Annotated in this window: 57 protein-coding genes, 1 tRNA gene and 2 pseudogenes (1 of these 60 running past the window's edge); 24 read left to right on the plus strand and 36 right to left on the minus strand. The window is 62.0% G+C overall.

Going from position 1 to position 55160, the window contains the following annotated elements; all coding sequences use genetic code 11:
• Positions 1–142 precede the first annotated feature (142 nt).
• Positions 143–218: transfer RNA gene (locus LOL23_RS06835), tRNA-Thr, on the minus strand.
• A 309-nt stretch (positions 219–527) separates the two neighbouring features.
• On the opposite strand from LOL23_RS06835, the gene LOL23_RS06840 reads away from it, so the two are divergent.
• Complete coding sequence (locus LOL23_RS06840) at positions 528–1274, plus strand: SDR family oxidoreductase (RefSeq protein WP_160977165.1); 747 nt, start codon at positions 528–530, stop codon at positions 1272–1274.
• A gap of 24 nt (positions 1275–1298) precedes the next feature.
• On the plus strand, positions 1299–2156 hold the full coding sequence (locus LOL23_RS06845) for a fumarylacetoacetate hydrolase family protein (RefSeq protein WP_237173336.1): 858 nt from the start codon (positions 1299–1301) through the stop codon (positions 2154–2156).
• A 99-nt stretch (positions 2157–2255) separates the two neighbouring features.
• On the opposite strand, the gene LOL23_RS06850 is transcribed toward LOL23_RS06845, so the two are convergent.
• Both LOL23_RS06850 and LOL23_RS06855 read right to left on the minus strand, forming a co-directional pair.
• Entirely contained in the window at positions 2256–3791 is a 1536-nt protein-coding gene (locus LOL23_RS06850; protein ID WP_237173337.1) for a UxaA family hydrolase, read from the minus strand.
• Between the two features lie 67 nt (positions 3792–3858).
• The gene (locus LOL23_RS06855; RefSeq protein ID WP_160977159.1) at positions 3859–4572 is read right to left on the minus strand and encodes a FadR/GntR family transcriptional regulator; all 714 of its coding nucleotides are present in this window, start codon (positions 4570–4572) and stop codon (positions 3859–3861) included.
• A gap of 258 nt (positions 4573–4830) precedes the next feature.
• Between LOL23_RS06855 and LOL23_RS06860 the strand changes: the two genes are divergently transcribed.
• The 4 genes from LOL23_RS06860 (at position 4831) to LOL23_RS06875 (ending at position 8040) form a co-directional block, all read left to right on the plus strand.
• The gene (locus LOL23_RS06860; RefSeq protein ID WP_160977157.1) at positions 4831–5514 is read left to right on the plus strand and encodes an amino acid ABC transporter permease; all 684 of its coding nucleotides are present in this window, start codon (positions 4831–4833) and stop codon (positions 5512–5514) included.
• Between the two features lie 13 nt (positions 5515–5527).
• Entirely contained in the window at positions 5528–6175 is a 648-nt protein-coding gene (locus LOL23_RS06865; protein WP_160977155.1) for an amino acid ABC transporter permease, read from the plus strand.
• A 50-nt stretch (positions 6176–6225) separates the two neighbouring features.
• Positions 6226–6966 (plus strand): amino acid ABC transporter ATP-binding protein, encoded by a 741-nt coding sequence (locus LOL23_RS06870; RefSeq protein WP_237173338.1) that lies wholly within the window; start codon positions 6226–6228, stop codon positions 6964–6966.
• Between the two features lie 258 nt (positions 6967–7224).
• Positions 7225–8040, plus strand: a complete 816-nt coding sequence (locus LOL23_RS06875; RefSeq protein ID WP_237173339.1) for a transporter substrate-binding domain-containing protein — start codon at positions 7225–7227, stop codon at positions 8038–8040.
• Between the two features lie 85 nt (positions 8041–8125).
• Here LOL23_RS06875 and LOL23_RS06880 read toward each other — a convergent pair whose 3' ends face one another.
• The 6 genes from LOL23_RS06880 to petA all read right to left on the minus strand — a co-directional run bounded on the left by LOL23_RS06880 (position 8126) and on the right by petA (position 13449).
• The gene (locus LOL23_RS06880; RefSeq protein WP_237173340.1) at positions 8126–9112 is read right to left on the minus strand and encodes a Bug family tripartite tricarboxylate transporter substrate binding protein; all 987 of its coding nucleotides are present in this window, start codon (positions 9110–9112) and stop codon (positions 8126–8128) included.
• 119 nt (positions 9113–9231) lie between these two features.
• Positions 9232–9681, minus strand: coding sequence for a ClpXP protease specificity-enhancing factor (locus LOL23_RS06885; protein WP_160977149.1), 450 nt, complete (start codon positions 9679–9681; stop codon positions 9232–9234).
• 9 nt (positions 9682–9690) lie between these two features.
• Complete coding sequence (locus tag LOL23_RS06890) at positions 9691–10299, minus strand: glutathione S-transferase N-terminal domain-containing protein (protein ID WP_160977147.1); 609 nt, start codon at positions 10297–10299, stop codon at positions 9691–9693.
• A 174-nt stretch (positions 10300–10473) separates the two neighbouring features.
• Positions 10474–11325 (minus strand): cytochrome c1, encoded by an 852-nt coding sequence (locus LOL23_RS06895; RefSeq protein WP_202411615.1) that lies wholly within the window; start codon positions 11323–11325, stop codon positions 10474–10476.
• A 21-nt stretch (positions 11326–11346) separates the two neighbouring features.
• Positions 11347–12735 (minus strand): cytochrome b, encoded by a 1389-nt coding sequence (locus tag LOL23_RS06900; RefSeq protein WP_160977143.1) that lies wholly within the window; start codon positions 12733–12735, stop codon positions 11347–11349.
• Positions 12736–12810: 75 nt separating this feature from the next.
• Complete coding sequence (petA, locus tag LOL23_RS06905) at positions 12811–13449, minus strand: ubiquinol-cytochrome c reductase iron-sulfur subunit (protein ID WP_160977141.1); 639 nt, start codon at positions 13447–13449, stop codon at positions 12811–12813.
• 157 nt (positions 13450–13606) lie between these two features.
• On the opposite strand from petA, the gene mscL reads away from it, so the two are divergent.
• Positions 13607–14062, plus strand: coding sequence for a large conductance mechanosensitive channel protein MscL (mscL, locus tag LOL23_RS06910; protein WP_160977139.1), 456 nt, complete (start codon positions 13607–13609; stop codon positions 14060–14062).
• A gap of 127 nt (positions 14063–14189) precedes the next feature.
• Here mscL and LOL23_RS06915 read toward each other — a convergent pair whose 3' ends face one another.
• On the minus strand, positions 14190–14966 hold the full coding sequence (locus LOL23_RS06915; RefSeq protein WP_237173341.1) for a Nif3-like dinuclear metal center hexameric protein: 777 nt from the start codon (positions 14964–14966) through the stop codon (positions 14190–14192).
• A gap of 196 nt (positions 14967–15162) precedes the next feature.
• Here LOL23_RS06915 and LOL23_RS06920 point away from each other — a divergent pair, with 196 nt between their 5' ends.
• Positions 15163–16329 carry a S1C family serine protease gene (locus tag LOL23_RS06920; protein ID WP_160977135.1) on the plus strand — a complete coding sequence of 389 codons (1167 nt, stop codon included), beginning with the start codon at positions 15163–15165 and terminating at the stop codon, positions 16327–16329.
• A gap of 431 nt (positions 16330–16760) precedes the next feature.
• Here the strand turns inward: LOL23_RS06920 and tatC are convergent, their stop codons facing one another.
• From tatC to LOL23_RS07030, 22 genes are all read right to left on the minus strand, one after another.
• A complete protein-coding gene (gene tatC / locus LOL23_RS06925) occupies positions 16761–17537 on the minus strand; it encodes a twin-arginine translocase subunit TatC (protein WP_237173342.1) in 777 nt (258 codons plus the stop codon).
• Positions 17534–18151 (minus strand): Sec-independent protein translocase protein TatB, encoded by a 618-nt coding sequence (gene tatB, locus LOL23_RS06930; RefSeq protein ID WP_237173343.1) that lies wholly within the window; start codon positions 18149–18151, stop codon positions 17534–17536. Before tatB ends, tatC begins: the two co-directional genes overlap by 4 nt.
• A gap of 92 nt (positions 18152–18243) precedes the next feature.
• Positions 18244–18486 carry a Sec-independent protein translocase subunit TatA gene (gene tatA / locus LOL23_RS06935; protein ID WP_160977131.1) on the minus strand — a complete coding sequence of 81 codons (243 nt, stop codon included), beginning with the start codon at positions 18484–18486 and terminating at the stop codon, positions 18244–18246.
• A 15-nt stretch (positions 18487–18501) separates the two neighbouring features.
• Entirely contained in the window at positions 18502–18870 is a 369-nt protein-coding gene (locus LOL23_RS06940) for a histidine triad nucleotide-binding protein (protein ID WP_160977129.1), read from the minus strand.
• A gap of 18 nt (positions 18871–18888) precedes the next feature.
• Complete coding sequence (locus LOL23_RS06945) at positions 18889–19233, minus strand: phosphoribosyl-ATP diphosphatase (protein WP_160977127.1); 345 nt, start codon at positions 19231–19233, stop codon at positions 18889–18891.
• Complete coding sequence (gene hisI / locus LOL23_RS06950) at positions 19230–19655, minus strand: phosphoribosyl-AMP cyclohydrolase (protein ID WP_160977125.1); 426 nt, start codon at positions 19653–19655, stop codon at positions 19230–19232. The genes LOL23_RS06945 and hisI overlap by 4 nt, the downstream gene beginning before the upstream one ends.
• The gene (hisF, locus tag LOL23_RS06955) at positions 19652–20458 is read right to left on the minus strand and encodes an imidazole glycerol phosphate synthase subunit HisF (RefSeq protein WP_237173344.1); all 807 of its coding nucleotides are present in this window, start codon (positions 20456–20458) and stop codon (positions 19652–19654) included. Before hisF ends, hisI begins: the two co-directional genes overlap by 4 nt.
• A complete protein-coding gene (hisA, locus tag LOL23_RS06960) occupies positions 20455–21198 on the minus strand; it encodes a 1-(5-phosphoribosyl)-5-[(5-phosphoribosylamino)methylideneamino]imidazole-4-carboxamide isomerase (protein ID WP_160977121.1) in 744 nt (247 codons plus the stop codon). Before hisA ends, hisF begins: the two co-directional genes overlap by 4 nt.
• Before the next feature lie 4 nt (positions 21199–21202).
• Entirely contained in the window at positions 21203–21865 is a 663-nt protein-coding gene (gene hisH / locus LOL23_RS06965) for an imidazole glycerol phosphate synthase subunit HisH (RefSeq protein WP_160977119.1), read from the minus strand.
• Positions 21866–21894: 29 nt separating this feature from the next.
• Positions 21895–22482 (minus strand): imidazoleglycerol-phosphate dehydratase HisB, encoded by a 588-nt coding sequence (gene hisB, locus LOL23_RS06970; protein ID WP_160977117.1) that lies wholly within the window; start codon positions 22480–22482, stop codon positions 21895–21897.
• 2 nt (positions 22483–22484) lie between these two features.
• Positions 22485–23798, minus strand: a complete 1314-nt coding sequence (hisD, locus tag LOL23_RS06975; protein WP_237173345.1) for a histidinol dehydrogenase — start codon at positions 23796–23798, stop codon at positions 22485–22487.
• A gap of 174 nt (positions 23799–23972) precedes the next feature.
• The gene (gene hisG, locus LOL23_RS06980) at positions 23973–24653 is read right to left on the minus strand and encodes an ATP phosphoribosyltransferase (protein ID WP_160977113.1); all 681 of its coding nucleotides are present in this window, start codon (positions 24651–24653) and stop codon (positions 23973–23975) included.
• Positions 24650–25915, minus strand: coding sequence for a UDP-N-acetylglucosamine 1-carboxyvinyltransferase (murA, locus tag LOL23_RS06985; RefSeq protein WP_160977111.1), 1266 nt, complete (start codon positions 25913–25915; stop codon positions 24650–24652). Before murA ends, hisG begins: the two co-directional genes overlap by 4 nt.
• Positions 25908–26156, minus strand: coding sequence for a BolA family protein (locus LOL23_RS06990; RefSeq protein WP_160977109.1), 249 nt, complete (start codon positions 26154–26156; stop codon positions 25908–25910). Before LOL23_RS06990 ends, murA begins: the two co-directional genes overlap by 8 nt.
• Before the next feature lie 5 nt (positions 26157–26161).
• Complete coding sequence (locus tag LOL23_RS06995; RefSeq protein WP_237173346.1) at positions 26162–26935, minus strand: ABC transporter permease; 774 nt, start codon at positions 26933–26935, stop codon at positions 26162–26164.
• Entirely contained in the window at positions 26932–27762 is an 831-nt protein-coding gene (locus LOL23_RS07000; RefSeq protein WP_160977107.1) for an ABC transporter ATP-binding protein, read from the minus strand. The genes LOL23_RS06995 and LOL23_RS07000 overlap by 4 nt, the downstream gene beginning before the upstream one ends.
• A gap of 83 nt (positions 27763–27845) precedes the next feature.
• A complete protein-coding gene (locus tag LOL23_RS07005) occupies positions 27846–28517 on the minus strand; it encodes an MlaC/ttg2D family ABC transporter substrate-binding protein (RefSeq protein WP_237173347.1) in 672 nt (223 codons plus the stop codon).
• A 27-nt stretch (positions 28518–28544) separates the two neighbouring features.
• Entirely contained in the window at positions 28545–29435 is an 891-nt protein-coding gene (locus LOL23_RS07010; protein ID WP_237173348.1) for an MlaA family lipoprotein, read from the minus strand.
• Positions 29436–29549: 114 nt separating this feature from the next.
• The gene (gene mlaD, locus LOL23_RS07015) at positions 29550–30029 is read right to left on the minus strand and encodes an outer membrane lipid asymmetry maintenance protein MlaD (protein WP_160977101.1); all 480 of its coding nucleotides are present in this window, start codon (positions 30027–30029) and stop codon (positions 29550–29552) included.
• A gap of 30 nt (positions 30030–30059) precedes the next feature.
• Positions 30060–30845, minus strand: coding sequence for a lipid asymmetry maintenance ABC transporter permease subunit MlaE (mlaE, locus tag LOL23_RS07020; RefSeq protein WP_160977099.1), 786 nt, complete (start codon positions 30843–30845; stop codon positions 30060–30062).
• On the minus strand, positions 30845–31690 hold the full coding sequence (locus LOL23_RS07025) for an ABC transporter ATP-binding protein (protein WP_237173349.1): 846 nt from the start codon (positions 31688–31690) through the stop codon (positions 30845–30847). Before LOL23_RS07025 ends, mlaE begins: the two co-directional genes overlap by 1 nt.
• Before the next feature lie 19 nt (positions 31691–31709).
• The gene (locus LOL23_RS07030; RefSeq protein WP_237173350.1) at positions 31710–32522 is read right to left on the minus strand and encodes an IclR family transcriptional regulator; all 813 of its coding nucleotides are present in this window, start codon (positions 32520–32522) and stop codon (positions 31710–31712) included.
• Between the two features lie 211 nt (positions 32523–32733).
• On the opposite strand from LOL23_RS07030, the gene LOL23_RS07035 reads away from it, so the two are divergent.
• The 8 genes from LOL23_RS07035 (at position 32734) to LOL23_RS07070 (ending at position 43555) form a co-directional block, all read left to right on the plus strand.
• A complete protein-coding gene (locus tag LOL23_RS07035) occupies positions 32734–33537 on the plus strand; it encodes an enoyl-CoA hydratase (RefSeq protein WP_160977093.1) in 804 nt (267 codons plus the stop codon).
• Positions 33534–35807 (plus strand): acetate--CoA ligase family protein, encoded by a 2274-nt coding sequence (locus LOL23_RS07040; protein WP_237173351.1) that lies wholly within the window; start codon positions 33534–33536, stop codon positions 35805–35807. The genes LOL23_RS07035 and LOL23_RS07040 overlap by 4 nt, the downstream gene beginning before the upstream one ends.
• A 22-nt stretch (positions 35808–35829) precedes the next feature.
• Positions 35830–36798 carry a Bug family tripartite tricarboxylate transporter substrate binding protein gene (locus LOL23_RS07045; RefSeq protein WP_237173352.1) on the plus strand — a complete coding sequence of 323 codons (969 nt, stop codon included), beginning with the start codon at positions 35830–35832 and terminating at the stop codon, positions 36796–36798.
• Between the two features lie 139 nt (positions 36799–36937).
• Positions 36938–38116, plus strand: coding sequence for an acyl-CoA dehydrogenase family protein (locus tag LOL23_RS07050; RefSeq protein ID WP_237173353.1), 1179 nt, complete (start codon positions 36938–36940; stop codon positions 38114–38116).
• 2 nt (positions 38117–38118) lie between these two features.
• Positions 38119–39171 carry an acyl-CoA dehydrogenase family protein gene (locus tag LOL23_RS07055; RefSeq protein ID WP_237173354.1) on the plus strand — a complete coding sequence of 351 codons (1053 nt, stop codon included), beginning with the start codon at positions 38119–38121 and terminating at the stop codon, positions 39169–39171.
• 97 nt (positions 39172–39268) lie between these two features.
• Entirely contained in the window at positions 39269–39619 is a 351-nt protein-coding gene (locus LOL23_RS07060) for a DUF2946 family protein (protein ID WP_237173355.1), read from the plus strand.
• Positions 39620–39890: 271 nt separating this feature from the next.
• Complete coding sequence (locus LOL23_RS07065; RefSeq protein ID WP_439652079.1) at positions 39891–42038, plus strand: TonB-dependent receptor; 2148 nt, start codon at positions 39891–39893, stop codon at positions 42036–42038.
• A 50-nt stretch (positions 42039–42088) separates the two neighbouring features.
• Positions 42089–43555: a PepSY domain-containing protein gene (locus tag LOL23_RS07070; RefSeq protein ID WP_369414100.1), complete on the plus strand. Its 1467-nt coding sequence runs from the start codon at positions 42089–42091 to the stop codon at positions 43553–43555.
• Between the two features lie 26 nt (positions 43556–43581).
• On the opposite strand, the gene LOL23_RS07075 is transcribed toward LOL23_RS07070, so the two are convergent.
• Positions 43582–44790, minus strand: a complete 1209-nt coding sequence (locus tag LOL23_RS07075) for a Fic family protein (protein WP_237173357.1) — start codon at positions 44788–44790, stop codon at positions 43582–43584.
• A gap of 397 nt (positions 44791–45187) precedes the next feature.
• Between LOL23_RS07075 and LOL23_RS07080 the strand changes: the two genes are divergently transcribed.
• From LOL23_RS07080 to LOL23_RS07110, 8 genes and pseudogenes are all read left to right on the plus strand, one after another.
• The gene (locus LOL23_RS07080; protein WP_160977079.1) at positions 45188–45991 is read left to right on the plus strand and encodes an ABC transporter ATP-binding protein; all 804 of its coding nucleotides are present in this window, start codon (positions 45188–45190) and stop codon (positions 45989–45991) included.
• Between the two features lie 16 nt (positions 45992–46007).
• On the plus strand, positions 46008–46994 hold the full coding sequence (locus LOL23_RS07085; protein WP_160977077.1) for an ABC transporter permease: 987 nt from the start codon (positions 46008–46010) through the stop codon (positions 46992–46994).
• Positions 46995–47036: 42 nt separating this feature from the next.
• Complete coding sequence (locus LOL23_RS07090; RefSeq protein WP_237173358.1) at positions 47037–48089, plus strand: ABC transporter substrate-binding protein; 1053 nt, start codon at positions 47037–47039, stop codon at positions 48087–48089.
• Positions 48090–48139: 50 nt separating this feature from the next.
• Positions 48140–48871, plus strand: a complete 732-nt coding sequence (locus tag LOL23_RS07095; RefSeq protein ID WP_160977073.1) for an SDR family NAD(P)-dependent oxidoreductase — start codon at positions 48140–48142, stop codon at positions 48869–48871.
• Between the two features lie 27 nt (positions 48872–48898).
• Positions 48899–49540, plus strand: coding sequence for a VOC family protein (locus LOL23_RS07100; protein ID WP_160977071.1), 642 nt, complete (start codon positions 48899–48901; stop codon positions 49538–49540).
• Between the two features lie 59 nt (positions 49541–49599).
• Positions 49600–49995: pseudogene (locus LOL23_RS07105) on the plus strand (MFS transporter); the annotation flags it as partial.
• Between the two features lie 56 nt (positions 49996–50051).
• Positions 50052–50225 (plus strand): annotated as a pseudogene (locus LOL23_RS19065) (hypothetical protein); the annotation flags it as partial.
• Between the two features lie 222 nt (positions 50226–50447).
• The gene (locus LOL23_RS07110; RefSeq protein ID WP_237173359.1) at positions 50448–51068 is read left to right on the plus strand and encodes a 2-oxo acid dehydrogenase subunit E2; all 621 of its coding nucleotides are present in this window, start codon (positions 50448–50450) and stop codon (positions 51066–51068) included.
• Positions 51069–51070: 2 nt separating this feature from the next.
• On the opposite strand, the gene LOL23_RS07115 is transcribed toward LOL23_RS07110, so the two are convergent.
• From LOL23_RS07115 to LOL23_RS07125, 3 genes are all read right to left on the minus strand, one after another.
• Positions 51071–52192 (minus strand): LacI family DNA-binding transcriptional regulator, encoded by a 1122-nt coding sequence (locus LOL23_RS07115; protein WP_160977067.1) that lies wholly within the window; start codon positions 52190–52192, stop codon positions 51071–51073.
• Positions 52193–52466: 274 nt separating this feature from the next.
• Positions 52467–53930: a glutamate synthase subunit beta gene (locus LOL23_RS07120; protein WP_160977065.1), complete on the minus strand. Its 1464-nt coding sequence runs from the start codon at positions 53928–53930 to the stop codon at positions 52467–52469.
• Positions 53931–53941: 11 nt separating this feature from the next.
• On the minus strand, positions 53942–55160 hold the 3' end of the coding sequence (locus tag LOL23_RS07125) for a glutamate synthase-related protein (RefSeq protein WP_160977063.1). Its footprint extends 3545 nt past the window's final position; the window shows 1219 of its 4764 coding nt (coding positions 3546–4764); its start codon lies beyond the right edge, outside the window; it ends in the stop codon at positions 53942–53944.

Below are 55160 nucleotides of genomic sequence, written 5' to 3' on the forward strand. Positions count from 1 at the left end.
GCCCTGTGCGGCTGGAACGGTGTGATTAGCCGTGTCTGATGAATGCCCTATCCCCCGTTTGTGGGGAAGAGCCCAAGGTGCTTACATGAACCCGGAAAACAAAACGCCAACCCCGGAGGATTGGCGTAAGTGCTTGAATCACTGGTGCCGGTTAGAGGAGTCGAACCCCTGACCTTCGCATTACAAGTGCGCTGCTCTACCAACTGAGCTAAACCGGCGAAAGGCGTCATTCTACTCGAAAAGCGGAGGCGGCGTGGAGAGGGGTGCCTGCGTAGTGATATGGGTTTGATTTTATAGATAAAAACATATTACAGAGAAATAGGCCGGAGATAGGCGTATATGACCGACATGTTCAGCGGTCAATTATCGCGCTATGTTGGGGAAAATGCTGAGATGGTAGGCACTTGTAGCCATTGACGTGCCTCTTCGCCGCGACTACGATCTATTCCTATATAAAAATGTATTTTTCTATATGAATATCTGCCTCATGGCAGGCCGTTTTCCGTAATCAATGACAAGGAACTTCAATGGCAGGACGTCTGGAGGGTAAGCTGGCGCTGGTTACGGCCGCCGGTCAGGGTATTGGGCGCGCCACGGCGCAGCGTTTCGCGCGCGAGGGCGCGACTGTCATTGCGACAGATCTGAACGAAGGGCTGTTGACTGGTCTGGAGGGGTGCCGAGTGGAGCGGCTTGATGCCACCGACGAGGCCGCCGTCAGGGCGCTTGCCGGCCGCACAGGCCCCATCGATATACTGTTCAATTGTGCGGGTTTTGTGCACGATGGCACTGTGCTCACCACAGATACCGATGCCTGGGAGTTCTCCATGCGCTTGAACGTCAGCTCTATGTATTACACCATCCGTGCCTTCCTGCCGGGCATGCTGGAAAAGGGCGCGGGCTCTATCATCAATATGTCGTCTGCGGCATCGAGCATCAAGGGGGTGCCCAATCGCTTTGTGTATGGCACGACGAAAGCGGCGGTGATTGGGCTCACCAAGTCGGTGGCGGCCGACTACGTCGGGCGGGGTATCCGCTGCAACGCCATCTGTCCTGGCACCATCGAATCCCCGTCGCTCGAAGGCCGCATCGCCCTGCAAGCCGAGAAGTACGGCAAGTCGCAAGAGGCCATTCGGGCTGATTTCATCGCCCGCCAGCCCGTCGGGCGCGTTGGCAAGGCGGACGAAATTGCCGCGCTGGCGGCGTACCTGGCTTCCGAGGAAGCCGCGTTTACAACCGGGACCACGCACGTCATCGACGGCGGCTGGTCTATCTGAACTTATGGTTGAGGAGAAATTGTAATGAAACTGCTGCGTTACGGCCCGGTGGGCCAGGAAAAGCCGGGCTGCCTGGACGCCGACGGCAAGGTACGCGATTTGTCGGGCAAGGTTGCCGATATCACTGCCGCCTCGCTGAGCAGGGCTGGGCTGGATGCCCTGAAGGCAATCGACACGGCCACGCTGCCGGTGGTGGCCAACCCTGGCCGCATCGGCACGCCGTACGCTGGCGTGGGCAAGTTTATCTGCGTGGGCCTCAATTACAGCGATCACGCCGCCGAAACCGGCGCCGAGCCGCCGTCCGAGCCCATTCTGTTCAACAAGTGGTCCGAGGCCACCGGCCCGAACGATCACATCGTGCTGCCCAAAGGCTCAAAGAAAACCGATTGGGAAGTCGAGCTGGGGGTGGTCATCGGCACCAAGGCGCGTTATGTGCCGCTCGACAATGCACTGCAGCATGTCGCTGGGTACTGCGTGGTTAACGACGTGTCAGAGCGCGAATACCAGATCGAGCGCGGCGGCACGTGGGACAAGGGCAAGGGCTGCGACACGTTCGGCCCCATCGGGCCTTGGTTGGTGACGGCCGACGAGGTGACCGATCCGCAGAATCTGGCCATGTGGCTGGACGTGAACGGCAAGCGCTTCCAGAATGGCAATACCCGCACCATGATCTTCGACGTGGCCTACCTGGTGCACTACATCAGCCAGTTCGTCACGCTGAATCCGGGCGACCTGATCTCAACCGGCACGCCGCCGGGCGTCGGCCTGGGCCAGAAGCCGCCGGTGTACCTGAAGGATGGCGACGTGGTGCGTCTGGGCATTGAGGGCCTGGGCGAGCAGCAGCAGAAGGTGCATGCCTGGAACGCGGAATTGCTGCGCTGACGGGCAGGCTTGCTGCTGTCCGTACCAGGCTGGCGCCATAAAAACGCCCGGGTTCCACGCAGAAGCGGCACCCGGGCGTTTGCGCAACAGCGCCTTTATTTACACCGTCACGCCCACTTGCCAGGGCGCGAACTCGTTCTGCCCGTAGCCGTGCAGCTCGCTTTTGGTGGGGGCGCCCGACGCCGCCGCCAGCATGCCGCGGTAGATCTTCTCGCCCAGGCTATCGATGGTTTCTTCACCGCTGATGATGGTACCGCAGTTGATGTCGATATCCTCTTCCTGTCGTTCGAAACAGGCATTATTGGTGCTCAACTTCAGTGAGGGTGAAGGCACGCAGCCGTAAGCCGAGCCCCGGCCCGTGGTGAAACAGATCAAATTGGCGCCGGAGGCCACCTGCCCCGTGGCCGAGACTGGGTCGAACCCCGGCGAATCCATGAACACCATGCCCTTGCTGCTCACAGGCTCGGCGTACTCATAGACATCGTTAAGGTTGGTGGTGCCCGCCTTGGCCACCGCGCCCAAGGACTTTTCCAGGATGGTGGTCAGCCCGCCCGCTTTGTTGCCGGCTGACGGGTTGTTGTTCATCTCGGCGTGGTTGCGCGCGCAGTAGTCTTCCCACCACTTGATGCGCCGCACGAGTTTTTCGCCGACCTCCCGGCTCACGGCACGCTGTGTCAACAGGTGCTCGGCGCCGTAGATCTCGGGGGTTTCGGACAAGATTGCTGTCCCGCCAGCCTTGACCAGACGATCAACCGCGGCACCCAGGGCAGGGTTGGCCGTAATGCCCGAGTAGCCGTCCGAGCCGCCGCACTGCAGGCCCACCATAAGGTGTGACGCTGATACAGGTTCGCGCCGCACTTGATTGGCTTCGGCCAGCATCTCCTTGACCCGTGCAATGCCTTGTGCCACCGCTTTTGTCGTGCCGCCCGCGTCCTGGATTGAATACGTGTAAAGCCGCCGCCCTTCCTGCAGCTTGCCGGCCGCCATTACCCCGGCGATCTGATTGGTTTCGCAGCCCAGGCCCACCATGAGGACAGAATAAAAATTGGCGTGGCGTGCATAGCCCGTGAGCGTGCGGCGCAAAATATCCATGGCCTCGCCCGCCGAGGCCATGCCGCAGCCAGTGGAGTGGGGCAATGCCACCACGCCGTCCACGTTGGGGTAGTCCGCCAGCGCGGCCGGGTTGATGTCGCGGCGGAAGTGGTCTGCAATTGCCTTGGCCACTGTCGCCGAGCAGTTCACGGACGTCAGGATGCCGATATAGTTGCGCGTTGCCACCCGGCCGTCCTCGCGCACGATCCCCATGAAGGTATCCGCGTTTTCATTGACTGCAATATCACGGCGGTGCGCACAGAAGTTGTAGTCGCGCTCGAACGTCATCATTGCCATGTTGTGGGTGTGCACATGCTGGCCGGCGCGGATGTCGCGCGTGGCAACACCGATGATCTGGTTGTAGCGGCGCACCGGCGTGCCGGCCGGGATGTCACAGGCGGCGATCTTGTGTCCCGACGGGATCAAGCCCAGCAGCGCAATGCCGTCCGCCGACTGGCCCTGCATGAGCTGCGTGGTCGCAATGATGACGTTGTCGTGTTTGTTGAGCCGGATGGTGGTCTTCTGCGGGTTGCTCTTCTGCATGGTGGATCCTGGAAGCGAAGAAAGAAAAAAGGGCGCCCGGCCCTGATGCGCGGGCCCGGCGCTGTTGTCAGCCGATCATGGTCATTAGTCTGCCGTGCGCGCGCATTAAGTGGCGCTGCATGGCGGCCATCGCCTGCAAAGGGTCGCGCGCCGCGACGGCCTCGTAGATATCCTGGTGCTCTTGCACGGCAACGCGCCAGGCGTCGAAATCGTCGAAATGCTTGTGCATGGTTTGCGCAACAGGGCTATAGCGCTGATCGAAGAGATCGCCCAGCGTTTGCAGCAGCAAGGCGTTGCCGGTGGTTTCGGCCAGGGTGATGTGGAACTGTCTGTCGGCGTCAGTGATGGATTGCGTGCGCTGCTTGCCGGGCTGGCGCAGCGCACGCTGCATGGCTTGCAGGCTCTTCCGGAGCTGGCGCAGTTGGCCGGGGGTGATGTGCAAGGCTGCATAGGCCGCCACACCGCCCTCTAGAAAGCCCCGCATCTGATTAACGTCGTGCGGGCTGTCGCCCAGCGGCGTTGCGGCGGCCTGCGCAGGGGCGGCCTCGATGTTGCGCAGATAGATGCCCGAGCCCACGCGTATCTCGATCTCGCCTCGCAGTTCGAGCGCGATCAGCCCTTCGCGCAGGCTGGGGCGCGAGATTTTCAGCAGTGCCGCGAGTTCTCGCTCAGAAGGCAGGCGGCCATTGTCGTCCACCTTAAGCGTGGGGATGGCGCGCCTGAGCGTGTCGGCAACGTGCAGATAGCTGCGGAAATTGCGCGCGGGGGCGGCGGAAGTCATCGTAATGCGATCCGGCAATGTGCCCTGTGCCACGCGGTGCGTGGCCAATGGCGGTGAAAAAGGGGGCGTTGAAAACGCTACGCTGGAAAACGATGCATTCGCCAACGCTGGAGCTATGGTAGGAAACGCACGCCCAACTGGTCAAACCAATATTCCAAAAAAATGCGCGTTTTAGGGTTATCGATAACTGGTTTTACCAATTTGTGCGGTTAGCATAACGCCAGGCTCGCTGTTTCACCCATAAAACAGGGTTTTGGGATGACATATCAGTTTGATTTCGCCGCCGTGCTCGAATACTGGCCCATGTTCCTCCAGGGGGTGCGCACCACGCTCCTCATGTCGTTCTGGTCGACATTGGCTGGTTTCTGCATGGGCGTGCTCTGTGCTATCGCCCGCAGTTCGGGCGTGCCCTGGCTGCGCAAGGTGGTGGGTGCCTATGTAGAGGTGATCCGCAATACGCCGCTCATCATCCAGAGCTATTTCCTGATCTTCGGCCTGTCCAGCATCGGCATCACGCTGCCCATCCTCACGGGCGCCGTGCTGGCGCTGGTGGTCAACATCACCGCCTATACCTGTGAGATCGTGCGCGCCGGCATCGAATCCGTGCCGCGCAGCCAGCGCGAAGCGGGCGAGTGCCTTGGCCTGTCGCCGCTGCAGGTTTACTGGCACGTCATCCTGGCGCCCGCCCTCGAACGCGTATACCCGGCCCTTACCAGCCAGTTTGTGCTGCTGATGCTGGTCACCAGCGTGCTGTCTGCCGTGGGCACGGAAGACCTGTTCGGCATCTCGGGCAATGTGCAAGCGCTCACCTTCCGAAACTTCGAAGTATTCATTGTGCTGTGGGTGGTGTACCTGGCCATGTCTTTTGTTGTGCGCGGCGCCTTCGGGTTGGCCGGAAAAGTCATGTTCGTGCGTCGACGCCGCCTGGGCACGCCGCTATGATCAGGGGCCGCGCATGAATCACGAACAAGCGCTTTATCTGTTGCACGGAGCCTGGGGCACCCTGGTGTTGTCGGTGCTGACGTTTTTATTTGCCAGCATCGCCGGATTGACGGTGGCGCTGATGCGGGTATCCGACAGCCCGGGCATACGCGGAGCGGCCTTCGGCTACATCAACCTCATCCAGGGCACGCCATTGCTGGTACTGATGGGCGTCTGTTTCTATGGTCCCACCATTGTGGGTTATAGCTCGGTGCCGCCCATGGTGGCCGCTGTGCTGGCGCTGACCATACAATCGGCGGCTTTCCTGGGCGAGATCTGGCGTGGCTGCATACAGGCCGTGCCCAAAAGCCAGTGGGAAGCCGCCGAATGCCTGGGGCTGGGCCGCACCCAGCGTATGTTCCAGGTCATCCTGCCGCAGGCGCTGCGCATCGCTACGCCGCCCACCGTGGGTTTCATGGTGCAGATTGTCAAGAACACGTCGTTTGCCTCGCTGGTCATCGGCTTTGCCGAGCTGTCATACAACGCCAAGATTCTCAACAACGCCACCTTCCAGCCCTTCCTGTATTTCGGTGCGGCGGCGGTGCTGTACTTCATTATCTGTTATCCGCTGTCTTGGATGAGTCTGCGCCTGGAGCGCCGGCTCACGATTGCGCGCGGGTAGGTCTCATCCATCACAAGCCCGGCCTGAGCCGGGCGCTACTGGAGCTGTGCATGCACGCATCTGAAGTTGTCCGCCTGAGCAATGTGCACAAATGGTTTGGCGACAACCACGTTCTCAAGGGCGTCGACCTTGCGGTGAACAAAGGTGAGATCGTGGCCATCATCGGCCAGAGCGGGTCAGGCAAGAGCACCGCGCTGCGCTGCATGGACCATCTGGAGCAGATCAACGAAGGAGAGATCCGCGTCTGCGGCCACACGTTTGGCGCCGGCATACAGCGCAAGAACCTCAAGCAGTTGCGCCAGGATGTGGGTATCGTGTTCCAGAGCTACAACCTGTTCCCGCACCTGACGGTGGGCCAGAACATCATGCTGGCGCCGCGCTCCGTGCGCCGCATGTCGCGTGCGCAGGCGCGCGAGGTTGCCGAATCGGTGCTGTCACAGGTCGGCCTGCTGGAAAAAATCGATTTCTATCCTGAACAGTTATCGGGCGGCCAGCAGCAGCGTGTGGCAATCGCGCGCTCACTGGCCATGGGGCCCAAGCTCATGCTGTTCGACGAGGTGACCTCGGCGCTCGACCCGCAGCTCACCGGAGAGGTGCTTCGCGTAATCGAAAAACTCGCCAGTGGGGGCATGACCATGGTGCTGGTGACGCACGAAATGGGTTTCGCCATGAAGGTGGCCCATCGCATTATTTTCATGCACCAGGGCCGCATCCACGAAGAGGGTGGCCCCGACATCCTGCGCCAGCCCGTCACACCCGAACTCAGGCAGTTTGTCAGCAATGGCCTGTGAGGCAAGTGCCACGGCTGCGGCAGCGCAGGCCGGCAGCAACGCAGCAGGTTATGCAGAAGCAGGTTATGCAGCAGCAAATCACGCAGCAGCAAATCACGCAGCAGCAAATCTAACAGTACCAAATCTAACAGTACCAAATCCAACAGTACCAAATCCAACAGTACCAAATCCAACAGTACCAAATCCAGCAGTAGAAGCCCGCGCAGCGGCTGCCGCTGCCCAACGACAGGCAATCATGCCATCCCTCAGGAGACAACAATGAAACCCTTCACCCGCCGCGCTACGCTTGCCACGCTGGCATGTGCCACCGCTATGCTGACCTTGGGCGTTACGCCCGTCCAGGCCAATACGCTGGAAGAAATCATGGCGCAAAAAGTACTGCGCGTGGCCATCGACCTGAATGCGCCGCCCTATGGCATGAAAGATCAGGCTATGAAGGAAACCGGCTCGGACGTGGACACCGCGCGCCTGATCGCCAAGGCGCTCGGGGTGCAACTGGAAATCGTGCCCACCACACAAGCCAACCGTATCCCTTTCCTGCTGACCAACAAGGCGGACATCGTCATCTCCAGCCTGTCCATCACAGATGAGCGCAAAAAGGTCATCGACTTTACCGAGCCCTATGCGGCCATCCAGTCGGTGATCGCCGCGCCCAAGGCGGCCGCCATCAGCAAGATGGAGGATCTGGCTGGCAAAACCGTTGTGACTGCGCGCGGCACCACTAACGACGCAAATGTTACCCGCCTGGCGCCAGCAGGCACCAACATCGTGCGCTTCGAGAACGACGCCACAGCCATCACCGCCATTACCAGCGGCCAAGCCAGCATCTTTTCTACCGCGCCCGCCATCGTTGCGGCGCTGAACAAGAAAGACCCGGCCAAGGCGCTGGACATCAAGGTCGTCATGGCCACCGCCAAAATGGGTATCGGCGTCACCAAGCAGAACACCGCGCTCAAGGAAAAACTCGACGCGCTGATCCGCGAGAACCTGAAGAATGGCGAGATCAACGCCATTTTCAAGAAATACCACGGCACCGACCTGCCCAAGGAAATAACCGGGGGCGAGTCGGCCTGAACGGTGGGGCGTGGCATCACGCCCCACACAGACTATGTTTCAGCACCGGGGTAATACCGCCCCGCGTGGGCGCCCGGCGCGGGTTTCAATCCACCGTAACGTTGGCGGTCTTGATTACCTCAGCCCATTTCTTCGTTTCGCTCTGGATGAAGTCGCGGAAGTGTTCCGGCGTGCCGCCGCCGATCTGGCCACCGGTGGCGTCGAAGGCCTTTTTGACCTCGGGCTTCTGGAGGATGTGGTTGAATGCCGCGTTCAGCTTCTGGATGATAGGCTGGGGTGTGCCGGCAGGGGCGATAATGCCTTGCCAGTTGTAGGACTCGAAGCCGGGCAGGCCGGATTCGGCCACGGTGGGCACGTCGGGCAGCAGGGCGAGGCGCTTGGCGCTGGTGACCGCAATGGGGTGCACCTTGTTGGCCTGGATGGCCGGCAGCGCGGCGTAACCCATTTCGAACATCATGTCGATATGGCCGGCCATGAGGTCGGTTGCAGCGGGTGCGCCGCCCTTGTAGGGCACGTGCGTCATCTTGACGCCTGCCGTGGATGCAAACAGCTCGCCCGACAGGTGGTGCGCACCACCTACGCCCGAGGAGCCGAACGTGAGGGCGCCAGGGTCTTTCTTGGCCAGCGCAATCACTTCAGCGAGGTTCTTGACCGGCACTTGCTTGTTAACGTTGAGGATGAGCGGGCTTTCTTCGATCAAAATGATCGGCGCAATGTCTTTCTTGACGTCGTAGGGGACGTTCTTGGGCATCAGCGTGGGGTTCACCGCCAATGGGGCCAGATTGCCGCTACCGATCGTATAGCCATCGGGCTTGGCGCGGGAGATGTCGGCTGTGCCAATCACGCCGCCGGCGCCCGCTTTGTTCTCGACGACAACTTTGGCATTCAGCTCTTTGGCCAGCTCTTCGCCGAGCATACGCATGCGTGTGTCGGCGAAACCGCCGGCGGCATACGGGACAATGATGGTAATAGGCCGGCCGGTGGGCCATTCCGCCGCGTGTGCGGCAACGGGAATCAGGCTGCATGCTGCAGCCACAAGCGCCGTCAGGCGAAGATGCTTGGTGAGTTTCATGACTTTCGCGGGAAAAATAAACGACGCCGCCCCCGGGAGTGGGTGCGGCGCCAACATTGTATGCGCTTATGCGGCAAGGAGTCGGGTGCGCGGCCCCTGCAAATGCCTGCCTTGTTCTTTTACTTGACGATCGTCAAGCGGGGCGGCTTGGGGTCGTCGTCGGGCGGTGTGGGGGGGCGGCCTGTGTTGTCTGACACTACTTTGGGGCCGCTGCCTTCTTCCGCCGGTGCAGGTTCGGTGCCGGGATAGGGCTCGGATGCGACCACGTCGAAGCCCATGCCCGCGCCGGTTTCGCGCGCGTAGATGGCAGACACAGCCGCCACTGGCACATAGATTTGCTCTGTAACCCCGCCAAAGCGGGTTTGGAACTCGATGTAGTCGTTGCCCAGTTTGAGGCGGTTGGTGGCAAGGGTGCCTATGTTGAGTGTGATCTGCCCGTCGTGGATATGCGCGCGCGGCACGATGGTGTTGGCGTCTACCGTCACCACGATGTGTGGTGTGTAGCCGTTGTCGGTGCACCATTCGTGCAGCGCGCGGATCAGATAGGGCTTGGTCGAAGACTCTTGCATGGTGGTGGCTTAGCGGCGCATGACCTTCTCGGATGGCGTCAGCGCTTCAATGTAGGCGGGCCGCGAGAAAATGCGCTCGGCGTATTTTTGCAGCGGCGCCGCGTTCTTGGGCAGTTCAATACCGTAGTGATCCAGGCGCCACAGCAGCGGTGCGATGGAGACGTCCAGCATCGAGAACTCTTCACCCAGCATGTACTTGCTCTTGATCAGCATGGGAGCAAGCTGCGCCAGGCGGTCGCGGATGTTCTGCCGGGCGGTTTCCTGGGCCCGTGTGTCGGTGTTCGATCGGTCTTCGAGCACCGACACGTGTACGAAGAGCTCTTTTTCGAAGTTATAGAGGAACAAGCGCGTGCGCGCGCGCATGACAGGATCCGCCGGCATGAGCTGGGGATGCGGAAAGCGCTCGTCGATATATTCGTTGATGATGTTGGATTCGTACAGGACAAGATCGCGTTCGACAAGAATGGGTACCTGACCGTATGGGTTCATCACCGAAATATCTTCCGGCTTGTTGTAGAGGTCGATGTCACGGATTTCGAAATCCATGCCTTTTTCAAACAGTACAAACCGGCAGCGTTGGGAGAACGGGCAAGTCGTTCCAGAATAAAGCACCATCATGTCGGGGGTTCCAATCTCAAGAATAATAGGGCAGGCGGGCGCACAGCCGATCACACTGCCGAAAAGGGAAACAGGCGTACATGCTACGCCTGTTTCCCTTATATAGTGTAATCGCTTCGCACCTTGCAAAGCGAATCGGTTACTTAACTACGGTTATCTGCGGTGATAACCACGTTATTTTACGTGTTTCCAGTAAGCGGCGTTCAAACGCCATGCCACCACCAGGAACAGGCCAAGGAACAGCAGCACCCAGACGCCCAGTTGCTTGCGCTGCAGTTGCATCGGTTCGGCCATCCAGCCCAGGAAGTTGGCCAGGTCGGCCACGTTGTTATCGAACGTGGCCGTAGCACGCGGGTCTGCCGAGGTGAATACCGCCTTGTCGCTGGCGTGACCATGGTAATCGGCCAGCACCTCGGTCTTGATGGTGGAATAGCCTTGTGCATCGTAAGAGGCGGTCACGCGCTCCCAGGCTTTGCTGCCGTCAGCCTTTTCTACCTGGTGCACGGTGGTGCGGTCCATGGTGCGCGGGCCTTGCAGCTGCCAAAGGATATTGGGCATGGCGATGTTGGGGAACACGGTATTGTCCCAGCCGCTGATCTTGGTGGTATCGCGGTAGAACGAGCGCATCAGCGTGTAGATGTAGTCGACACCCGAGGCACCCATATTGACGGACTTGGCGCGCGCGATCACGGATAGGTCGGGCGGCATGGTGCCGAACCACTTCTTGGCATCTTCCGGCTTCATGGCGATGGTCATCAGATCGCCCACCTTGTTGCCCGTGAACAGAAGGTTCTTCTGGATCATTTCGTCGGTCAGGCCGATCTCGGTGAGCTTGTTGTAGCGCATCGAGTTGGCACTGTGACAGCCCATGCAGTAGTTGACGAACAGCTTGGCGCCGTTCTGCAGCGACGCCATGTCATTGATGCGGTCTGGCGCCGTGTCGAGCTTGACGGTGGACGCGGCAAGCGCAACCGTGCAGGACAGTGACAGGGCGATGACGCTGAGCAGCTTTTTAATCATGATCATTCCGTATCGTGTTGGGTTGCCTTAGTGAGCATGGAACGTGACGCGGTCGGGCACTTTCTTGAAGGTGCCCAAGCGGCTCCACACGGGCATCAGCAGGAAGAAGCCCAGGTAGATCAGCGTACCGATCTGGCTCATGAGGTTGAACGTGGGATTGGGCGCTTGCGTGCCCAGGTAGCCCAACACCAGGAAGTTGACAATGAAAATGGCGTACAGAACTTTGTGCCAGCCTGGGCGATAGCGGATCGACTTGACGGGCGAGTGATCCAGCCAGGGCAGGAAGAACAGGATGACGACCGCGCCGCCCATGGCCACCACACCCCAGAATTTGGCATCGATGACGCGCAGCAGGACGGCCACCACCAGCAGGATCACCGGCACAGCGATGCGCCAGATACCCTGCAGGTTGCTCTTGATGAACAGCACGATGGCGGCGAGCACCGCAGCGCCGGTAAGCACCAGGGTGAAATCGGCCGTCGTGGCGCGCAGCATCGAGTAGAAGGGCGTGAAGTACCACACCGGTGCGATATGCGGCGGGGTCTTGAGCGGGTCGGCCGGCAGGAAGTTGTTGTATTCCAGGAAGTAGCCGCCCATCTCGGGCGCAAAGAAGATGATGGCCGCGAACACAATCAGGAAGCCCGCCACGCCCACCAGGTCATGCACCGAGTAGTAGGGGTGGAAGGGGATGCCATCCATGGGGCGGCCGTAGCGGTCTTTCGGGCCTTGCTTGATCTCGACGCCGTCGGGGTTGTTCGAGCCCACTTCGTGCAGTGCGATGATGTGCGCCACTACCAGACCGATCAGCACCAGTGGAATCGCAATCACGTGGAACGCGAAGAAGCGGTTCAGCGTAGCGTCGGATACGACGTAGTCGCCGCGGATCCAGATGGCGAGGTCAGGACCGATAAAGGGGATGGCCGAGAACAGGTTGACGATCACCTGGGCGCCCCAGTACGACATCTGGCCCCAGGGCAGCAGGTAGCCGAAGAACGCTTCGCCCATCAGGCACAGGAAGATGGCCACGCCGAAGATCCACACCAGTTCGCGCGGCTTGCGGTACGAGCCGTAGAACAGGCCGCGCAGCATATGCAGGTACACCACCACGAAGAACATCGAAGCGCCGGTGGAGTGCATGTAGCGGATCAGCCAGCCCCAAGGCACTTCGCGCATGATGTATTCAACAGACTCGAACGCCAGCTTGGCATCGGGCTTGTAGTTCATGACCAGGAAAATGCCGGTGACGATCTGGAGGACCAGAACCAGCAGCGCCAGGGACCCAAAGAAGTACCAGAAATTGAAGTTCTTGGGCGCGTAATATTCCGACATGTGCTCCTTGAACAGGGACGTCAGCGGAAAGCGTCTGTCTATCCAGCCCAAGAGTCCAGTCGTATCGACGGTTTTCTCGCCAGCCATGAAACGGCTCCTTTTTTATCTCTCTGTGTAACGGGTGCGGTGCGGAGGGCGGGCCGAGGCGCCGCCATCCGGTGATCAGGCTTTGTTGTTCTCGTCGACACCGATGACAACTTTGGTGCCGTCGTCGGAGAAGACGTAGGGCGGCACCTCGAGGTTGTCGGGTGCAGGCTTGTTGGCGAACACACGGCCCGCCAGATCGAACGTGGAGCCATGGCAGGGGCACAGGAAGCCGCCTTTCCAGTTGGCCGGCAGGCCGCCGGCCGCGGAAAACTCGGGCGTGGGCGAGCAGCCCAGATGGGTACAGATACCTACGGCAACGAAGTATTCGGGCTTGCGCGAGCGGTATTCGTTCTTGGCGTATTCGGGCGTATAACCCGGCCGCTCTGACTGAGGGTCGGCCAGCTGGCTGTCGAGTGAGGGGAGGTCTTTGATCTGCTGCTCGGTGCGGCGAAGGATCCACACAGGCTTGCCCCGCCATTCGACCGTCATCATCTGGCCAGGCGCCAGACCGGAGATATCGGCTTCGACCGGCGCGCCCGCCGCGCGGGCCTTTTCGGACGGAGCAAAGGAACCGACGAACGGGACGGCGGTGGCCACGCCTGCGGCCCCACCCACCGCACAGGCGGTGGTCACCCAGAAACGCCGCGACGGGTCAACCGGCAGATTGGGATCCACCGCGCCGGAGTCGTCCAGCTGTGTCGTTGTGTCACTCATTCTAGTATCCTTGTTGATGCCCGCACGGGCATTGCCTTTTCACGATTTCTGGCTAGGTACAAACTTATCAACCGCGTATTATAGCGATACCCCAGTATGCAGGTGTACTGGGTTAAATCAAAACAACTTCACGCATGGTGCGCAATGAGGGGTAATCATGAGTAAAGCACGCGGCTTTTTGCAAGAGTTCCGGGAGTTCGCGGTAAAGGGCAACATGATCGACCTTGCCGTAGGTGTGATCATCGGCGCTGCGTTCGGCAAGATCATCGATTCTTTGGTCAAAGACGTCATCATGCCGATCATCAACTTCATTCTGGGCGGGCAAATCGACTTCACCAGTAAATTCATTGCATTGAGCATCCCCGAAGGCTATACGGGTCCGCAAACTTACGATGCCTTGTCCAAGGCCGGCGCCAACCTGCTGGCGTGGGGCAACTTCGTCACCATCTTCATCAACTTCATTCTGTTGGCCTTTGTCGTGTTCTGCCTGGTCAAGGCCGTCAACGCAGCGCGTCGCCGCGTCGAGCGCGAAGAAGAAGCGGCGCCACCTCCTGCGCCGGCTGAAGACGTGGTGCTGCTGCGCGAAATCCGCGATCTGCTCAGCAAGCGGTAAGGCACTGCCGCGCCCTTGGGCTTCGCCCGGGCAGCCATCAGCATCACAGGGCGCGCTGCATGCACAGTATGTCGCGCAGCGCGCCCTGTTTATTGTTGTATAGGCTCGGATGGCTCTTTTGTTGCCGCTAAACCGGGTTGTCCAGATCCACAAACTCGACGTCGATACCGAACTGCTGTGCAATGGCCTGGCCCAACGCCTGTATGCCATAGCGTTCGGTGGCGTGGTGGCCGGCACTGATAAAGCCCACGCCCGTTTCATTGGCAAGGTGAAAGGTGGGTTCCGACACTTCGCCGGTGATATAGGCATCCGCGCCCGCTTCGATGGCCGCGTCCATCATGCTTTGCGCGGCGCCGGTACACCATGCCACACGCCGCACGGGCCGTTGTAAATCACCAACAGTCAGCGGCGCACGATGTAAGCGCTTGCTAACAGATGTAGCCAAATCCCCCAGCGTGGCGACCGCCGGGCATGTACCCAGCCAAACCAGGTCCCCCGGCCCGCAAGTGAGCGGTGCGCCAGTGTCGTCGCGGTCGGGCGTCAGGCCCAGCACGCGCGCCAACTGAGCGTTGTTACCCAGTTCGGGGTGGGCGTCCAGCGGCAAGTGGTAGGCGAAAATATTCAGCTCGTTGGCGAGCGCCAGGGCCAGTCGCCGCCGCTTGGGCCCCCGCACGCGCGGGTCTTCGTTCTTCCAGAACCAGCCGTGGTGCGCCAGCACCGCGTCCGCGCCACGTGCCACGGCATGCTCCAGCAAGGCCTGGCTGACGGTTACGCCGGTGACGATACGCTGTATGGTGTCGCGTCCTTCCACCTGTAGGCCGTTGGGGCAATAGTCTTTAAAGCGCCCTGCCTGCAGGGTGTCGTCCAGCCAATTGGCCAGCGTGTGCGTGGAAACATGATTCATGGGTTGATTATCCTGTCGTCGGTGCCGGTGTGCCGGCGCCTGTTGTGATGGGGTGCACAGCGTTCGAGCATGCCGTGCCTCGCCAAGTCGCGTATACCCCTGTGTGTGCATGGTTGCGGCCTGCCGCGCATCTCGGTAGGCTTTGAGGGTACTGGCCTTCGCCGCCTGCCAGCCATTCTCTTTCATCAGATAGTCTATGCGCCGATTGTGGTTGTTATTTGCCCAGACAGTGACGGTATGCCTGGGTATTTTATTCATCGTCACCACACTGCGCCCAGATTGGCTGCGAGGCATGTCCGTCGCGCCCGAGCGAGAAGGGGTGCGCGGGCAGGCTGCCGCACCGGCCAAGCCTGCGCGAACCGCACAGCCAGTGTCGTCGTTCGCGGATGCCGTAGCCCGGGCCACGCCATCGGTGGTTAATGTCTATACCCGCAAACACATCGATGTGCCGCTGCTTCCGCTGCCGCCCGACCCGGAGCTTGAGCGGCTGTTTCGCGAGGTACCTGGGTTCAGCCGCCGCAAAGAGTCGACCAACCTCGGTTCGGGCGTCATCGTGCGTGGCGACGGTTATATCCTCACTAATTATCACGTGATCGAGGCCGCAGACGCCATCGAGGTCGCCGTAAGCGACGGCCGCGAAACGCGCGCCAAACTTGTGGGCGCCGATCCGGAAAGCGACCTGGCGGTCCTCAAGGTTGATCTGCCTAAGTTGTCGGCTATCGATTTTTCAGACGAAGCGGTGGTACGCACGGGTGATATCGTGCTGGCGATCGGCAACCCCTTCGGAGTGGGGCAGACGACGACAATGGGTATTGTCTCCGCGATGGGCCGCAACCGGCTGGGCATCAATATCTACGAAAACTTCATCCAGACCGACGCCGCGATCAACCCGGGCAATTCCGGCGGCGCGCTGGTGGATACGGCAGGGCGGCTGGTAGGCATCAATACCGCCATCTACTCTGAAACCGGGGGCTCGCTGGGCATAGGCTTCGCCATCCCCGCCGCTGCGGCGCGCACGATCATGGATCAGATCATCCAGACGGGTACCGTGACGCGCGGCTGGCTAGGCATCGAGCCGCAAGACATCACCCCTGATCTGGCCCGTGCATTCGACATGAAGGTCGACCATGGTGTGATCATTGCCACCATTCTGCGCGGCGGGCCTGCTGCCCAAGCGGGCTTGCGGGTGGGCGACATCATCCTGCGCATCGGCAAGCAAGAGGTTTACGATTCCATCGGCTTCCTGAACCAGATCGCGCCATTGAAGCCTGGCGAAACCGCGCGGCTTACCGTCCTGCGCAACGGCCGCGAGGTTTCCGTAGACATAAAGGTGGGCACCCGGCCGCCTATCCGCAAAGGGTAAGCCGCCGGAATCTCTGCTTCGGTTAGCGTCCTAACCCGTCGCTGTCACCGCGCAGGGATCGTGGCCCACTGCGGTGGCCCTTCGGGCTACCCGCGCAGGCACCCTGAGCCGAGGCGCCCCGCCCCGTACGCGGCGACATCGACTAAGCAGTTGGGACTGAGTAGAGCTTCCAACAACAACATCCGTGAGCGACCACGTAACAAATAGGCTGCCCGACCCCCCAACAGCATTCCATGTGAGGGGCGCCGTGGCGGGACAGGCTGGGCGAGCGATCGAAGCGACCGGCCTGTCCCGCCACGGCGCCCCGGCTAAAGAAGCCCACCCGCGTGCAAGCAAAAATGCCCCGGCTAAAGAAGCCCACCCCCGTGCAAGCAAAAAGCCCGCGTGCAAGCACCGAGCAAGCACCGACGCCAAGCTACAAAATACGACCGTCAGTCACCCTCCCGGGTGACCTCCGTGCTTTCCGATACATCCTGAGACTTACGCTCCAGCATACTGGCTACCAGCACCCCCACCTCGAACAGCAGACACAGCGGCGCCGCCAGCATGAACTGACTGAGTACATCGGGCGGCGTAACGACCGCAGCAATAATGAAAGCCCCCACAATCACATAACCACGCGCAGAACGCAGCTTGGCCACAGTAACGATGCCCGTCTTCACCATCAGGATCACCGCCACCGGCACCTCAAACGTAATGCCGAAAGCCAGAAACATCGTCATCACAAAGCCCAGATACGCCTCAATATCCGGCGCCGGCGTGATCGACTGCGGTGCAAACGTTGCAATAAAGTGGAACACCGTACGAAAAACCACGAAATAGCAGAACGCCATCCCCGCCAGGAACAGTATCGTGCTGGACGCAATCAGCGGCAGCGCCAGGCGCTGCTCATGCTGGTACAGGCCCGGCGCCACGAACGCCCAGGCTTGATACAGCACCACCGGCAGCGCCACCACAAAAGCCGCCAGCATCGTCACCTTCACCGGTACCATGAAGGGCGTGATGACACCCGTGGCGATCATGCGCGTGCCCTCCGGCAGCGACGCCAGCATAGGCGCGGCCAGCACATCGTAGATGGTCGATGGGCCCGGATAAATGAACAGCACAACAAACACGGCGAGCACCGCCATGACTGCCCGCAGCAGACGTGTGCGCAGCTCGACCAGATGCGAAATAAATGTGTCCTGCGTAGCGTCCGGCTGTGTCACGATGGCTTACCTGTTTTGGTGTCGGGCGTGGCCTGATTGTCGAAACCAGGCAGGGACAGGGAGTCGTTCTCGGGGGCCGTACTGGCGCCAGCAGGCGTGTCGGCGGACGCCGGGACAGCTCTTGTCGACGCGTGCGCGCTGGCGCCCGCCTGCTCAGCAGCCTCAGCCGCGTCGGATTCTGACGCAGTCGCGTCGCTTTGCGTTGGCGACTTCACCGTACCACTGGCGGCAACACCCTGCACACCCACCGCCTTTTGCGCCAGGGCCTTCGGGTCGACGCCCGATTCGGCGTCGCGTGCGATATCGCCAAGCGACTGGGATGCATCTTCGAGCACCTTGCGCGCGTCATCGAGCGGCTCGCGCAGACTGCTGGAAGCGGCTTCCATCGAGGACTTTACCGACTGGGCCGCGTCTTCCATCTGCCCCTTGATGTTCTTGAGTTCGTCGAGATCCATTTCACGCTGTATATCGGCTTTGACATCGCCGACGTAGCGCTGGGCACGGCCGATAAGGTGCCCCAAGGTGCGTGCCACCTTGGGCAGCCGCTCGGGGCCGATCACGATGAGCGCGATCACCCCGACCAGCATGAGTTCACTGAAGCTGACGTCAAACATGATGCCGCATGCTCATTGAAAAAAGAAAAGACAACCGCCCGGACGCGCGCCTTGTGCGCATGCCGGGCATGACATGATCGGAGCTGCGCCGTTCAGGCGTCTTTCTTTTCTTTGGCCTGGACGTCGATCGTATCGTCGGACTGAGCCGTGCGCTGCGTGACCGCTTCGGGGGCCGCCTTGGTGTCGGCCTCTTCATTGGCGTCGCGCATGCCCTTCTTGAAACCCTTGACCGCGCCGCCAAGGTCTTCGCCCATATTGCGCAGCTTCTTTGTGCCGAAGACCAGCGCCACGATCACCAAGACGATGAGCCAATGCCAAATGCTGAAACTACCCATGATGTTACATCTCCGTTAGGCGGCCGGAGCCGCGCGTTTATCCCAGGGGCGATGGCCCCCGATTATATGCATGTGCAGATGAGCGACCTCCTGGCCGCCCTCTGTGCCGGTGTTGATGACCAACCGGAAACCGCCCTCGGGCCCCGGTGTGCAGCCGTTGTCGTGCGCCAGCCTGGGGGCCAGCGTCATCATCTTGCCCAGCCAACCTGCATCCTGCTCTGTGATGTCCTGCATCGAGGCCACATGGTGTCGCGGCACCATCAGCAGATGCACCGGGGCAGCCGGGTTGATATCGTGAAAAACAACGAAATCGTCGTCTTCGTAGACTTTTTTCGAAGGGATTTCACCGTTGACAATCTTGCAGAACAAACAGTTGTCGCTCATTGAGGTTGTTCCTTCAATTCAGGATTGGGGGCGAGAAGCTTTCTCGGCCAGGCCCGACGTACCCTCACGGCGAGCCAGTTCGGCCAGCACCTGTTCGGGGCGCAGCCCATAATGCGCCAGCGCCACCATGCAGTGAAACCACAGATCGGCCACCTCGCTGACGATGCGATCGGGCTGGTTGTCTTTGGCGGCCATCACCACTTCGGTGGCCTCTTCGCCGATTTTCTTGAGAAAGGCGTCGGGGCCGCGCGCAAGCAGCTTAGCCGTGTAGGACGAAGACGGATCGCCGCCGTTCGCGGGCAGGCGCGCCTCCAGTGTATCGGCCAGCCGGGCCAAAATGGTTGCGGAATCAGGCTGGTTCATTTGTAGATGAGCTCTGGGTCTTTCAGCACTGGATCGACGATTGTCCAGGAAGCCGATGCCGGTGTGCCGTCCAGCCGCCGGTAAAAGCAGCTGACGCGGCCCGTGTGGCAGGCAATACCGCCTTCCTGGCGCACTTTGAGCAGGACGACGTCGCCGTCGCAGTCCAGGCGGATTTCGTGCACGATCTGCACGTGGCCGGATTCTTCGCCCTTACGCCAGAGGCGGTTGCGGGAACGCGACCAGTACACCGCGCGGCCAGTTTCAACGGTTTCTTGCAGCGACTCGGCGTTCATCCACGCCACCATCAGGATCTGACCGTTGTCGGCGTCCTGGGCAATGGCCGGAAGCAGGCCCGCATCGTCGAATTTTACGGCGTCCAGCCAAGCTTCTTGCGGCGTGGACCTTTCAGTGCTGTGTGTCATACAGGTAATCGTACCCTAATACCTTGGGCCGCCATGAATTCTTTTGCCTCGCGCACCGTGTGCTGGCCGTAATGGAAAATACTGGCGGCCAGCACCGCGCTGGCACGGCCGACGGTGACGCCATCCGCCAGATGCTGCAGATTGCCCACGCCGCCCGAGGCAATGACCGGTACCGGCACGGCGTCGGCCACCGTGCGGGTGAGCGTGAGGTCGAAACCCGCCTTGGTGCCATCGCGATCCATGCTGGTGAGCAGCAGCTCGCCCGCGCCGTAGGCGGCCATGCGGCGGGCCCATTCGACGGCATCAAGCCCCGTGGCCTTGCGCCCGCCGTGGGTGAAGACTTCCCAGCGATCGGGTTCGCCTTCGGCCGACACGCGGCGCGCATCGATGGCAACCACGATGCATTGCGAGCCGTGATAGCCGGCGGCTTCGCGTACCAGCTCGGGGTTGGCGACCGCCGCGCTGTTGATCGAGACCTTGTCGGCGCCGGCGTTGAGCAGGCGCTGGATGTCGGCCACACGGCGCACGCCGCCACCCACCGTAAGCGGGATGAAAACCTGGCGCGCCACCTGCTCGATAATGGGCAGGATGAGATCGCGGTCGTCGCTCGTGGCAGTGATGTCGAGGAAAGTGAGCTCGTCCGCGCCCTGTTCGTTGTAGCGCTGCGCGATCTCGACCGGGTCGCCGGCGTCGATCAGGTTGACGAAGTTCACGCCTTTGACCACCCGCCCGGCAGTGACGTCCAGGCAAGGAATGATGCGGCGAGTAAGGCCAGAGTCTTGGGTTGAGTCGGGGTAAGTCATGGTTTGCCGAGTTCGTCCGCCAGATCCTGCGCGGCGGCGAAATCCAGCGTGCCTTCATACAGGCTGCGACCGAGGATCGCGCCTTCGATGCCTTCACCTTCGACCGCGCACAGGGCTTCGATGTCGCGCAAGTCTGTGACGCCGCCTGAAGCGATCACGGGGATGTTGACGTGGCGCGCCAGGTTGACCGTGGCGTCGATGTTGACGCCGGACAGCATGCCGTCGCGGCCGATATCGGTATAGACAATGGCCTCGCAGCCGTAGTCTTCGAACTTGCGGGCCAGGTCGAGCACGTCGTGGCGGGTGAGTTTGCTCCAGCCGTCGGTGGCCACCTTGCCGTCGCGGGCATCGAGCCCGACGATGATGGCACCCGGAAAGGCGCTGCAGGCATCGCGCAGAAAACCGGGGTCTTTCACCGCGGCCGTGCCGATGATCACGTATGAGATGCCGGCGTCCAGATAGGTTTCTATCGTGTCCATGTCGCGGATGCCGCCGCCGATCTGTACCGGGATGTCGTCGGCGACCGACTTGAGGATGGACTTGATGGCCGGGCCATTTTTGGGCTTGCCGGCCACCGCACCGTTCAGGTCGACCAGGTGCAGGCGGCGTGCGCCCTGTGCCAGCCACTGGGCTGCCATGGCGCCGGGGTCTTCGGAAAATACCGTTGCGTCGGCCAGGTCGCCCTGGCGCAGGCGAACGCAACGCCCGTCTTTGAGATCGATGGCGGGGATGAGTAACATGATGTCAAGGATTCCAGTCTACGAAATTCCGGTACAGCCGCAGGCCATGCGCCGCGCTTTTTTCGGGGTGGAACTGTACCGCGAAAATGTTAGCGGTTGCCACGGCGCAGGTAAAGCGCAGCCCGTAGTGGGTTTCCCCAACGGTGATGGATGGGTCGTCGGGCTGCGCGTAATAGCTGTGCACAAAATAAAAATGGGTTTCGTCGGGGATGCCCGCCCAGAGGGCATGGGCGCGTGACTGCGTGACGCGGTTCCAGCCCATATGGGGCACTTTCAGCAATTCGTGCCCGGCGCCGCTACTTGCGTGCCCCGCAAGGGTGTCGAACTGCGGGCCCGCGAAACGTCGCACCTTGCCCGGGAAAATATCCAGGCAGCGTACATTGCCTTCTTCGCTTTCGGAGAACAGCATTTGTTCGCCGACGCACACGCCCAGCAGCGGCTTGCTGCGCGCCGCGCGCAGCACCGCGTCGCGCAGGCCCGATTCGTCGAGCGTGCGCATGCAATCTGGCATGGCGCCCTGGCCGGGAAACACCACGCGCGAAGCCTGGTCGATCTGTGCCGGTTCGCGGCAGATACGGATGTCGGCATCGGGCGCGGCAGCCTGCAGGGCGCGGGCCACCGAATGGAAATTGCCCATGCCGTAGTCAACAATAGCAATGGTATTCACGATATTGGCCGTTGTACGGAGTGACGCCGTTACAACACTCCTTTGGTGGAGGGCACGACGCCCGCGTTGCGCGGGTCGAGTTCGGTAGCCATGCGCAAGGCGCGGCCAAATGCCTTGAATACGGTTTCGGCCTGGTGGTGCGAATTATCGCCCTTCAGGTTGTCGATATGCAGCGTGACCAGTGCGTGGTTGACGAAGCCCTGGAAGAATTCGCGCGCCAGGTCGACATCGAAGCGGCCGACATGCGAACGCGTGAAGGGGATGTCGTAGTACAGCCCGGGGCGTCCCGAGAAGTCGATCACGACGCGCGACAGTGCCTCGTCGAGCGGCACATAGGAGTGGCCGTAGCGGACCATGCCTTTCTTGTCGCCCACAGCCGCCGCGAAGGCCTGGCCCAGCGTGATGCCGACGTCTTCGACAGTGTGGTGATCGTCGATATGTGTGTCGCCGTCGCAGTGGATGTCGAGATCGATCAGGCCGTGGCGGGCGATCTGGTCCAGCATGTGATCCAGGAAGGGCACGCCGGTATTGATTGCCTGGCGGCCGGTGCCGTCCAGATTGATGGACACGCGCACGCGTGTCTCATTGGTGTTGCGGGTGATGTCAGCGGTACGCATGTTTACGAGGATTCAGGGGGTGAGAGGCGGTACTCGGCGCTGCGGGCATGAGCCTGCAGGCCCTCGCCGTAGGCCAGCGTTGCCGCTACGCTGCCCAAGGTTTGCGCGCCTTCGCGCGACACATAAATAATGCTGGTGCGTTTCTGGAAATCGTACACGCCCAGCGGCGAAGAAAAACGTGCCGTGCGCGCGGTGGGCAGCACGTGATTGGGGCCCGCGCAGTAGTCGCCCAGCGATTCGGAGCTGTAGCGGCCCAGGAAGAGAGCACCGGCATGGCGAATCTGGTCGGCCCAGGTGCGTGGATCTTCGGCAGAGATCTCTAGGTGCTCGGGGGAGATGTCGTTGGCGATCTCGCAGGCTTCTTGCATGTCGCGCACCCGGATGAGCGCACCGCGATTGGCCAGGCTGGTGCGGATGATGTCTGCGCGCGGCATACTGGGCAAGAGGCGATCGATGGCTTCTTGTACGGCATCGAGGTAGGCGTCGTCTGGGCACAGCAGGATGGCCTGCGCCATTTCGTCGTGCTCGGCCTGCGAGAAAAGATCCATGGCCACCCAGTCGGCCGGCGTGGTGCCGTCGGCGAGAATCAGGATTTCGCTGGGGCCGGCAATCATATCTATGCCCACCGTGCCGAAAACGCGGCGCTTGGCCGAGGCTACGTAGGCGTTGCCCGGGCCGACGATCTTGTCGACCGGCGCAATGGCGTGAGTGCCATAGGCCAGCGCGCCCACAGCCTGCGCGCCGCCGATGGCCCATACGCGGTCGATACCCGCAAGGGCGGCCGCAGCCAGCACCAGGTGGTTGCGCTGCCCGCCGGGTGTGGGCGTGACCATGACCACTTCGGGTACGCCGGCCACCTTGGCGGGGATGGCATTCATGAGAACGGAAGAGGGATAGGCAGCCTTGCCGCCGGGCACATACAGGCCCACGCGATCCAGCGGTGTAATCTTCTGACCCAGCACGGTGCCGTCTTCTTCGGTATACGACCAGGACTCGGCGCGTTGGCGTTCGTGGTAGCGGCGCACGCGGCTGGCAGCGGTTTCGAGTGCGGCGCGCTGGGCGGAATCGAGCGTATCGAGGGCGGCATGCAGCGCATCATGGCCGATTTCAAGCTCGGCCACCGAGGCGGCGTCAACGCGATCGAAACGCCTGGTGTATTCGAGCAGGGCGTCGTCTCCCCGCTGCTGGACATCGCGCAGGATGCCGGTGACAGCCTGTTCGATGGACTCATCCTGCGAGGCGTCGTAGGCCAGCAGGGCGCGCAGTGAGGCCCGGAACCCGTCATCGCGGGTGCTGAGGCGCTTGATAGAAGGCATGATGCGAACCAGTAGGGAATTACATTCTGTTGATTCGAGTTTATACCGGATGCGGCGGCCTTGCCCGAATACACTGCCGCGTGCGCTGGACTGCCGCGGCATGTGGTCCAACATCCGCTGCCCGGCAGTCGGCCGGGCTTGCGGGGCATGGGCGGTATCGCATGGCCGCGCCGTTCAGGGCTTGGCTGTGCTTGACGCCTTGGCGAAGGCGGCAATCAGTGGTTGCAGCGCGGCCGCGCGTGTCTTGAGCGATGCTTGGTTTACGATCAGGCGCGAGGAAATCTGCGTGATTTCTTCCACGTCGACCAGATTGTTGGCCTTGAGCGTGCCGCCCGTAGAGACCAGGTCGACAATGCAGTCGGCCAGGCCGACCAGCGGCGCCAGCTCCATTGAGCCGTACAGCTTGATGATGTCCACATACACACCCTTGGCGCCGAAGTGCTCGCGCGCCGCGCGCACGTACTTGGTGGCTACTCGCAGGCGCGATCCTTGACGTACGGCGGCCTCGTAGTCGAAGCCGCGCGGCGCGGCCACGCACAGGCGGCAGCGCGCAATGTTCAGGTCGACGGGTTGGTACAGGCCGCCCGGGTGGCTGGCGGCATGCTCGTACAGGACATCCTTGCCAGCGATGCCGAAATCGGCCGCGCCATACTGCACATAGGTGGGCACGTCCGACGCGCGCACGATGATGATCTGCAGGTCTGGGCTGCTGGTGGGCAGGATCAGCTTGCGCGAGGTTTCGGGGTTTTCAGACACCTGTATACCCGCCGCGGCGAGCAGCGGCATCGTTTCATCGAAGATGCGCCCTTTGGACAGGGCCAGGGTGAGCGGTTTCTGCAAGCTGGCGGGGCTCATGCGGTTTTCCCGGAAATACGTTGCACATCGGCGCCCAGGGCGCGCAGTTTGACTTCCATCTGCTCGTAGCCGCGGTCCAGGTGATAGATGCGCTCGACGGTGGTGGCGCCTTCAGCGGCCAAGCCGGCAATCACCAGGCTGGCTGAGGCCCGCAGGTCGGTGGCCATGACGGTGGCGCCCAGCAGCGTGTTTACGCCCTGCACGACGGCGGTATGCCCGTCGATCTCGATCGACGCGCCCATGCGGACCAATTCTTGCACGTGCATGTAGCGGTTCTCGAAAATAGTTTCGGTGATGACCGCAGTGCCGTCGGCGATGCTGTTCAGCGCCATGAGTTGGGCTTGCATGTCGGTGGGCAAACCTGGGTATTCCGCCGTGCGAAAGCCCATGGCGCGCGGACGGCCCTTCATGGCGCCGCGTATCCAGTCGTCGCCGCATTCGATGCTCAGGCCGGCTTCGCGCAGCTTGGCGATCGTGGCGCCCATGGTGTCGGGGGCGGCGCGCCGCAGCATGATTTCGCCGCCTGCCGCGCCTACGGCGCACAGGAAGGTGCCGGCTTCGATGCGGTCGGCCACCACGGTGTGGGTGGCGCCGTGCAGGCGGTCGACGCCGTCGATGATGATGCGGTCGGTGCCGTGGCCCTGGATGCGGGCGCCCATGCTGATGAGCAGCTCGGCCAGGTCGGTGATTTCGGGTTCGCGCGCGGCGTTTTCGAGTGTAGTGCGGCCTTCGGCCAGCACGGCAGCCATCAACAGGTTTTCAGTGCCGGTGACCGTGACCATGTCAGTGCGGATCGAGGCGCCTTTGAGCCGGCTGGCTTTGGCTACTACAAAGCCGTGCTCGATCTTGATGTCGGCGCCCATCGCGGCCAGGCCTTTGATGTGCTGATCCACCGGCCGCTGGCCGATGGCGCAGCCCCCCGGCAGACTGACGCGCGCCTCGCCGAAGCGGGCCAGCAGTGGGCCCAGCACCAGGATGGACGCGCGCATGGTCTTCACCAGCTCGTAAGGCGCTTCGAGCTTGTCGACCTGCCCCGCGTTCAGCGTGACCGTGCCGGGCGCCGGCTTCTCGGCCCGCACGCCCATCTGGCCTAGAAGCCTGAGGGTGGTGTTGATATCGTTGAGTGCCGGTACGTTGTGCAGTGTGATGGTGTCTGCCGTGAGCAGGCTGGCGCACAGGATGGGCAGGGCGGCGTTCTTGGCGCCTGATACCTCGATGTCGCCGGCCAGAGGGCGGCCGCCGTTGATGAGCAGTTTATCCATTCGGGTTCGCTTTGTATTCGGCGGGGGTGAGCGTGCGCATCGACAGCGCGTGAATTTCAGCCTTCATGCGATCGCCCAGCGCGGCGTAGACGATCTGATGGCGTGCAATCAGCCGCTTGCCTTCGAAGGCGGGGCTGACAATGATGGCTTCGAAATGAGAGCCGTCGCCGGATACCTCGAGGTGTTCGCAGTCAAGGTTGGCGGCGATGTACTCGCGTACTTGTTCGGGGGTAGGCAGCATGGCGGTCAGTTCCTGAGTTTGTAGCCGCTGGCCAGCAGGCGCAGCGAAAATAAGCCCAGCGCAGCAAACACGGCCAGCACCACGGCCAGGCTGTGCCAGGGAGAGACGTCGGAGACGGAGAAAAACCCGTAGCGCATGCCGTCTATCATGTAGAACACCGGGTTCCAGCGCGAAACGGCCTGCCAGAAGGGCGGAAGGCTGTGGATGGAGTAGAACACGCCGGACAGAAAGGTGGCGGGCATGATGAGGAAGTTCTGGAATGCCGCGAGCTGATCGAATTTTTCGGACCACAGGCCGGCGATCATGCCCAGCGAGGCCATGATCGCACAGGACAGCACCGCAAACGCAAGCACCCAGCCCGGGTGGGCTACCGGCAGCGGCACAAAGAACAGCGCCACCACCCAGATACAGGCACCCACGCACAGCCCGCGCACGATCGCCGACAGCGCATAGGCGGCGTAGATTTCGCGGTGCGACATGGGCGGCAGCAAAATAAACACCAGGTTGCCCGTGATGCGGCTTTGAATCAGCGACGACGAAGGGTTGGCAAAAGCATTTTGCAGCATGCTCATCATCATGAGCCCAGGGATCAGGAAGGAGGTATAGGGCACCGACCCGTACACGTTTACCCGCCCCTCGAGCACATGGGCAAAAATCAGCAAATACAGCAGCGCGGTGACCACTGGCGCTGCGATGGTCTGGAAGCCCACTTTCCAGAAGCGCAGCAGCTCTTTGCGCAGCAGGGTGGGAAAGCCGGAGTTTTGCAGGCTGGCGATCACAGCGAGGCCTCCATGGATTCGTCTTCGCGGTCGCTTGTGCCGGCATCGACTGAGCCTTGCTCGCCACGCATGATGCGTACAAAAGCCTCTTCGAGGTCTGCCCCGCCGAAACGGGCCAGCAGGTTGTGGGTGGTATCCAGCGCTGCGATACGCCCGCCCTTGAGCATGGCCAGCCGGCCGCAGAGTGCCTCGGCTTCTTCGAGATAGTGCGTGGTAAGCAAAATAGTGTGGCCTTCGCGGTTCAGCCGCGAGATGAACTCCCACAGTGTGCGGCGCAGGTCTACATCGACCCCCGCCGTGGGTTCGTCGAGGATGATGACGGGCGGGCGGTGCACCAGCGCCTGCGCCACCAGTACGCGGCGCTTCATGCCGCCCGAAAGCGCGCGCATATTGGCATCGGCCTTGTCCAGCAAGCCGAGGTTGTCCAGGACTTCGTCGATCCAGTCGTCGTTGTTGCGCAGGCCGAAGTAACCTGACTGGATGCGTAGGGTTTCGCGTACGGTGAAGAAAGGGTCGTAGACCAGTTCTTGCGGCACCACGCCCAGCGCCCGGCGTGACTGCCGGTAGTCGGCCTGCACATCGTAACCGCACACCTTGGCCGAACCCGAGCTTGCCCGCACCAGGCCGGCAAGGATGGAGATAAGCGTGGTTTTGCCGGCGCCGTTGGGGCCCAACAGCCCGAAGAACTCACCGTGTTCGACCGTGAAGCTGACGTCGGAAAGGGCCTGGTGGCCGGGCTTGGCGGGCAGGCCGCGCAGGCGCTTGCGCAGGCTGCGCGGCGCGGGCGCGTAGGTTTTGGAAATATGTTCGAGGCTGAGCGCGGTCATGGGCACAAAAAAGAAGCCCGGCCCTGAGCGCGGGCCGGACTTTCCATTATAGCCGTGCCGCGGTCAGAGCCGCGAACCGGTGCCTAGCGCCGCGCCGCTGTGGCTTGCGCCGGCTTGACCTGGACCTTGTTCAGCGCATCGATCAGGCCGTCAAAGCCATTTTGCGCGATCTGTTCGGCGAACTGATTGCGATAATTCTGGATCAGCCAGATACCTTCCACGTTCAAGTCGTAGATCTTCCAGCCCGTGGCGGTTTTCTCGAGGCGGTAGTCGACAGCGATCGATGGCGCGTTGCTGCGCGTGAACGACGAGCGCACCACGACGTCGTCGGCATTGGCGTCGCCACGGAAGGGATCCATGCGGATGGCCGATGTGGGATCGATATTGGCGAGCGCGCCGCTGTAGGTGCGGATCAGGGTGTTGCGAAAGGCGGCAACCAGGCGCTGCTGCTGGTCTTGGGTGCCCTGGCGCCAGTAGCGGCCGGCCGCCAGGCGAGTGGTTTTCTCGAAGTTGACGTAGGGCAGGATGTATTGGTCGACCAATTGGTTGATGCGCGTGAGATCGCCGCCTTGCGCGGCCTTGTCGTGCTTGATGGCTTCGAGGGCGTTGTCGGCGGCGGCCTGCACGAAATCATTGGGGGCGGCCTTGGGGTCGACCGGCTTTTCGGCACGCGCCTGTGCGGCAGCCAGTGCCAGGATCAGGCCGAGCAGGGCCCCAGCGAACAGGCGTTGCAGGAGAGAAGTGGAACGTAGCATAGACATCATAAGGGAGAGGCCTCCGGGTTACGGTTTGGTCGCAGTGCTGGTTGCGGGAGCGCCGCCGGCAGGAGCTTGCGCGCCCTTGCCGGAAGCGCCCTCGGGCGCGCCTGCGTCGTCCGAGTAGTCGGGCAGGTCTTCTTCATAGTTGGGCAAGTCGTCGCTGTAGTCGGGCGCGGATTGGCCGTTCAGGCGGCTTTGCACCAGGGCCTTGCGGCGCTGCATGTACGCGTCGCGGATGAAACTGTAACGATCCAGGGCGACGTCGTTGACGAGCTGGTCGGCCTTGAGCAGGCTGGCCCGTGTGTCTACGACATACACGCCCAGGATGCTGTTGCGCACCGGCACGTCGTTGATGGACATAACGGGTGTGAGGGCGGACAAGCCTGTGCCAAGCGACACCGCTGTTGCCGTGCCGTCGCGCAGTGAGCTGGAACCCAGGAAGGGCAGGACGACGTACGGACCGGGTTTAAGGCCCCATACGCCCAGCGTGACGCCGAAATCGTTGACGATGCGCTTGGAGCCGTTCATGGAGGCGACGTCAATGCAACCGCCCAGGCCCATAGTGGTGTTGAACATCACCCGGCCCAGCGTGTTGAAGAAATCATGCCCGCGGGCTTGCAGGAAGCTGTTGAACGCTGACCACACATCGCCCAGGTTGTTGAACATGTTGTGGATACAGGTTTGGGCTGGGTCTGGCATAAGCTGGTCGTAGCCCGACGCAATAGGCTTGAGCAGCGCGCGGTCAACGGTATCGTTGAACTGGAACATGCTGCGGTTGTAGCTTTCCCAAGGATCTTGTGGATTGGGATGTTTGACGGTGGAGCAGCCGGCCAGCACGGCAACGGTGCCGATCAGGGCGGCATTGCGAAGGTGGCGATGTGCCGCTGAGGGCACGGGGAAGTTATTGGTTTTCATGCAATGAGTTTATGTCCGCGATAGGGGCATTTTACCCCTCTGCATTACAACAACGGTGGCTGCGACCCTGGCCGGATGGCCTTGCGCGTGTGATGTCAAATGTGCGCGATATGCTCAGTTTTGCGGGCTACTGCCTTGTTTGCTGGCCGAACCGTACAGAAACTTGCTGATCAGCTCTTCGAGGACCACGGCGCTTTGGGTATAGGTGATTTCGTTGCCATCAGCCAACATTTTCTCTTCGCCGCCCGGGGTGAGGCCGATGAATTGTTCGCCCAGCAGGCCCGAAGTGAGAATGGACGCCGATGAATCGGTGGGGAATTCGTAACCCTTGTCCAGGTCCAGCGTGACAACGGCCTGGTAGCGGGTGTTGTCGAAGCCGATGGCGCCCACCCGGCCCACGACCACGCCGCTGCTCTTGATGGGCGCGCGCACCTTCAGACCACCCACATTGTCGAAATAGGCGTCGACTTTATAGGTGGAGGAGGACAGGGAAAATGTGCTCAGGTTGCCGGCTTGCAGGGCAAGAAATACCAGGGCAATGGCTCCCAGCAGCACGAACAGGCCGACCAGGAAATCTGTTTTTTCGCGCGTCATGTGTTGATCCGTGTATAGATAAGTGTTTGGTCAGGCGCTGAACATCAGCGCGGTCAGGATGAAGTCCAGCCCCAGCACAACCAGCGAGCCGATGACGACTGTGCGGGTGGTGGCGCGGGAGACCCCTTCGGGGGTGGCCTTGGCCGTCCAGCCGGCGTACAGTGCGATCAACGTGACCGCCAGGCCGAACACCAGGCTCTTGATGACGCCATTCAGGACGTCGTCGATGACATCTACGCCGTTTTGCATCTGTGACCAGAACGCACCCGCGTCGATGCCGATGAGTTTTACGCCGACGATCCAGCCGCCGAGCACCCCCACCATGGAGAACACCGCCGCCAGGATGGGCATGGCAATGAAGCCCCCCCAGAAACGCGGCGTGAGTACACGGCGGATTGGGTCTACCGCCATGACTTCCATGGCCGAGAGCTGCTCGCCGGCCTTCATGAGGCCGATTTCTGCGGTGAGCGAGGTGCCTGCCCGCCCCGCGAACAGCAGGGCGGTGACCACCGGGCCGAGTTCGCGCGTGAGCGACAGCGCCACCAGCAGGCCCAGCGCTTCTTCGGAGCCGTAGCGGTTGAGTGTGTAATACCCCTGCAGGCCGAGCACAAAGCCCACGAAGAGACCGGACACGATAATAATTACCAGCGAGTAATTACCGATGAAATGCACTTGCTGCGATACCAGGCCCGGCCGGCGCAGGACGATGTCGCTGCGCGCCAAAATCGCACCGGTCAGGCGCATGAAGGCGCCCAGCCCCGTGACACCGCGCCGTACGCGCGCGCCCAGGGTCGAAATCGATTGGACGGGAGACATTATTTGCGTCCTTGGCGGGCCAGCCAGGCCTCGAAGGCCGGTGTGATCGGATAGTTGAATGCAATGGGGCCGTCGGATTCGCCATTGATGAACTGCTTCACGTAGGCGTCTTGCGAACCCGACAATTGCCGCGGGGTGCCCGATGCCAGCAAGGTGCCCTGGCCCACCACGTAGACGTAGTCCGCAATCTTGAAGGATTCGGGCACGTCGTGGGTAATGAGGATGGATGCGCAGTGCAGGCGGTCGGTCAGGCTGCGGATGAGTTCGGCGGTGATGCCCAGCGAGATCGGATCCAACCCGGCGAAGGGCTCGTCGTACAGAATGAGCTCGGGCTCCATGACGATGGCCCGCGCCAGCGCCACCCGCCGCGCCATGCCGCCGGAGATTTCCGAAATGCGCAGGTGCGCGGCCGCCCGAAGGCCGACGGCGTTGAGTTTGTCCAGCACGCGCTCGGTAACTTGCGCCTGCGTCATTTGCGTATGCTCGCGCAGAGGGAAGGCGACGTTCTCGAATACGTTGAGGTCGGTGAACAGGGCACCCTGCTGGAACAACACGCCCATGCGCTGGCGCGCCTTGCGCAGGGCCTCGCCCTGCAGCGTGCGGATATCGTTGCCAAATACACTGATGGTGCCTTGCTGGGCCGTGATCTGCGCCGTGGCGGCGCGCAGCAGCGTTGTCTTGCCCGACCCGGAACCGCCCATCATCGCCACGACCTGGCCGGGCTTGACGACCAGGTCGATACCTTTGAGGACGGTGAAATCTCCGTAGCCCAGCGCAACGCCGCTGAACTTCACGACGGGGTCGTCGGCAGGCTGCTCGGTGTGCGATGTCGCGGTGGCGGTCATAGGCGGGATTGGTAAACGATCAACCTCGCATTGTAGCGTTTTGCGCGTGGCCTTCGTTACAGACCCAAGCCTGGCACTCGCGCACCAGCAAGCGGCCCATTTCTTCGCGCCGCGTTGCGTCCAGGCGCTGGCTGATGGCGCCGAAGCTGATCGCCGCCGTGGCAATGCGCGAGACAGCGAACGCGCAGCCCACACCTGATACGCCGGGCGTGATGCCGTCGATGATTTCCGAGTAGCCGCGTTCGCGGACTGCGCTGGCGTGGCGTAGCAGCATCGGCAGCGGCAAGCCCGCTTTCAGGTAGTCGGCCTCGTGGCGTGCGTGGATCTGCGCGATGGCTTCGTCGCTGTACCGCGCGATCAGGGCCAGCCCGCCTGCTCCGATGCCCAACAGGCGTTTTTCGCCGGCATCGATGGTGAAGATGCGAACGGGGAAATCGCCATGCTCGCGCAACAGGCATAGCGCGTAGTCGCCCTGCTGCACCACCAGGAAGACCGTATCGCCCGACAGCCTGCACAGGCGCTTGGTAAGCGGCTGCAGCACATCGACGATGGGCGCCCGTTGCATGGCCGAAAAACCCAGTTGCATGGCATCCACGCCCAGGTGGTAGCGGCGGGTGCCCGGATCGCGGGAGGCGAAGTTTTCGTCGACCAGGCAACTGACCAGGCGGTGGGCGGTGGACCGTTCGAGCCCCGACTGGGACATGATGTCCCGCAGCGCCAGGCCCTGGGCGTCATGCTCGGCCAGTAGCCGCAGCAACTGCAGCGCCCGGCGAATGCTTTGGGTGCCGCGTTGTGCTCCGCCGCCCGTCTCTGCCTCTATGCCCGTATCCATTGCCACTCCTTTGTCCGCACCCGCATAGATAACCACATTGTGGGAAATAAATCAATAAATGTTTGTATTGTAGGAAATATAAGGGCTTAATCCGCCCTGAGCCAGGCGGCGCGCCGCATCCGGCTGCGGGGTTATCCGCAATCCCGGCTGCCCATCCCGGCAAGTTATCCCTGGCAACCAGTTACGCAACCTTTATTGGATTGAGACGGTAATGTCCTATACCTCGTTGATTGTGGAAGACCATGGCCCCGTGAGGCGCATCAGTCTGAACAGGCCCCAGGCCCGTAATGCGCAGAACCAGCACCTGCTTGATGAACTGGATGATGCGGTCAGCCGCGCACGGGATGACGATGCGGTGCGTGTGATGGTGATCGCGGCGGCGGGCAGCCACTTTTCGGCCGGGCATGATTTGAAGGAGGCGCAGGCGAGCCGTGCGTCCTTCACGGTCGAAGAGCGTTGGGCGTACGAGTCTCTGCGCTATTACGACTACTGCCTGCGCATCTGGGATTTTCCCAAGCCCACGATTGCCCAGGTGCAGGGCGCCTGTGTGGCGGGTGGGTTCATGATCGCCAATATGTGTGATCTCATCGTATGCGCCGACGACGCTTATTTTTCGGACCCTGTCGGCCATACGCTGGCCGCCGCGGCCACCGAGGTGCTGATTCACCCCTGGGTGATGGGGCTGCGCAAGGCTAAAGAAATGTTGTTCACGGGCGAACGGCTGGACGCGGCCGAGGCGCATCGCATCGGCATGGTAAACCGCGTGGTGCCCGTCGACAGCCTGGATGCCGACACGTTGGCCCTGGCGCAGCGCATTGCCCAGGCGCCGCCCTTCGGGATGCGGCTTCTGAAGAAGTCCCTCAACCGCAGCCTGGACGTCCAGGGCCTGCGCGCGGCGCTGTCGGCGCACTTCGATACGCATCAGCTGTCGCACATGAGCAGCGAGTTCCAGGCGGTGCGCGACAAAGGGCTGGCTCAGGCGATCCAGCGCAACAAGCGCGGAGAAACGGCATGAGGCAGGATCTCCGGCCGCTGCTCGAACCGGCATCAATCTGTTTTATCGGCGCCAGTGACAACCCGGGCCGTATCGGCGGCATGCCCCTTTCACTGCTGACCCGTTATGGCTACCAGGGCGATGTGTATCCCATCAATCCCAAATATACAGAGGTGTTTGGGCTGCCCTGCTATCCCGATGTGGAATCGCTCCCGCAAACGCCAGACCTGGCGGTGCTCGCCATCGGTGCGCCGGATGTCCTGCCGATGCTGCAGCGCTGCCACAGCCGGGGCATCCGTGCCGCAGTGGTCTATGCGGCAGGTTTTGCCGAAGAAGGGGAGGCCGGGCGCGCATTGCAGGCCGGCATCGAAGCGTTTGCCCAGTCGTCGGGCATGGCGGTGGCGGGGCCAAACTGCATGGGCCTGGCCAATCTGAACACCCAGGCGCACACGGCGTTTGCGTCGGTATTCAATGCGGTGCCCATGCAGCAGGGGCGAGGCGCGGTCAGTCTGTTGACACAAAGCGGAAACGTTTGCGCGGCCCTGTATGCATTGGTGCGTGAACTGGGGCTGTCGGTGTCGCAGTTCATTAATACCGGCAACGAAGCCTGTGTGGAGTTTGCCGAATACCTGGAGTATCTCGCCGACGACGAAGACACCGAGGTGGTGCTGGGATACGTGGAGCAATTGCGCAACGGCCCGCGCTTCGTCGACGCATGTCGTCGGCTGGCCCGCAATGACAAGGTGCTGATTGCGCTTAAAGCCGGTACCACGTCCAAGGGCGCGGCGGCGGTTCAGTCGCATACCTCGGCGCTGGCGGGCGACCAGCGCGTGTATCGCAGCGTGTTCGAGAAGGTGGGCGTGATCGAGGCGCACGATTTTGCGCAGATGGCACAGCTTGCCATGCTGGCCCGGCTGCGTCACCGTGAGGCCGGCCGGCGTGTTGCCGTCGTCACCATGTCGGGGGCCTTGGGTGCCATTTTGGCCGACCGGTTCATCGAGAGCGGGCTTGAGTTGCCCGATCTGCCAGCGCACGTGCAGGCAGTGTTGCGGGAAGGCATTCCCGACTACGGCATGGTGGGTAATCCCGTCGATGTCACCGGCAATGTGGTGAACAATCCCGGCTTTGTACGCAATGTCCTGGAAGCGTTGGCCACGTCGCCGGCGCTGGACGCGGTGGTTATCTACGCGCCGGGCTACATGCTTGACCGCATGGCGGACAGCCTTGTCGAGGTGGCCCGGGCGCATGCGCGCTTCTTTGCCGCCATCGATACGGGGCGGGCAGCCTGCCGCGACACGCTGCGTGAAGCGGGCGTGGCGGTGTTCGACGATCTGGGGCGGGCGGTTGCGGCGCTGGGGCCATTTCTGTCCTGGCAGGCCCGGCGGCGCGCCGCGATGCCGGCCGCTTTGGAGAGCAATGCCGATGCGTCCAAAGGCGTGTCGGGGTGCGCGGCCGAAGGCGGCCCGGCGGCGTATGCGGCGACCGAGGCCTCTAACAGGGATCCCGCAGCTGTGGCGAGCGGCTCGCAGGGTGTGGACGAGGCATGCGTGCCCGGGAAAACGGCATCCGGCCTCGCTCTCGACATTGACATTGGCCTCGCCGGCCCGCTCAACGAGGCACAGGCGCTCGGCTTTCTGGCTGCGCACGGCGTACCAGTCATGCAGGCGCGTATTGCCGCCAGCGCAGAGGAAGCCGTCGCGCATGCCAGAGCGGCCGGCTTCCCGGTGGTGCTCAAGGTTTTGAGCGCCGACATTGCGCACAAAACCGAGGTAGGCGGCGTGGCGCTGAAACTGGCCGATGAGGCAGCGGTGGCGCGGGCCTATGAAGACATCATGCGGTCGGTGCGCGAAAAGGCGCCGCGCGCACATGTGCAGGGTGTGCTGGTACAGGCCATGGAGGCGCCGGGGGTGGAACTGATTGTGGGCGCACGCCGCGATCCGGTTTTCGGACCCATGCTCACTGTAGGCCTGGGCGGTGTGCTGACCGAGCTTTATCAGGACAGCGCGCATGCGCTGCTGCCGCTGGAAGCAGGCGAAGCCGAGGCGCTGCTGCGCCGTCTGGTGGCATTTCCACTGCTGGATGGCTATCGCAACGCGCCGCGCGCGGATATTGCCGCCGTTGCCCGGGCGGTGGAGGCCGTGGGCCGCGCCATGGCCGCCGCACCCGCGTCGGTCGCCGAAATAGAAGTAAACCCCCTGCTGGCGAGGGTGCGGGGGCGGGGCGCGGTTGCCCTGGATGCCTTGATCCTCGGCGGAGATGCGCGAGCCGCGCATGCTCCGAACAATTCCTAATAGATATAAGGAGAAGACAGTGATGTTCAAGAATATATTTGCCAGTCTGTGCGTGGCCGCGCCACTGGCTGTTTCGCTGGCGATGCCTGCCGCGGCGGCTTATCCGGAAAAGCCCATCAGCATTGTCGTGCCGTTTTCCGCCGGCGGTGCCACCGATACGCTGGCGCGGCTGCTGGCGGGGCGCATGGAGGCCAAGCTGGGCCAGCCGGTAGTGGTGGAAAACAAGCCTGGCGGCGGTACGGTTATTGCGTCCAATTATGTGGCGCGCGCTAAGCCCGACGGCTACACGCTGCTGCTGGCCGCATCCTCGCTGGGTATTGCACCCAGCGTCTATAGCACGGTCTCGTATGATCCTGTCAAAGACTTCACGCCTGTGACACAGGTAGCGTCCGTTGTGCACGTGCTTGAAGTGCATCCTTCCTTACCCGTCAAGACAGTTGAAGAATTGATTGCGTATATCCGCGCCAAGCCCGGCGAGCTGAGTTACGCCTCGGTCGGTGTGGGCACGTCCACGCAACTTGAGGCGGAGCTCTTCAAGAGCATGGCCGGTTTGCAGATGCAGGAAATCCCTTACAAAGGCAGCTCGCAGGCGCTTACCGATCTGGTGGCTGGCCGTGTGCAGATCATGTTCGATGCCTGGGCGTCGTCCGGCCCCTTTGTGAAAGATGGCCGCATTCGGGCGCTGGCGGTGACGACTGAGCAGCCGTCCAAGTCCGTGCCCCATGTGCCGCCTATCGCTTCCGCCGTCCCTGGTTTCTCTGCCATGCCTTGGCTGGGCCTGGTGGCGCCAGCCGGCACCCCAGATGCGGTAGTGCGCAAGGTTTATGCCGCGGTAAACGAAATCATCCAAGAGCCTGAGGTGCAGCAGAAATTCGAGTCGCTGGGCCTGGATGCCATCGGCAGCGATCCGGCCGCGTTTGGCGCTTTCATCAAGAAAGATATCCAGACCTGGGCCAAGGTAGCCAAAGAAGCAAATATCCGCATCGACTGAGGCCGTGCGCCTTTCCACGCTTTGATGCTGGGCCGGCCGGCCCAGCGTGCGGCACCGCCATTGCGCCGGCCATCGCCTGCGTGGCGCGCGCTGCCGCCACGCGGCACCCCGGCTTGGAGGAGCTGTGCAAGGATGAAGTATGTCAACGATAGAACACCCCGAATTCCCTTCTGACCACGATGCTTTCCGGACATACGTGCGCGGCTGGCTGACATCGCATTATGCGGCCTTCCGCTCGGGTTGGCCGGGCGATGGTGACCCACGCTGCCTCAAGTTTCGCAGGGCCTGGGAAGATGAATTGTGCCGCTATGGCATGGCGGGCCTGGGCTGGCCGCGCCAGTACGGCGGCCATGAGTTGGATCTGGCCCGCCAGGCGATCTTCCATGAAGAGCATGCCCTGTGCGGTGCACCGCTGGGCGTCAATTTAATCGGCCACGGTATTCTCGCGCCCACGCTATTGCATTTCGGCACTGAGGCGCAGAAGCGGGAATTCCTGCCCGGAATCCTGAAAAACAGCAATGTCTGGTGCCAGGGCTATTCCGAGCCCGGCGCAGGGTCGGATCTGGCTGCCTTGCGCACCCGGGCCCGGCGTGATGGCGACGACTACGTGCTCAATGGCCATAAAATCTGGACATCTTTCGCTGACCGTGCCGATTGGTGCTTTGTGCTGGCCCGCACAGACCCGGATCGCCCGCGCCATCGCGGCCTTAGCTTTCTGTTGGTGGATATGCGCCTGCCCGGCGTACGGGTCGAGCCCATCCGCCAGCTTACTGGCGAGGCGGAATTTTGCGAGGTCTTCTTCGAGAACGTCCGCGTCCCGGCGGATTGTCTTGTCGGCGCGGAGAATGACGGCTGGAAGATCGCCATGGCGGCCGCCAGCTTTGAGCGGGGCACGTATTTTCTGCCGCGCTTGGTGCGCTTCCGTCAGGAGCTTGCCGAGTTGCGCGAGCAGTTGCAAAGCGATCCATTCACCAATGCGGCGGTACGCCGCCAGTGGGCGCGCCTGGCCGCCGACAGCCGCGTGCTGGGCCTGAAGACACGCCGTGCCCTGCGGCAGGCAATCGCCGGCGAGCCGCCTGGGCCCGAGGGGTCATCCACCAAGGTGCACTGGAGTGAAGCCCACCAACGCATGCTGGACTTCGCCGTCACGCGCTTGGGCATCGATGTTTGCCAGCCCGGCGCAATACAACAGGGCGGCACAGCGCAGACGCTGCATGCCTACCTGTGGTCGCGCGCCGAGACCATCCTGGCCGGTACATCGGAAATCCAGCGCAATATCATCGCCGAGAAAATTCTTGGCCTGCCCAAGGGGGCCTGAACATGAACGAGGTGATCAACGCCGAGCACTCCTTGCTCGTGGACGCAGTCCAGCAGTTTCTGGACGGAGAAGGTCTGGCCGTGACCGGTCGCACCGGTGCGCTGGACGCCACCGACGCGGCTGCCTTGTGGCGGGACTGCGCCCGGATGGGGTGGACGTTGGCCTGTGTGCCCGAGGAGTGCGACGGCGTCGGACTGCCCCTGCCTGTTGTGGCGTCCATGGCGGAGGAGATGGGTAAGCGCCTGCTGCCTTTGCCGGTTGCCGATGCCACGGCCATTAATGCCTTGCTGCACCGGGGCGTGGAGCAGTGCGACGGCGCGGATGCGTTGCGCGACAGGCTGGCCGGCTGGCTGGGTGGGGACGCGCTGCTGGCTATCGTGCGGGGCGCCGGAGCGGGCAGTGGGCGGCCGTTCGCAGAGTTTGCGACGCCAGGTATCCCGGCGCTGGATCTATCATGGGCCGAGGGGATGCTGACAGTTACCGCCGTGGCGACTGAGGCGCACGGCCATGGCGTTGATCCGCTGATTCCTGTGGGGCTGCCCGCCGACGGGGCACCGGCCTGGCGGCATGAGGTACCCTGCGGGGCAAACGCATGGCAAGCATTTTGCGGCTTGCGTCGGGCGCTGCGCCTGGGCGAGTTGTTGGGCGTGGGGGCGCAGGCCCTTGCGCTGGCCTCCGCGCATGCGCGCGAGCGCGAACAGTTCGGCAAGCCGATCGGCATCAACCAGGCCGTCAAGCATCGTCTGGCTGATAACTGGATGGCGCTGGACAACGCCCGGCTGGTATTGCAAGACGCCTGCGGCCTGCTCGACGAGGCCGGTTGGCACAGCCCTGCTGGTCGCGACGCCGAGGCAGCCTTGCTTACTGCCGTGCTGCTCGTCACCGAGGCGGCCCACGCCAGCACCGCCCAGGCCATCCAGACCCACGGCGCCATGGGTATCACCTGGGAATGCCCCGTCCACTTCTTCCTGAAGCGCGCACGTCATCTCGGCGCCATCCTGGCCCACGACGGCGACGAAACCGCCATGCTTGATCGGCTTTGGGCGCTGGGCTAGGGCGCTCAGCCTTGCATGCTAAGATTCTCGCCGTTGCCCAGTAACCCTGACGGCTATGTCATTACGTTGTGAGATGCGGCGGCGGTTGAGCTGCATTGTGCTTCTCGCGTTCCTGTTTTCCGCGCTGGCGCCTGCCTTCGGGTCGGGCCAGGGCGGCGGCGCTGCTTCGCGGGCCGTATGGGGGGAGATCTGCACGGCCACCGACGGCCTTCACAATGGTGCCTACGATAGCGCTCCGGGCGACGCGCATGATATGTCGCACGCGGGCCATTGCCTGCTTTGCTTTTTCCCCTCCACGACACCCGACAACAAGCCGCTGGCACCCCTGGCTGGTGTGGCGCCCATTATCCGGGTGGCGGCGCAGCAATCGGCGCCTGGCTGGTACTCCCAGGGTTGGCACGCGCCGCAGGCACGCGCGCCGCCTGTTTTTCCTGATCTCCTCGCATAAGCCGCAGTCGGCCGCCATGGGCGGCGGCTGCGATTCCTCGCAGAAATAGTGGCCAGCCGCATTGCGCGGCGGCTGCGCGTTTTCTGTGGATTTATCACGAGTACGACGGGCCTGCGCAGCTGGCCATAATCACCACGCAATAATCCTGCCGTAGCCCCTTGGCCGGCGATGGAAGATGGTGCCGCAAGTGCGTGGTGCTCGCGCATCGCATCAGGAAAACCTCATGAATGTCCTTCGCATCACTGCCCCATGGCGCATAGGCCCGCTGGTTATGCGGCCGCGCGCACTTGCCTTGCTGCTTGTCTCATCATTCGTCGCGCCTGTGTGGGCGCAGGCCCATCCGCAACAAACCGACGGCAGCCGTGTCGATGTTGCATCGCCCGCCGTGCTGTCTGCCATCGAGATCAAGAGCGGGCAGCCGGGCGTGCTGGATACGCCTGTTTCGACAGGATCCAACCTTGATCTGACCCCTCGGGAAACTCCTGCAAGCCTGGACATCATCGCCCGCCAGCAGCTGGAGGAGCGTGGCGACGCCAGCGTGACCGAGGCCATTACGCGGGCCGGCGGCATCAGTGCCATGGGCCATCCGGGCAACGGTGGCTCGGCGCTGTCAGCGCGCGGGTTCACGGACAGCAACTCGGTCATGCGGCTGTATGACGGCTTGCGGCAATACGGCGGGGTGGGGGTAACCTTTCCTTTCGATACCTGGTCGGTGGAGCGCATTGAGGTACTGCGCGGCCCGGCGTCCGTTATCTATGGCGACGGCGCCATAGGCGGCGTGGTCAATATCGTGCCTCGCAAACCCGCACATGGCCCCATTGAGAACGAGGCACAAGCCACGCTGGGTACGGACGATACCGCCCGTTTTGGCCTGGGCAGCGGGGGCGGTATCACCGACCGCCTGACCTACCGCGTGGACCTGAGCGGCAACCGTTCGGACAACTGGGTGGATCGCGGCGATTCCCGTGACATGACGTTTTCCGGCGCCCTGCAGTTCGATGCAACGCCTGACTTGAGCCTGAAGTTCAGCCATGCCTATGGCTATCAGAAGCCCATGCCTTACTTTGGTACACCGCTGGTCAATGGCGGACAACTCGACGCCTTGCGGGACAAGAACTACAACGTCGAAGATGGCACCATCCGGTTTCGCGACCAGTGGACACAATTGGATGGCCTTTGGACGCCCAACGATGCAACCACCGTGCGCACCAGGCTGTATCACGTGCGCAGCAAGCGCGACTGGCGCAACGCCGAACGCTATGTGTACAACGATGGGACAGGTCTGATCGACCGTTCGAGCAACACCGACATCGGGCACGACCAGAAGCAGACCGGCTTTACGGCAGATGCAGCCTTCGACGGCAAGCTGGGTTCGCTGCCCAATACATTCTCGGTGGGCTTTGACGTCAACCGCAGCAGCTTCCAGCACACCAACAACACGTATGCCGGAAGCTCAGGATCGGTCGATCCTTTCGATCCGGTGCCGGGGTTCTTCCGCAGCGACGCGCCAACGCTCCCGCGTTACCGCAATGAAGCCACCCAGTACGCCCTTTTCATGGAAGACAGGCTCAAGCTCACGCCACAGTGGTCGGTGTTGGGCGGCCTGCGCTACGACCATGCCACAGTGTCGCGCGACGATCTGTTGACAGGCAAGCAGGCGCTGGATCGGTCTTACTCGGAGCTGGGCTTTCGCATCGGCACCGTGTATGAGCTGCAGCCCGAGTTATCGCTCTATGCGCAGTACGCCGAAGCGGCGGACCCGGTCAGCAGCCTGCTGATGCTCACTGCGGCCAACAGCCGTTTCGACATGGCGCGTGGCAGGCAGATCGAAGTCGGGCTCAAGCAGGGCTTTTGGGCGGGCAAGGGCGAATGGACGCTGGCCGCCTACCATATCGTCAAGAACAACCTGCTGACGCGCGACCCGCTTAACCCCAGCGAACGTCTGCAAGTGGGCGAGCAATCGTCACGCGGGCTCGAAGCGTCGCTGGCCATGGAGTTTGCGCGTGGTTGGACGGTTCAGGCCAATGCTGCCATGCTGCGTGCGCGGTTCGACGACTTCAATGAGCCTGCTGGCTCGCCCCCGGTTACGGTGTCGCGCAGCGGAAAAGTGCCGCCCAATGTGCCGCAGCGCCTGGCCAACCTGTGGCTGGGCTGGAACTTTGCGCCGGGGTGGACGGCTATGGGTGGCGTGCAGTATGTGGGCAAGCGCTACGCCGACAATGCCAATACGCTGACGCTGCCTTCCTACACCACTACGGATCTGGCCTTGCGTTGGGAGGCGGGCAAACGCACCACGATTACGGCGCGCGGCTATAACGTGTTCGACAAGGGCTATTTCACCACCGCTTACTACACGCCTACGCAGTGGTTGTATGGGCCGGGCCGCCGCTTTGAAGTCACGCTCAACCATCGTTTCTGAGTGGAGGGCCAGTGATGCGTATGGGCGCGATGGCAAAGCGGTGGACGTACTTGCTCCACCGGTGGATGGGTGTTGCGGGCTGCCTGCTGATGCTGCTGTGGTTCGTCAGCGGAGTGGTGATGCTGTATGTGGGGTATCCCAAGCTCACGCCCTGGGAAAGGCTGGCACCGCTGCCGGCGCTGGATCCGGCAGCGTGCTGCGTGCCCTTGGCCCGCCTGCCTGACGCGGCGCGTGGCGGCGGTGCTGTGGTGTTGACGTCGATCGGCGGCAAACCCGCCTACGTGATGCGCAAGCCAGGCAGCGCGCCGGGCGCCTATGACGCCCTGACAGGGGCGCCGCGTGAAGCTCCCGTCAGCGCCGCGAAGGCGCTGGCGTCCGCACGTGCATTTGCGAAGCGGCCAGCCCACTACGCTGGCCTGGTGGACGTAGACCGCTGGACGCATTCGCGCGGGCTGGATGTGCATCGGCCGCTGCATAAGGTTCACGTCGATGGGCTTGCCCCCGCTTCGCTTTACGTGTCGTCCCGAACGGGGGAGGTCGTGCTGGATGCGCCTGTGGCGCAGCAGCGTTGGAACTACGTTGGCGCCTGGCTTCATTGGCTCTATATGCTCCGCTCGGGTTCGTCTGATCAGGGTTGGGCGTGGACCGTGATCGCCCTGTCCGCCTTGTGTACGCTGCTGGCCGTGTCGGGCCTGTGCGTGGGCCTGTGGCGCTGGCGCTTTCGGGGCCGCTACAAGTCCGGGTCTCGCTCTCCCTACCGCGAACCCTGGATGAAATGGCACCACGTGGTGGGGCTGTTGTTCAGCGGCGTTGTCTGCACATGGATTTTCAGCGGGCTGATGTCGATGAACCCCATGGGCGTGTTCTCGGCGGATCAACGGCCGAACGAGGAGGCTTATCGCACTGCGGCGACGCCGGTTGATGGGGGGCTGACACAGCCTGCCCGCGTCATTGAGGCATTGCGCACTGCCGGCTTTGCGCCGGTGGAACTGCAATGGCGTGCTGTGGGTGGGGACCCCTACGTGCTGGCCTATGACGCCGCCGCGGATACGCGTATCGTCAGGCAGGTACAGGGTCGCCTGAGCGTGGCAGTGCAATTTGACGCCGCCGACGTGCTGCCTGCTGCGCGCCGCCTGTTTGATGCCCCGTTGCATGCACACAGCGTAATGCCGGCCTACGATGCCTATTATTACCAGCGTCACCCGGAGGCCATGAACGGCGCCCTGCAATACGGCCTGCCCGCCCTGCGCCTGGATTTTGGCGACTCGGGCCGCACACGTGTCTACATAGACCTGCGCACTGGCGAGGTGGCGCGCAGCCTGTCGGTGGCGCAACGCGCCGGCCGCTGGCTGTTCTACCTGCTGCACAGCTGGGACATGCCGATCCTGCTGCGCGGCGGTGCGTGGCGCGATGCAATCCTCATCCTGCTCAGTATCGGGGGCGCCATTGTGGCCGCGACCGGCACTGTGATCGGCATCCGCCGGCTGCGCGCAACCATGCCCGGGCGGCGTACATAATCATGCCGTCGGATTAAATCCGGCGCTCATGCCATTGGCGCGGCTGGAAACAGGCCCGGCATCCAGCGCTCGGCATACCTGGCGGAAAGCGCCAAGTGCAGCGGCGCGCGCGGGCTGTTCGACTTGATCACATTGGCCTGGAGCAGGGCCGAAGTAATGCGGCGCGACGCGCGTTCGCTCATCCCGAGCGCCTCGTTGGCTTCGCGGCGGGTCAGTTCTCCGCGATAGAGCAGGGCAGCCATGATGACATCGGACCGCACAGGAAGGATTCCCGCGCTGATTTGCTCGCGTGTCCAAAGCATTACGTGATCGTGCAGGCGATCGGGCGCCATGAGTGCTGCCATGAAATCTACTTGATCCATGCAGGTTTGCAGGAAAAATTCGGTGAATGCTGCAAGCGCTGCTTCGCTGAGATTTCCTCGGCCGTCTAGGTCGCTGCGGCGGCTGCCATCGCACGCCTGCAGGTGGCTTTTATATGCCTGCTCGGCGCGGGCAAGTCCGCGTGCCACTGACCATAGTCCGCGGGTATCGAGCGTGCTGCGCAGCATGGCATAGGACATTAGGCGGGCGACGCGGCCATTGCCATCGAGAAATGGGTGGATCCAAAGCAGTCTGTGATGTGCGCAAGCCGCCGCCAGGATCGCCGTGACACGATCCGTGCCCTGAAAAGCGGCGTGCAGGCATGCGAGTAAACGCGGTACGGACCCCGGGCTAATTGGCACGCGCCGGCCCACTTCTACGTAGCGCGTTCGCAACTGGCCAGGCACATTCGCCAAGCGTTCGCTTGTTTTGGGGTTCTCGACAAAGAGCTGATCGTCAGGCAGCAGTTCGCAAAATCGGCGGTGCATCTCGAGAAGCATTTCCGGCGATGTTGCGGGCAGTGTCATGCCGCCCTCGTCAATCCACTTTTGTACGGCAATATGTGCTTTGGCCTCAAGCTGGAGGTTGCGCTTCTTCGCATTCTGGCTGTAGTCGCCGGCTAGTGCGCGCTCGATATCGATCGGATGCGTGTTGTGGCCTTCGATCAGGTTCGAGTAATAGCAGTTCATTGAACGAACGAGATCTGACAGCGAGGAGGCGATGGAAGGCGGAAGCGCGCTGCGCAATGCGGCAGACTTTTCCGCCAGACTCAGCGCAAGCTCATTCAAGGGAATGCGCCGGGGGGAGCCCTGAGCAATCATCAAGGGCTCGAAAAGGCCAGTATGCTCACCGTCGTCTTTTATCATATCGTCCATATTTTGGCCGCTTTGATGACCGGTTCTATCACTCATTCCGCAGTCGATCCAGTCTCGGCGGCCGACCGAGTCCTTGGTTCGTAGCGTAGCCGCTAACACGATAAGGCGGTTTTTGCAGCAGGGTCCATCCATCCGGGCGGGGCGTCATGGTAAACCCGCAAAATGACGCTGGACTTACAATTTTTACTACCTCGCCCTTCGATTCATCTATATCATCCAGTTTAAATGGTATCGATACCATTTGATGCCATGAAGTATCCTTGTGGGCATGATTCAATACTCGCAGCCGACACCATTCGATCAGAAAAATAACAAAAATCAGTAGCTTATAGCTTGGTAACAGGCGACCTCGCACCTTGGTCGGCCAGTCAACCAGGCTCCTTTCTGGAGACAAGCCATGAGGCAGGCAGAAAGCAGTGTGCAACTGAATAACGTATCAGTCTGGTTCGATGCGAATCGTGAAAGACGCGTACTGGATAACGTATCGCTGGATATTGCCGAGGGAGAATTCGTCGCGCTGGTAGGAAAAAGCGGCTGTGGCAAGACAACGATCCTCAACTTGTTGGCGGGTATCTTCCAGCCAAATGAGGGATCAGTCCGCGTACATGGCAGGCCGGTAGATGATCCTCAAACCCATCTGGGCTATATGTTCGCGCGTGATTGCCTGTTCCCGTGGCGCAAGGTGATCGACAACGTCGAGCTCCCGCTGGAAATCAACAGGGTTGAAAAAGCTGCAAGGACAAAGCGGGCAGCGATCGAGCTTGAACGCGTAGGGTTAGCAAAGTACCTCCAGTATTATCCGGGCGGGCTTTCCCATGGGATGCGGCAGCGCGTGGCGCTGGCCCGCACATGGGTGCTTGACCCAGACGTGCTGCTCATGGATGAGCCGTTTGCTGCACTGGACGCCCAGACACGTCTTGGGCTCGAGCGCGATTTCCTGAATCAATGGAATGAGCGCAAATCAACGGTGATCTTCGTCACGCACGATCTTACCGAAGCTATCGCGCTGGCCGACCGTATCGTCGTGTTGGCGGACGGCCAGATCACGCTCGATGAGCCCATGCCGTTCGGCTGGCCGCGCGACCCCGAAGGCGTCATCGTCGACCCGCGGTTCGGCGAGATTTTCAAGCGTGTGCGCGCCGCACTTTCAGTGGCCAGCCCGGACGGAACAGATCCGCGCGAAGTAGCTGCGGCAGTTTGACCCGGAGGCAGCCATCATGGCGACAAAAATCACAGTGGCGCTACGCGACATGGATAGCTCGACAACCGCCACCAGGCCGGAGCGCACAACCAATCCCCTACCCGTGAACAGGTTCCAGGCGATGAACAGGCTCACACCCGGGCCGCAAGCGCCGGACACGCCCAGAGGCACAGGCGGATCCGCACCGACGCTCGACAAAGACCCGGGCAAGGCAGTCGGTGCGCCCATTCCGATCAAGCCTCGCCAGCCCGGGCTGAACCGCCGGCTGGAGCAATTTATCCCCGGCATCGTCGGCGTGATTATCTGGGCGCTGATCATCAAGTGGGACGAAGGGCTCACCTACTACTTCAGCAGCCCCTGGGCCGTGGCCGAATTCCTGGGGGACAGCGTCGTGTCGCCCCAGTTCTGGGGCCATTTCTGGTCGACCATGCAGGCAACCATCATCAGCTTTGCATTGGGAAGCGTGGCGGGCATCGCGTGCGGAATCATCGTGTCGCTCATGCCGCGGCTGGAGAACGCGATAGAACCCTACGCATCGGCGCTCAACAGCTTGCCCCGCATAGCGCTGGCGCCTATCTTCATCGCCTTTCTGGGCCTGGGCCTGGCAGGCAAGGTTGCCGTGGGCGTTTCGCTGGTCTTCTTCGTGCTTTTTTACAACTGCAGGGCCGGGGTCAAGTCGGTCGACCAGGATCACCTGATGCTCGCCGGCGCGCTCAAGTTCAATAAATCCCAGATGTTCTGGAAACTGCTCCTGCCGGTCGCCTGGCCGTCTATTTTTGCCGGCCTGAGGCTGGGATTCACGTACGCCTTGCTTGGCGTGGTGAGCTCTGAGATTGTTGCATCCCGTGCAGGCTTGGGCCAACTGATCATGCTGTACTCGGCGCAGTTCCGCATGGACGCCGTATACGGGACTCTCATCTGGATGGGTATCGTGTCCGGTAGTGTTTACTGGGCTACAGGTCTGGTGGAAAAGCGGTTGTTGTCGTGGAAAAAAACGGGCTGATCACAGCCTGCATGACGTCATTATCAGACGAAGGAGACATACATGCGCTGCACATTTTCAAAGAAACTCATGGGGCCCCTGCTAACGGCGCTGGCTTGCATGGCGGCGGGAGGCGTCGCCGCAAAAGAGCTCACGCCGGTGACGCTCATCTACTTTACCGGCTCTTCGGAATCAATCCAGATTGGCGTGATGGTCGAGCACAAGCTATTTGAAAAGCATGGCTTGAAGCCCGAGTTCGCCAACGCGACCAGCGGCCCCGCCATCACTTCCGCACTGGCGAGCGGATCGGTTCAGTTCGGGCCCGGATACCCCGGGCTTTATCTGCCAGCACTCAAGCAGAAGCGCGACCTCGTGGTCGCAGCGCCGTTCGCCGAGACAAGCTTCTACTCCATCATCGGCCACGCAGACGCAGATATCAAGGATCCTGGCAAAGGCCTCACCGATCAGGCAAAGGCGAATCTGAAGCAGCTCGAAGGCAAACGGGTCGGGGTGACCGCCCTTGGCGCGCAGACCCAGATTTTCGTCCAGTTGCTGGCACAGCAGGCCGGCGTTGACGCGAGCAAGATCACCTTCATTCCTACGGGCGGCGCGGCGAGCGCATTATCGGCATTCAAGACCAACCAGGTCGACTACCTGGTGACATGGATTCCTGAAGATGGGCTGATGAAAGATGCAGGCATCGGCTACAAGAACCTGGTGAACGTCAATACCGGTCCCGACAATACCTTCGGCGACCTTATCAATGATCTGTGGCTGGCCAACGGAAAGTTTGTCCGCGAAAACCCCGAAGCGGCGCTGGCATTCTGCAAGGCCACGATCGAGGCTCGCCAGTTCATCGCGGACCCGGCAAACAAGGACGCAGTGCTGGCGGTGATGCAGAAGTACCAGGCCTTGAAACCAGAAGGCGCGCAGACAGTCTACAACGATCGCCGCTACGTATATGAGCCCACTGAAGCGACGTATGTGGACGAAGACCTGTGGAAGGCCCAGAGCCAGTATCTGACGGGAACATCCCTCGAAGGCTATGTGCCGCCTTACAAGGATCACATCAATGCCGAGTGCATGAAGCTTGGCAAGGACGCCATCGTCCGGTAACGCAGGTATCGCGCCGGCCCTGCGCGGCCCGCATCGCTCGGAGAGCAAGAATGAAGCAAGAGGAATGGTCTGGCCGCACTATCGCCATTACCGGCGCGGGCGGCGGGATAGGTCACGCCTGCGCGCAGCAACTGGACCGGCATGGTGTACGGCTGGTACTTGTAGACCGGAATGAGGCGGCATTGAAATCGGTGGTTGGATCGCTGCAAGGCACAAAGCACGAGGTGCGGTGCAGCGATCTTGATTCACCGGAAAAATGCGCTCAGGCGTTGGCTTGCGATGGCCCGCTGTATGGCCTGATTCACATGGCGGGCATCTACGAGCAGGATGATCTCGGCGAGCAGTATCGCAGCGTGTGGGATCGAACGCTGAAGGTCAATCTTGACATGGTGTTCGACCTTGTGAGTGCTGCGATCTCGCAGATGAGCGGCCCTGGACAGGGCCGGTTGGTGCTGGCCGCTTCCGTGGCCTATCGCCGGGGTTCCTGGGATCATCTCGCGTATTCGGCATCCAAAGGCGGCGTCGCCGCAATGGTCCGTGCATTGTCCCGCAAGATGGCGCCGGGCGTCCTGGTGAACGGCGTTGCGCCGGGAATCATCGATACCGGCATGCCCGCGCAGGTGATTGCGTCGCGCGGCGATAGCCTGCGCAGGGAGATACCGCTTCAGCGCTGGGGCACGGCGGAAGAGGTGGCCAATGTGGCGATATTCCTGTGCAGCGATGCATCCAGCTATATCACCGGCCAGATCATCAATGTCGATGGCGGCATGGTGAACAGTTGAACCCGCGACTAGAAAGGCGGCACGATCATGGATGCACCGACTCCTACTCCTACGCTGACACCAAACCCGGCGCCGACTTCGGCCGCGAGCCGGAACTCGCCGGCCATATCGGCAGCAACACCGGATGAGACCCCGGCATCCACACCGGCATCCACTGCGCCATCCTCACCGACCGCACGCGATCTTGTCGCAGGGCCGCATCACACAGCCTTGTGCGTCGAGGATTTCGATGCGGCCTTGCAATTCTTCACTGGTTTCATCGGTATGCAGCTCGAGTGGGTAGTAGATCGGCGAGATGGAGAGGCGTTCAGCCGTGTCACAGACCTTCCCGCTGCGGCCGCCCGGATGGCCATGTTGCGGCTCGGTGCATATCGCGTGGAGCTCTTCGAGTACATGAGTCCCCGCAGCGACCGCGCCTCGCAACGCCAGTGCGATAACGGATATACCCATATGGCGTTTGAGGTGACCGATGTGGAAGCTCTGCACCAGCGCCTCATGCAAGCCGGGTATCGTACGACAACCGAACCGTTATCATTGCGGCCCGGATACTCAAAACTGGTATACGCATACGCGCCAGAGAATGCTGTCATCGAGTTCATCCAGTTCTTCGATGAAAGCGGATCAATCCCGCAGGCACGGCCCGGAAAGACAGGAGGCGCCGCATCATGAAGCATGAAGCGATCGACAGGCAAGCACCGGCAAGCAACGTTCACCGCAGGAAAACGAAGATGGCTAAACGCATTGCGCTGTCGTCAGCGGCAGACTGGGTCGAGCTGCGGGCCGATGACCAGGACTGGAAGTCGGCCTCCCCTACGCTGCTCGGAACCATGCTTGCCCAGCTTTATCTGATACGCGGGTTCGAGGAAGCTGTCCTGGAACTGGCTGGCGAAGGACTGGTCCATGGACCGGCGCACTCCAGCGTCGGACAGGAGGGCGGAGCGGTCGGCTCCATCGTTTTGCTAAACGCGAACGACCACGTGAACGGATCACATCGAGGTCATCATCAATTTCTCGCGAAAGCCTTGCAGTACGTGGCACCTGACGGCATCGATCCGAAGGCGGAGTTCAGCGCGCCCGCTCGTGAGGTTCTGCACAGGACATTGGCTGAGATCCTGGGGCTATCGCCACGCTCCTGGTTGGCCAGGGCGATGAAGTCGAAGTTGGCACACCGATTGCCATTATGTCTGATGAGGGTGACACGGGTGTTCCTGTCGCTGTTCCGTCGAATGCGAACGAGAAAAATGCCCCGCTTGGGATCCCGCCGGCACCCGGCCACGCGGACGCGCCTGCGACCAGAATCTTTGCCAGTCCTGTCGCCCGGCGTACTGCGAAAGACGCTGGCATAGCGCTATCAGTGTTGTACGGAAGCGGGTCGAACGGCCGGATCGTCAAGGCAGATGTACAGCGGGCTGGCTGTATGCCTGTTATTGATGAAGCACACGCGCCATCGGCACAGTCGGGCCAGGGGGCTGACAGATTGCCCGCGCAAGATGCGTTGCCAGGCATTCAGTCACGGGCAGGCATTGTGCCGACTGCGCCACCCGCACCCGCGCATTGCCCAGTCCTGCACACCAGCATGCGCAAGACCATCGCGCGTCGGCTGTCCGAAAGCAAGGCCACCGTCCCGCATTGCTACCTTTCGCAGACCTTCCGCGTCGACAAACTGCTGGCGCTGCGTGCCGAGGTCAATACGCAGCGCGAAGGCCAGGAGCGGTTGTCCGTCAACGATTTCATCATCCGCGCCGTGGCGCTTACCTTGCGCGATGTCCCGCAGGCCAATGTCCGTTGGACGGAAGAGGGCATGCTGCATTTCGATCACGCGGATATCAGCGTAGCCGTTTCCACAGATTCCCGTCTGATCACGCCTATCGTCCGGTGCGCAGAAACAAAAGCAGTTTCGGCAATCAGCGCTGAGATGGCGGGCCTGGTCGTGCGTGCGCGTGAAGCCGGATTTAAGCCGGAGGAGTTCCAGGGCGGGACTTTCGCAATCAGCAACATGGGCATGTACGGTATTGAGAACTTCGTCGCCATCATCAATCCTCCGCAGGCGGGCATACTGGCGGTTGGTGCGATCCGGCAAGCCCCGGTCGTGGAAGAGGGCGAGATTGTCGCCGCCTCAGTGATGGGCGTGACGTTGTCGGCAGACCATCGCGCGATGGACGGAGCAGTGGCGGCGAAGTGGATGCAAAAGCTGTAACACTATCTGGAACGCCCGCTTGCCATGCTGGCCTGATCGTGGCGGCGGCCAACGCTATCGCGCGCCACTACCTCAAACCCTACGTCAATGATGCGGGCGGGCTCCGATGCCGCTTCCCCGTCAAGGCGATTCAGAACCAGTTCCGCGACTTTGTCGCCAATCTCGTATTTGTGTACACGTATGGTGGTGAGTGAGGGCGTCATCAGGCTTGCCATCGGCGAGTCATCGAACCCTGCGACGGCGAGCCGCCCGGGCACCGGCCAGCCCAGCTTCGCGCATTCGAGCAGGACGCCTACCGCCAGGATATCGCTGCTGGCAAAAATGGCTTCGGTATCCGGCCGCTGCTGCATGATCTTCCGGAAGCTGATGGCGCCGGCCTCAAACTCGAAATCCGTGCGCTCCATCCGCTCGCGATCGATCTCTATGCCCGCTTCGGTCAGCGCCGCCATGAAGCCGGCCTCCCGTTGGCGTGTCCGGTCATTGTCCATGACCAGGCCGCCAATGTAGCCGATGCGGCGGTAGCCTCGTTCGAGCAAGTGCTGCGTCATGGTGCGAGCCGCTCCGAAGTTGGAGTATCCGACCATCATGTCCAGAGGGTCTTCGCAGAGGTTCCACATTTCGACAATCGGGATCTGCGCTGCTTTCAACAATCGCGTGGTGGTTTCGGTATGGGTGTAGCCGGTCAGCACAATGCCGTCGGGTCGCCGCGATAGCAAGGTGGCGACCAGGTCTTCTTCTTCTTTCAGCGAATAGCCGGTGTGTCCGATCAGCAATTGATACCCATGATCGCGGAAACGATCTGCCATGCCCTGCAGTGTCTCGGCAAATGCCGAGTGGGAAATATTGGGCACAAGCACGGCAATCATGTTGCTGCGATTGGAGCGCAAGCTGCCGGCGGCGCGATTCGGCAGATAACCCAATGTCTCGATGGCCGCCATGACCGCGTTCATGGTCTTGGGTGAAACTCGCTGTGGTTCAGTCAATACGCGGGAGACTGTGGTGACGGCGACGCCGGCCATTTTTGCGACATCGCGCATGCGGACATGGCGGGGGGGCTGCACGGACGACGCCACCATGCCTGGCGGAGTATCGGCTGTGGTGATGTCAGTAGCCCGTTTTTTCATTTCGCGGCTTGCCCTTTCGTGGCCTAGGACCTCGGCGATCAAGCTTTGGTCCCAGACATCATTCGCCGACGCGATACTGAAATGATCTGTCGGCCCGCATTCTTCAGTGCGAATCTATATAAATGCAGGATACACGGCAAGTGCCCGCCGTGCGCATCCGTACTGTGCGGCACAGTGCATTTGCGATCGTTCGGGGGGCGCCTCGTGTCAAACAGCGCACTGCCATGATGCCGCCCTTGATGACGGAGCGGCCGTGTCATCCCGCGTGGGGCGCTCAGCGCGGCAGCGTGGTCGCCCCCATCAGGTATTCGTCCACAGACTTCGCGCACTGGCGGCCTTCGCGGATAGCCCAGACCACCAGGGATTGGCCGCGCCGCATGTCGCCGGCGGCGAAGATCTTGTCGTCGCTGGTGCGGTAGTCGTCGGTGTTGGCGCGTGCGTTGCCGCGCGGGTCTACCTCGATGCCGAAGGCGTCCAGCACGGTGCGTACGGGGGATACAAAGCCCATGGCAAGAAAGACGAGATCCGCGGGCAACTCAAACTGCGAACCTTCCACTTCCCGCATCTTCATCTGGCCGGTTGCTTTGTCCCGCGTCCATTCCAGGCGTGCGGCAATCAGCTTGGTGATTTTGCCGTCTTTGCCCTCGAACGATTTGGTCGACACTGCCCAGTCGCGCTCACAGCCTTCTTCGTGCGACGAAGATGTGCGCAGCCTGGCGGGCCAATATGGCCAAGTGAGCGGCTTGTCCTCTTCCTCGGGCGGGCGGGGCATTAGCTCGAATTGGGTGACTGATGCTGCACCCTGGCGATTGCTGGTGCCCACGCAGTCCGAGCCGGTGTCGCCGCCGCCGATCACGATCACGTGCTTGCCTTTCGCATTGATCTGTTTGCTGACGCGGTCGCCGTTATTGGCTTTGTTCTGCTGGCGCAGAAAATCCATGGCGAAGTGTATGCCGTGCAGTTCGCGGCCGGGGGCGGGCAGGTCGCGCGGCTGTTCCGCGCCGCCCGACAACACAATGGCATCGTACTGCTCGCGCAGTGCCTTGGGCGTAATTACCGTCAGGCCTTCCTGGGCGTCTTCCGGGTTGCCGATATACGTGGAGGGACAGAATTCCACGCCTTCTGCCTCCATCTGCGCCAAGCGCCGGTCGATGTGAGATTTCTCAAGCTTGAAGTCGGGGATGCCATAGCGCAGCAGGCCCCCGATGCGATTGCTCTTTTCGTACACCGTTACCGAATGGCCCGCGCGTGCCAATTGTTGCGCGCAGGCAAGGCCTGCAGGGCCCGAGCCCACCACCGCAACCTTCTTGCCCGTGCGCCGGCTGGGCGGCTGGGGCGTCACCCAGCCTTCGCGCCAGCCCTTGTCGATAATGGCGTGCTCAATCGACTTGATGCCCACGGCGTCATCGTTGATGTTGAGCGTACAGGCGGCCTCGCAGGGGGCGGGGCAGATGCGGCCTGTGAACTCGGGGAAGTTGTTGGTCGATTGCAGCACGTCCAGCGCCTGACGCCATTCCTGGCGATACACCAGGTCGTTCCAGTCGGGGATGATGTTGTTCACCGGGCAGCCGTTGTTGCAGAAGGGGATGCCGCAGTCCATGCAGCGCGCACCTTGCTTCTTGGCTTCGGCGTCCGTCAATGGTGCCACGAATTCGCGCCAGTGCTTCAAGCGCACCGCGGGCGCTTCGTATGCTTCCTTGACGCGTTGGAACTCCAGAAATCCAGTTACTTTGCCCATTATTCAAATCCTCAGGCGGCAATTTGTTGCAGGTTGGCGGCGCGCCACATTTCGCCCAGCGCGCGGCGGTACTCAATGGGCATGACTTTCAGAAAGGCCTGGCGGCTGCGGTTCCAGTCATCCAGAATGTCGCGGGCGCGGAAGCTGCCCGTCAGGCGGTAGTGATCCTCGATCAGGCGACGCAGGATGGCTTCGTCTGTTTCGCGCGGGCCGCCGCGCAGAGCGCTGTGCCAGGATTCTTGGTCGTCCTGCTCGGCCTGTTCTTCGTGTGCCATCAGACGCTCAAGCTCGACCATCGCTGTGTTGCAGCTGCGATGGAAGGTGCCCTCCGGATCCCAGATGTAGGCCACGCCGCCCGACATACCAGCCGCAAAGTTGCGGCCGGTCTTGCCCAGCACCACGACGGTGCCGCCGGTCATATATTCGCAGCCGTGGTCGCCGGTGCCTTCGACAACCGTGGCCGCGCCGGAGTTGCGCACCGCGAAGCGTTCGCCCGCCACGCCATTGAAATAAGCCTCGCCGGCCAGCGCGCCATACAACACGGTGTTGCCGACAATGATGTGATCCGGGCCGAAGCCGCGGAAGTCGTTGGGCGAGCGCACAATGATTCGACCGCCCGACAGGCCTTTGCCGACATAGTCGTTGGCTTCGCCCACCAGATCCAGGGTGATGCCATGCGCCAGGAAGGCGCCGAAGCTCTGGCCTGCGGAGCCATTGCACTGGATATGGATGGTGTCGTCGGGCAGGCCGTCGTGGCCATAGCGCGCGGCCACCACGCCGGACAGCATGGCGCCGATCGTGCGGTTGCGGTTGCGCACCGGGGTAATGAACGACACCTTGTCGCCGCGTTCGATGGCTGCCTTGCTGCGCTCGATGAGCTGGTGATCCAGAGCATGGCCCAGGTTGTGATCCTGCGCTTCGATCTGGAACAAAGAGCCATCGGTGTGCACGGTATGAAACACCTTGGAGAAATCCAGGCCGCGCGCTTTCCAGTGGTCGATGCCCTTGCGGGTGTCGAGCAGATCGACACGGCCGATCAAGTCTTCGAAGCGGCGGATGCCCAACTGGGCCATGATCTCGCGCACCTCCTCGGCGACGAAGAAGAAGAAGTTGACGACATGCTCGGGCTTGCCCTGGAACTTCTTGCGCAGTACAGGGTCTTGCGTGGCCACGCCCACCGGACAAGTATTCAGGTGGCATTTGCGCATCATGATGCAGCCTTCAACCACC

The organism is Paracandidimonas lactea (assembly GCF_021653995.1).
In the GTDB taxonomy this organism is placed as follows: domain Bacteria; phylum Pseudomonadota; class Gammaproteobacteria; order Burkholderiales; family Burkholderiaceae_B; genus Allopusillimonas; species Allopusillimonas lactea.

Excerpts from the sequence above, each read along its gene's own strand:
- LOL23_RS06880 (WP_237173340.1), bottom strand. The coding sequence starts at position 9,112 with ATGAAACTCACCAAGCATCTTCGCCTGACGGCGCTTGTGGCTGCAGCA.
- LOL23_RS06915 (WP_237173341.1), bottom strand. The coding sequence starts at position 14,966 with ATGAATCATGTTTCCACGCACACGCTGGCCAATTGGCTGGACGACACC.
- LOL23_RS06860 (WP_160977157.1), top strand. The coding sequence starts at position 4,831 with ATGACATATCAGTTTGATTTCGCCGCCGTGCTCGAATACTGGCCCATG.
- LOL23_RS07085 (WP_160977077.1), top strand. The coding sequence starts at position 46,008 with ATGGCGACAAAAATCACAGTGGCGCTACGCGACATGGATAGCTCGACA.
- LOL23_RS07090 (WP_237173358.1), top strand. The coding sequence starts at position 47,037 with ATGCGCTGCACATTTTCAAAGAAACTCATGGGGCCCCTGCTAACGGCG.
- LOL23_RS06840 (WP_160977165.1), top strand. The coding sequence starts at position 528 with ATGGCAGGACGTCTGGAGGGTAAGCTGGCGCTGGTTACGGCCGCCGGT.
- LOL23_RS07005 (WP_237173347.1), bottom strand. The coding sequence starts at position 28,517 with ATGCTACGTTCCACTTCTCTCCTGCAACGCCTGTTCGCTGGGGCCCTG.
- LOL23_RS06940 (WP_160977129.1), bottom strand. The coding sequence starts at position 18,870 with ATGAGCGACAACTGTTTGTTCTGCAAGATTGTCAACGGTGAAATCCCT.
- LOL23_RS06885 (WP_160977149.1), bottom strand. The coding sequence starts at position 9,681 with ATGCAAGAGTCTTCGACCAAGCCCTATCTGATCCGCGCGCTGCACGAA.
- LOL23_RS06945 (WP_160977127.1), bottom strand. The coding sequence starts at position 19,233 with ATGAACCAGCCTGATTCCGCAACCATTTTGGCCCGGCTGGCCGATACA.
- LOL23_RS06845 (WP_237173336.1), top strand. The coding sequence starts at position 1,299 with ATGAAACTGCTGCGTTACGGCCCGGTGGGCCAGGAAAAGCCGGGCTGC.
- LOL23_RS07110 (WP_237173359.1), top strand. The coding sequence starts at position 50,448 with ATGCGCAAGACCATCGCGCGTCGGCTGTCCGAAAGCAAGGCCACCGTC.
- tatB (WP_237173343.1), bottom strand. The coding sequence starts at position 18,151 with ATGTTTGACGTCAGCTTCAGTGAACTCATGCTGGTCGGGGTGATCGCG.
- mscL (WP_160977139.1), top strand. The coding sequence starts at position 13,607 with ATGAGTAAAGCACGCGGCTTTTTGCAAGAGTTCCGGGAGTTCGCGGTA.
- hisD (WP_237173345.1), bottom strand. The coding sequence starts at position 23,798 with ATGCCTTCTATCAAGCGCCTCAGCACCCGCGATGACGGGTTCCGGGCC.
- LOL23_RS07055 (WP_237173354.1), top strand. The coding sequence starts at position 38,119 with ATGAACGAGGTGATCAACGCCGAGCACTCCTTGCTCGTGGACGCAGTC.
- hisI (WP_160977125.1), bottom strand. The coding sequence starts at position 19,655 with ATGACACACAGCACTGAAAGGTCCACGCCGCAAGAAGCTTGGCTGGAC.
- LOL23_RS06865 (WP_160977155.1), top strand. The coding sequence starts at position 5,528 with ATGAATCACGAACAAGCGCTTTATCTGTTGCACGGAGCCTGGGGCACC.
- LOL23_RS07080 (WP_160977079.1), top strand. The coding sequence starts at position 45,188 with ATGAGGCAGGCAGAAAGCAGTGTGCAACTGAATAACGTATCAGTCTGG.
- petA (WP_160977141.1), bottom strand. The coding sequence starts at position 13,449 with ATGAGTGACACAACGACACAGCTGGACGACTCCGGCGCGGTGGATCCC.
- LOL23_RS06850 (WP_237173337.1), bottom strand. The coding sequence starts at position 3,791 with ATGCAGAAGAGCAACCCGCAGAAGACCACCATCCGGCTCAACAAACAC.
- LOL23_RS07010 (WP_237173348.1), bottom strand. The coding sequence starts at position 29,435 with ATGAAAACCAATAACTTCCCCGTGCCCTCAGCGGCACATCGCCACCTT.
- hisB (WP_160977117.1), bottom strand. The coding sequence starts at position 22,482 with ATGCGTACCGCTGACATCACCCGCAACACCAATGAGACACGCGTGCGC.
- LOL23_RS07100 (WP_160977071.1), top strand. The coding sequence starts at position 48,899 with ATGGATGCACCGACTCCTACTCCTACGCTGACACCAAACCCGGCGCCG.
- LOL23_RS07040 (WP_237173351.1), top strand. The coding sequence starts at position 33,534 with ATGAGGCAGGATCTCCGGCCGCTGCTCGAACCGGCATCAATCTGTTTT.
- LOL23_RS06870 (WP_237173338.1), top strand. The coding sequence starts at position 6,226 with ATGCACGCATCTGAAGTTGTCCGCCTGAGCAATGTGCACAAATGGTTT.
- mlaE (WP_160977099.1), bottom strand. The coding sequence starts at position 30,845 with ATGTCTCCCGTCCAATCGATTTCGACCCTGGGCGCGCGCGTACGGCGC.
- LOL23_RS07075 (WP_237173357.1), bottom strand. The coding sequence starts at position 44,790 with ATGGACGATATGATAAAAGACGACGGTGAGCATACTGGCCTTTTCGAG.
- hisA (WP_160977121.1), bottom strand. The coding sequence starts at position 21,198 with ATGTTACTCATCCCCGCCATCGATCTCAAAGACGGGCGTTGCGTTCGC.
- mlaD (WP_160977101.1), bottom strand. The coding sequence starts at position 30,029 with ATGACGCGCGAAAAAACAGATTTCCTGGTCGGCCTGTTCGTGCTGCTG.
- LOL23_RS06875 (WP_237173339.1), top strand. The coding sequence starts at position 7,225 with ATGAAACCCTTCACCCGCCGCGCTACGCTTGCCACGCTGGCATGTGCC.
- LOL23_RS06895 (WP_202411615.1), bottom strand. The coding sequence starts at position 11,325 with ATGATCATGATTAAAAAGCTGCTCAGCGTCATCGCCCTGTCACTGTCC.
- LOL23_RS07050 (WP_237173353.1), top strand. The coding sequence starts at position 36,938 with ATGTCAACGATAGAACACCCCGAATTCCCTTCTGACCACGATGCTTTC.
- LOL23_RS07035 (WP_160977093.1), top strand. The coding sequence starts at position 32,734 with ATGTCCTATACCTCGTTGATTGTGGAAGACCATGGCCCCGTGAGGCGC.
- tatA (WP_160977131.1), bottom strand. The coding sequence starts at position 18,486 with ATGGGTAGTTTCAGCATTTGGCATTGGCTCATCGTCTTGGTGATCGTG.
- murA (WP_160977111.1), bottom strand. The coding sequence starts at position 25,915 with ATGGATAAACTGCTCATCAACGGCGGCCGCCCTCTGGCCGGCGACATC.
- LOL23_RS07065 (WP_439652079.1), top strand. The coding sequence starts at position 39,891 with ATGCGGCCGCGCGCACTTGCCTTGCTGCTTGTCTCATCATTCGTCGCG.
- LOL23_RS07045 (WP_237173352.1), top strand. The coding sequence starts at position 35,830 with ATGTTCAAGAATATATTTGCCAGTCTGTGCGTGGCCGCGCCACTGGCT.
- LOL23_RS07000 (WP_160977107.1), bottom strand. The coding sequence starts at position 27,762 with ATGACCGCGCTCAGCCTCGAACATATTTCCAAAACCTACGCGCCCGCG.
- LOL23_RS07120 (WP_160977065.1), bottom strand. The coding sequence starts at position 53,930 with ATGGGCAAAGTAACTGGATTTCTGGAGTTCCAACGCGTCAAGGAAGCA.
- LOL23_RS07095 (WP_160977073.1), top strand. The coding sequence starts at position 48,140 with ATGAAGCAAGAGGAATGGTCTGGCCGCACTATCGCCATTACCGGCGCG.
- LOL23_RS06990 (WP_160977109.1), bottom strand. The coding sequence starts at position 26,156 with ATGCTGCCTACCCCCGAACAAGTACGCGAGTACATCGCCGCCAACCTT.
- LOL23_RS07115 (WP_160977067.1), bottom strand. The coding sequence starts at position 52,192 with ATGAAAAAACGGGCTACTGACATCACCACAGCCGATACTCCGCCAGGC.
- hisG (WP_160977113.1), bottom strand. The coding sequence starts at position 24,653 with ATGAGCCCCGCCAGCTTGCAGAAACCGCTCACCCTGGCCCTGTCCAAA.
- LOL23_RS07030 (WP_237173350.1), bottom strand. The coding sequence starts at position 32,522 with ATGGATACGGGCATAGAGGCAGAGACGGGCGGCGGAGCACAACGCGGC.
- LOL23_RS06920 (WP_160977135.1), top strand. The coding sequence starts at position 15,163 with ATGCGCCGATTGTGGTTGTTATTTGCCCAGACAGTGACGGTATGCCTG.
- LOL23_RS06855 (WP_160977159.1), bottom strand. The coding sequence starts at position 4,572 with ATGACTTCCGCCGCCCCCGCGCGCAATTTCCGCAGCTATCTGCACGTT.
- LOL23_RS06900 (WP_160977143.1), bottom strand. The coding sequence starts at position 12,735 with ATGGCTGGCGAGAAAACCGTCGATACGACTGGACTCTTGGGCTGGATA.
- LOL23_RS06890 (WP_160977147.1), bottom strand. The coding sequence starts at position 10,299 with ATGATGGTGCTTTATTCTGGAACGACTTGCCCGTTCTCCCAACGCTGC.
- hisF (WP_237173344.1), bottom strand. The coding sequence starts at position 20,458 with ATGACTTACCCCGACTCAACCCAAGACTCTGGCCTTACTCGCCGCATC.
- LOL23_RS07025 (WP_237173349.1), bottom strand. The coding sequence starts at position 31,690 with ATGACCGCCACCGCGACATCGCACACCGAGCAGCCTGCCGACGACCCC.